This window comes from Synechococcus sp. MIT2312 (assembly GCF_059772315.1).
In genome coordinates this window covers 1985251-2042921 of the sequence record NZ_CM186281.1, presented here as the reverse complement: position 1 = coordinate 2042921, position 57671 = coordinate 1985251, and the positions used below count along the sequence as shown (strand labels likewise).

51 protein-coding genes (2 of these 51 only partly in view) are annotated in these 57671 nt (G+C 59.3%); 17 read left to right on the top strand and 34 right to left on the bottom strand.

The window, feature by feature from the left end:
* Positions 1-1686, bottom strand: partial view of a RelA/SpoT family protein gene (locus AC6EI9_RS11245; protein ID WP_498467841.1) — the 5' portion only. 648 nt of this gene lie to the left of the window's left edge; 1686 of the gene's 2334 nt are visible here — the first part of the coding sequence; it begins with the start codon at positions 1684-1686; its stop codon lies beyond the left edge, outside the window.
* 57 nt (positions 1687-1743) lie between these two features.
* On the opposite strand from AC6EI9_RS11245, the gene AC6EI9_RS11240 reads away from it, so the two are divergent.
* The 3 genes from AC6EI9_RS11240 (at position 1744) to AC6EI9_RS11230 (ending at position 6719) form a co-directional block, all read left to right on the top strand.
* Positions 1744-3348 carry an ABC transporter ATP-binding protein gene (locus AC6EI9_RS11240; protein ID WP_498467840.1) on the top strand — a complete coding sequence of 535 codons (1605 nt, stop codon included), beginning with the start codon at positions 1744-1746 and terminating at the stop codon, positions 3346-3348.
* A 419-nt stretch (positions 3349-3767) separates the two neighbouring features.
* On the top strand, positions 3768-5465 hold the full coding sequence (locus tag AC6EI9_RS11235; protein WP_498467839.1) for a cellulose binding domain-containing protein: 1698 nt from the start codon (positions 3768-3770) through the stop codon (positions 5463-5465).
* A 141-nt stretch (positions 5466-5606) separates the two neighbouring features.
* Positions 5607-6719, top strand: a complete 1113-nt coding sequence (locus AC6EI9_RS11230) for a transporter substrate-binding domain-containing protein (RefSeq protein ID WP_498467838.1) — start codon at positions 5607-5609, stop codon at positions 6717-6719.
* Between the two features lie 172 nt (positions 6720-6891).
* Here the strand turns inward: AC6EI9_RS11230 and AC6EI9_RS11225 are convergent, their stop codons facing one another.
* The 3 genes from AC6EI9_RS11225 to AC6EI9_RS11215 are packed head-to-tail and all read right to left on the bottom strand — an operon-like array spanning position 6892 to position 9127.
* Entirely contained in the window at positions 6892-7884 is a 993-nt protein-coding gene (locus AC6EI9_RS11225; protein WP_498467837.1) for an RluA family pseudouridine synthase, read from the bottom strand.
* Positions 7881-8747: a ribosome biogenesis GTPase YlqF gene (ylqF, locus tag AC6EI9_RS11220; RefSeq protein WP_498467836.1), complete on the bottom strand. Its 867-nt coding sequence runs from the start codon at positions 8745-8747 to the stop codon at positions 7881-7883. The genes AC6EI9_RS11225 and ylqF overlap by 4 nt, the downstream gene beginning before the upstream one ends.
* The gene (locus tag AC6EI9_RS11215; protein ID WP_498467835.1) at positions 8744-9127 is read right to left on the bottom strand and encodes a universal stress protein; all 384 of its coding nucleotides are present in this window, start codon (positions 9125-9127) and stop codon (positions 8744-8746) included. The genes ylqF and AC6EI9_RS11215 overlap by 4 nt, the downstream gene beginning before the upstream one ends.
* A gap of 100 nt (positions 9128-9227) precedes the next feature.
* Here AC6EI9_RS11215 and AC6EI9_RS11210 point away from each other — a divergent pair, with 100 nt between their 5' ends.
* A complete protein-coding gene (locus AC6EI9_RS11210) occupies positions 9228-10433 on the top strand; it encodes a phosphoglycerate kinase (RefSeq protein ID WP_498467834.1) in 1206 nt (401 codons plus the stop codon).
* A gap of 92 nt (positions 10434-10525) precedes the next feature.
* On the opposite strand, the gene AC6EI9_RS11205 is transcribed toward AC6EI9_RS11210, so the two are convergent.
* From AC6EI9_RS11205 to AC6EI9_RS11180, 6 genes are all read right to left on the bottom strand, one after another.
* Positions 10526-11077 carry a HupE/UreJ family protein gene (locus AC6EI9_RS11205; protein ID WP_498467833.1) on the bottom strand — a complete coding sequence of 184 codons (552 nt, stop codon included), beginning with the start codon at positions 11075-11077 and terminating at the stop codon, positions 10526-10528.
* Positions 11077-11667, bottom strand: coding sequence for a HupE/UreJ family protein (locus AC6EI9_RS11200; protein WP_498467832.1), 591 nt, complete (start codon positions 11665-11667; stop codon positions 11077-11079). The genes AC6EI9_RS11205 and AC6EI9_RS11200 overlap by 1 nt, the downstream gene beginning before the upstream one ends.
* 1 nt (position 11668) lies before the next feature.
* Positions 11669-12685, bottom strand: coding sequence for a HupE/UreJ family protein (locus AC6EI9_RS11195; protein WP_498467831.1), 1017 nt, complete (start codon positions 12683-12685; stop codon positions 11669-11671).
* Between the two features lie 2 nt (positions 12686-12687).
* Positions 12688-13542 carry a peptidyl-prolyl cis-trans isomerase gene (locus tag AC6EI9_RS11190; RefSeq protein ID WP_498467830.1) on the bottom strand — a complete coding sequence of 285 codons (855 nt, stop codon included), beginning with the start codon at positions 13540-13542 and terminating at the stop codon, positions 12688-12690.
* The gene (locus AC6EI9_RS11185; RefSeq protein ID WP_498467829.1) at positions 13542-15455 is read right to left on the bottom strand and encodes a DUF3604 domain-containing protein; all 1914 of its coding nucleotides are present in this window, start codon (positions 15453-15455) and stop codon (positions 13542-13544) included. The genes AC6EI9_RS11190 and AC6EI9_RS11185 overlap by 1 nt, the downstream gene beginning before the upstream one ends.
* 124 nt (positions 15456-15579) lie before the next feature.
* The gene (locus tag AC6EI9_RS11180; protein WP_498467828.1) at positions 15580-15969 is read right to left on the bottom strand and encodes a hypothetical protein; all 390 of its coding nucleotides are present in this window, start codon (positions 15967-15969) and stop codon (positions 15580-15582) included.
* A gap of 75 nt (positions 15970-16044) precedes the next feature.
* Between AC6EI9_RS11180 and AC6EI9_RS11175 the strand changes: the two genes are divergently transcribed.
* Positions 16045-16962, top strand: coding sequence for an NAD(P)-dependent oxidoreductase (locus AC6EI9_RS11175; protein WP_498467827.1), 918 nt, complete (start codon positions 16045-16047; stop codon positions 16960-16962).
* On the opposite strand, the gene AC6EI9_RS11170 is transcribed toward AC6EI9_RS11175, so the two are convergent.
* Positions 16952-17701, bottom strand: a complete 750-nt coding sequence (locus tag AC6EI9_RS11170; RefSeq protein ID WP_498467826.1) for a DUF8623 domain-containing protein — start codon at positions 17699-17701, stop codon at positions 16952-16954. The two genes, AC6EI9_RS11175 and AC6EI9_RS11170, sit on opposite strands and share 11 nt — an antisense overlap.
* Before the next feature lie 54 nt (positions 17702-17755).
* Between AC6EI9_RS11170 and AC6EI9_RS11165 the strand changes: the two genes are divergently transcribed.
* A complete protein-coding gene (locus AC6EI9_RS11165; protein ID WP_498467825.1) occupies positions 17756-18832 on the top strand; it encodes a UDP-N-acetylglucosamine--N-acetylmuramyl-(pentapeptide) pyrophosphoryl-undecaprenol N-acetylglucosamine transferase in 1077 nt (358 codons plus the stop codon).
* Positions 18833-18841: 9 nt separating this feature from the next.
* Here the strand turns inward: AC6EI9_RS11165 and AC6EI9_RS11160 are convergent, their stop codons facing one another.
* Complete coding sequence (locus tag AC6EI9_RS11160) at positions 18842-19936, bottom strand: pyridoxal phosphate-dependent aminotransferase (protein ID WP_498467824.1); 1095 nt, start codon at positions 19934-19936, stop codon at positions 18842-18844.
* 149 nt (positions 19937-20085) lie between these two features.
* On the opposite strand from AC6EI9_RS11160, the gene AC6EI9_RS11155 reads away from it, so the two are divergent.
* Positions 20086-20868: a pentapeptide repeat-containing protein gene (locus AC6EI9_RS11155; RefSeq protein WP_498470042.1), complete on the top strand. Its 783-nt coding sequence runs from the start codon at positions 20086-20088 to the stop codon at positions 20866-20868.
* A 49-nt stretch (positions 20869-20917) separates the two neighbouring features.
* On the opposite strand, the gene AC6EI9_RS11150 is transcribed toward AC6EI9_RS11155, so the two are convergent.
* The 6 genes from AC6EI9_RS11150 to AC6EI9_RS11125 all read right to left on the bottom strand — a co-directional run bounded on the left by AC6EI9_RS11150 (position 20918) and on the right by AC6EI9_RS11125 (position 27606).
* Positions 20918-22963: a type II secretion system protein GspD gene (locus tag AC6EI9_RS11150; protein ID WP_498467823.1), complete on the bottom strand. Its 2046-nt coding sequence runs from the start codon at positions 22961-22963 to the stop codon at positions 20918-20920.
* A 280-nt stretch (positions 22964-23243) separates the two neighbouring features.
* Positions 23244-24020: a hypothetical protein gene (locus AC6EI9_RS11145; RefSeq protein WP_498467822.1), complete on the bottom strand. Its 777-nt coding sequence runs from the start codon at positions 24018-24020 to the stop codon at positions 23244-23246.
* The gene (locus tag AC6EI9_RS11140) at positions 24017-24715 is read right to left on the bottom strand and encodes a PilN domain-containing protein (protein WP_498467821.1); all 699 of its coding nucleotides are present in this window, start codon (positions 24713-24715) and stop codon (positions 24017-24019) included. Before AC6EI9_RS11140 ends, AC6EI9_RS11145 begins: the two co-directional genes overlap by 4 nt.
* Positions 24708-25595 carry a hypothetical protein gene (locus AC6EI9_RS11135; RefSeq protein ID WP_498467820.1) on the bottom strand — a complete coding sequence of 296 codons (888 nt, stop codon included), beginning with the start codon at positions 25593-25595 and terminating at the stop codon, positions 24708-24710. Before AC6EI9_RS11135 ends, AC6EI9_RS11140 begins: the two co-directional genes overlap by 8 nt.
* 50 nt (positions 25596-25645) lie before the next feature.
* Positions 25646-26824, bottom strand: coding sequence for a quinone-dependent dihydroorotate dehydrogenase (locus AC6EI9_RS11130; protein ID WP_498467819.1), 1179 nt, complete (start codon positions 26822-26824; stop codon positions 25646-25648).
* Positions 26825-26838: 14 nt separating this feature from the next.
* Complete coding sequence (locus AC6EI9_RS11125) at positions 26839-27606, bottom strand: ribonuclease H family protein (protein WP_498467818.1); 768 nt, start codon at positions 27604-27606, stop codon at positions 26839-26841.
* A 60-nt stretch (positions 27607-27666) separates the two neighbouring features.
* Here AC6EI9_RS11125 and AC6EI9_RS11120 point away from each other — a divergent pair, with 60 nt between their 5' ends.
* Entirely contained in the window at positions 27667-28347 is a 681-nt protein-coding gene (locus AC6EI9_RS11120) for a DUF3747 domain-containing protein (RefSeq protein WP_498467817.1), read from the top strand.
* A 291-nt stretch (positions 28348-28638) separates the two neighbouring features.
* Here the strand turns inward: AC6EI9_RS11120 and rplL are convergent, their stop codons facing one another.
* From rplL to gloA, 8 genes are all read right to left on the bottom strand, one after another.
* Positions 28639-29031, bottom strand: coding sequence for a 50S ribosomal protein L7/L12 (gene rplL / locus AC6EI9_RS11115; RefSeq protein WP_066909258.1), 393 nt, complete (start codon positions 29029-29031; stop codon positions 28639-28641).
* Between the two features lie 47 nt (positions 29032-29078).
* A complete protein-coding gene (gene rplJ, locus AC6EI9_RS11110; RefSeq protein ID WP_115125739.1) occupies positions 29079-29606 on the bottom strand; it encodes a 50S ribosomal protein L10 in 528 nt (175 codons plus the stop codon).
* A gap of 280 nt (positions 29607-29886) precedes the next feature.
* On the bottom strand, positions 29887-30594 hold the full coding sequence (gene rplA, locus AC6EI9_RS11105; protein ID WP_067096078.1) for a 50S ribosomal protein L1: 708 nt from the start codon (positions 30592-30594) through the stop codon (positions 29887-29889).
* 77 nt (positions 30595-30671) lie between these two features.
* Positions 30672-31097, bottom strand: a complete 426-nt coding sequence (gene rplK / locus AC6EI9_RS11100; RefSeq protein ID WP_067096075.1) for a 50S ribosomal protein L11 — start codon at positions 31095-31097, stop codon at positions 30672-30674.
* 110 nt (positions 31098-31207) lie between these two features.
* A complete protein-coding gene (nusG, locus tag AC6EI9_RS11095) occupies positions 31208-31876 on the bottom strand; it encodes a transcription termination/antitermination protein NusG (protein WP_498467816.1) in 669 nt (222 codons plus the stop codon).
* 60 nt (positions 31877-31936) lie between these two features.
* Entirely contained in the window at positions 31937-32185 is a 249-nt protein-coding gene (gene secE / locus AC6EI9_RS11090; protein ID WP_066909273.1) for a preprotein translocase subunit SecE, read from the bottom strand.
* A gap of 97 nt (positions 32186-32282) precedes the next feature.
* Positions 32283-35048 carry an ATP-dependent Clp protease ATP-binding subunit gene (locus AC6EI9_RS11085; protein ID WP_498467815.1) on the bottom strand — a complete coding sequence of 922 codons (2766 nt, stop codon included), beginning with the start codon at positions 35046-35048 and terminating at the stop codon, positions 32283-32285.
* A gap of 15 nt (positions 35049-35063) precedes the next feature.
* Positions 35064-35465, bottom strand: coding sequence for a lactoylglutathione lyase (gloA, locus tag AC6EI9_RS11080; protein WP_498467814.1), 402 nt, complete (start codon positions 35463-35465; stop codon positions 35064-35066).
* A 145-nt stretch (positions 35466-35610) separates the two neighbouring features.
* On the opposite strand from gloA, the gene eno reads away from it, so the two are divergent.
* On the top strand, positions 35611-36903 hold the full coding sequence (gene eno, locus AC6EI9_RS11075) for a phosphopyruvate hydratase (RefSeq protein WP_498467813.1): 1293 nt from the start codon (positions 35611-35613) through the stop codon (positions 36901-36903).
* A 315-nt stretch (positions 36904-37218) separates the two neighbouring features.
* Here eno and AC6EI9_RS11070 read toward each other — a convergent pair whose 3' ends face one another.
* The 4 genes from AC6EI9_RS11070 to argJ all read right to left on the bottom strand — a co-directional run bounded on the left by AC6EI9_RS11070 (position 37219) and on the right by argJ (position 41256).
* On the bottom strand, positions 37219-38901 hold the full coding sequence (locus AC6EI9_RS11070; RefSeq protein WP_498467812.1) for an ABC1 kinase family protein: 1683 nt from the start codon (positions 38899-38901) through the stop codon (positions 37219-37221).
* Positions 38898-39209, bottom strand: coding sequence for a hypothetical protein (locus AC6EI9_RS11065; protein ID WP_498467811.1), 312 nt, complete (start codon positions 39207-39209; stop codon positions 38898-38900). Before AC6EI9_RS11065 ends, AC6EI9_RS11070 begins: the two co-directional genes overlap by 4 nt.
* Before the next feature lie 57 nt (positions 39210-39266).
* On the bottom strand, positions 39267-39932 hold the full coding sequence (locus tag AC6EI9_RS11060; RefSeq protein WP_498467810.1) for a hypothetical protein: 666 nt from the start codon (positions 39930-39932) through the stop codon (positions 39267-39269).
* An 88-nt stretch (positions 39933-40020) separates the two neighbouring features.
* Positions 40021-41256: a bifunctional glutamate N-acetyltransferase/amino-acid acetyltransferase ArgJ gene (gene argJ, locus AC6EI9_RS11055; RefSeq protein WP_498467809.1), complete on the bottom strand. Its 1236-nt coding sequence runs from the start codon at positions 41254-41256 to the stop codon at positions 40021-40023.
* 103 nt (positions 41257-41359) lie between these two features.
* On the opposite strand from argJ, the gene coaE reads away from it, so the two are divergent.
* From coaE to AC6EI9_RS11040, 3 genes are all read left to right on the top strand, one after another.
* Positions 41360-42025 (top strand): dephospho-CoA kinase, encoded by a 666-nt coding sequence (gene coaE, locus AC6EI9_RS11050; RefSeq protein WP_498467808.1) that lies wholly within the window; start codon positions 41360-41362, stop codon positions 42023-42025.
* Positions 42026-42145: 120 nt separating this feature from the next.
* Positions 42146-42865: a FecR family protein gene (locus AC6EI9_RS11045; RefSeq protein ID WP_186989648.1), complete on the top strand. Its 720-nt coding sequence runs from the start codon at positions 42146-42148 to the stop codon at positions 42863-42865.
* Between the two features lie 35 nt (positions 42866-42900).
* Positions 42901-44772: a CHASE2 domain-containing protein gene (locus tag AC6EI9_RS11040; protein WP_498467807.1), complete on the top strand. Its 1872-nt coding sequence runs from the start codon at positions 42901-42903 to the stop codon at positions 44770-44772.
* On the opposite strand, the gene gatB is transcribed toward AC6EI9_RS11040, so the two are convergent.
* Positions 44762-46246 (bottom strand): Asp-tRNA(Asn)/Glu-tRNA(Gln) amidotransferase subunit GatB, encoded by a 1485-nt coding sequence (gene gatB / locus AC6EI9_RS11035; RefSeq protein ID WP_186989651.1) that lies wholly within the window; start codon positions 46244-46246, stop codon positions 44762-44764. The genes AC6EI9_RS11040 and gatB overlap by 11 nt on opposite strands.
* Positions 46247-46300: 54 nt before the next feature.
* On the opposite strand from gatB, the gene thiO reads away from it, so the two are divergent.
* The gene (gene thiO / locus AC6EI9_RS11030; RefSeq protein WP_498467806.1) at positions 46301-47422 is read left to right on the top strand and encodes a glycine oxidase ThiO; all 1122 of its coding nucleotides are present in this window, start codon (positions 46301-46303) and stop codon (positions 47420-47422) included.
* A 325-nt stretch (positions 47423-47747) separates the two neighbouring features.
* Entirely contained in the window at positions 47748-50099 is a 2352-nt protein-coding gene (locus AC6EI9_RS11025; protein WP_498467805.1) for a hypothetical protein, read from the top strand.
* A gap of 193 nt (positions 50100-50292) precedes the next feature.
* On the opposite strand, the gene ndk is transcribed toward AC6EI9_RS11025, so the two are convergent.
* Entirely contained in the window at positions 50293-50751 is a 459-nt protein-coding gene (gene ndk / locus AC6EI9_RS11020; RefSeq protein WP_186989657.1) for a nucleoside-diphosphate kinase, read from the bottom strand.
* Positions 50752-50889: 138 nt separating this feature from the next.
* Here ndk and speA point away from each other — a divergent pair, with 138 nt between their 5' ends.
* From speA to AC6EI9_RS11005, 3 genes are read left to right on the top strand one after another with little or no spacing between them, the layout of a single operon-like run.
* Entirely contained in the window at positions 50890-52869 is a 1980-nt protein-coding gene (gene speA, locus AC6EI9_RS11015) for a biosynthetic arginine decarboxylase (protein WP_498467804.1), read from the top strand.
* Positions 52870-52874: 5 nt separating this feature from the next.
* Entirely contained in the window at positions 52875-54356 is a 1482-nt protein-coding gene (locus AC6EI9_RS11010) for a mechanosensitive ion channel family protein (RefSeq protein ID WP_498467803.1), read from the top strand.
* Positions 54353-56203 carry a CHASE2 domain-containing protein gene (locus AC6EI9_RS11005; protein WP_498467802.1) on the top strand — a complete coding sequence of 617 codons (1851 nt, stop codon included), beginning with the start codon at positions 54353-54355 and terminating at the stop codon, positions 56201-56203. The genes AC6EI9_RS11010 and AC6EI9_RS11005 overlap by 4 nt, the downstream gene beginning before the upstream one ends.
* Here AC6EI9_RS11005 and AC6EI9_RS11000 read toward each other — a convergent pair.
* Both AC6EI9_RS11000 and AC6EI9_RS10995 read right to left on the bottom strand, forming a co-directional pair.
* Positions 56184-56837, bottom strand: coding sequence for a hypothetical protein (locus AC6EI9_RS11000; RefSeq protein WP_498467801.1), 654 nt, complete (start codon positions 56835-56837; stop codon positions 56184-56186). The genes AC6EI9_RS11005 and AC6EI9_RS11000 overlap by 20 nt on opposite strands.
* 125 nt (positions 56838-56962) lie before the next feature.
* Positions 56963-57671: the 3' end of a CHAT domain-containing protein gene (locus AC6EI9_RS10995; protein WP_498467800.1), read on the bottom strand. 3365 nt of this gene lie beyond the right edge of the window; the window shows 709 of its 4074 coding nt (coding positions 3366-4074); its start codon lies off the right edge, out of view; its stop codon occupies positions 56963-56965.

Below are 57671 nucleotides of genomic sequence, written 5' to 3'. Positions count from 1 at the left end.
TCGCTCTGCAACTCGCGTCATCGCATCACTGCTGAGCAGAGAGTCGAATCCGCTGCGGCCGAGCTCCCGCTCGAGCAGATCCTTGCCGCGCTCGATCGTTTCATCGCGATGGCTGCGCTTGTACCACTGACGGATGCGATTACGGGCCGTGGGCGTCGCCACGAAGTTGAGCCAGTCGAGGCTGGGATGCGCCGTCTTGCTCGTGAGCACATTCACAAAATCACCGTTCTGAAGCGGCGTCGACAGTGGAGAGAGTCGATCGTTAATGCGCACGCCATGGCAGTGATTACCCACTTCCGAGTGAATGCGATAGGCAAAATCCACGGCCGTCGACCCCTTGCGCAAACCCAGCACGTCACCTTTGGGGGTGAAGACGAACACCTCTTCATCGAAGAGATCTTCCTTAATCGAGGCAAGGTAGTCGTTGTGGTCGTCAGCTCCACCCTCCTGCTGCCAATCAACCAGCTGCCGCAACCAGTTGAAGCGTTCCGTGTCTCCACCAGCGGCTGGTGAACCACCCTCCTTGTATTTCCAGTGCGCGGCAATTCCGAACTCCGCGACCCGGTGCATGTCCAGTGTTCGGATCTGCACTTCGATCGGACGGTGACGTCCGATCACAGCCGTGTGCAACGACTGGTAGCCATTGGGCTTGGGCAGACCGATGTAGTCCTTGAAGCGCCCGGGAATCGGACGGAAGGTGTCATGAACAACCGCCAGAGCCCGATAACAAGCCTCAACGCTGGGGGTGAGGATCCTCAGGGCCGCCACGTCGTAGATCTCGTGGAAGGCTTTTTGCTGCCTCTGCATCTTGGTCCAGATGCCGAAGAGGTGCTTGGGCCGGCCGCTCACTTCACAGTTCTCAAGGCCGACAGCTGCCAGTCGATCACTGAGCAACTGAACGGTGACTCCTAAGCGTTCCTCGCGTTCGCTGCGCTTGGTCGCAACTTCCTGCTGAATCTCCCTGAAGGCATCCGGCTCGAGCAACTTGAAGGACAGATCCTCCAGCTCCCATTTGAAGCGACCGATGCCAAGCCGATTGGCCAGAGGTGCATAAATCTCCCGTGTTTCCCGGGCGATGCGCTGGCGCTTTTCCTCCCGCAACGCCCCCAGCGTGCGCATGTTGTGCAACCGGTCTGCGAGCTTCACCAGAACAACTCGAATGTCGCTGGCCATCGCCAGAAACATCTTGCGCAGGTTTTCAGCCTGAGCCTCGGTGCGATTGGTGAAGTGAAGACCTCCAAGCTTGGTGACTCCTTCCACCAGTTCCCGGACCTCCGGTCCGAAATGACTCTCCAGCTGCTCCGGAGTGACGTCCGTGTCCTCCACCACATCGTGGAGGAAGCCTGCAGCGATCACACTCGCGCTGGCACCGATGTCCCTGAGCAGATCAGCCACCGCCACCGGATGAACGATGTAGGGGTCCCCACTGGCTCGGAACTGGCCCTCGTGCAGCTGAAAGGCGAAATCGAAGGCCGCAGCGAGCAGAGCCTCTGAATCGGTGGGGCAGCTATGACCAATCCCTGGCGGCACATGATCGATGCACTCACGCAACCAGGCAGGCAGATCGATGCCGTAATCGTCGGCTGAGCGGATGGGCCGATCTCTCAGAGCCACCAGACCACAAGCCGGTGCAGCGGATCCGTTTCGGATCTGCACTGCAACCGTCTCGGAGGTGGCGTTGAGCATCCGACCCGACAGGTGAATCCATGGTATGTAGCCATGAGCACCTGCGCTTCGATTGCCATGACAACCGCGCCAGGGTCTGTCCTGGAACTCGAACAATTTCGGCTCCGTTACCCAGGAAACCAGACGTGGACCCTCGATGGGCTTGACCTGCGTCTGCATCCCGGCGAACGCCTTGCCCTGGTCGGTCCCTCGGGCTGCGGCAAGAGCACCGTGGCCAGGGCAGCGCTGCAACTGCTGCCCCCAGGCAGCAGTTGCGAAGGAAGCCTGAGCCTGAACGGTCACGATCCCCGCAACCTCAGCCTTGCCGATCTGAGGAGATTGCGCGGTGAGTCGGTGGGACTGGTCTTTCAGGATCCGATGACACGCCTGAATCCGCTGATCACCGTGGGTGGCCACCTGCTGGACACCCTGAGCGCCCATCGGCCAGGCATGAACCATGCAGAACGTCTCCAGAGGGCCGAAGAGCTGCTGGAGCAGGTGGGCATCGGCGCCACTCGCTTCCGCGCTTACCCGCATGAATTCAGCGGCGGCATGCGCCAGCGCCTGGCCATCGCCCTGGCCATCGCCCTGAGTCCACCCCTGGTGATCGCGGACGAACCCACCACAAGCCTGGATGTGGCTGTGGCAGGTCAGGTGATGGCTGCTCTGAGAGCGCTGTGCGAGGAACTTGGCAGTGCTCTGTTGCTGATCACCCACGACCTGGCCATGGCCCATCGCTGGTGTGAACGCATGGCTGTGCTGGACGGCGGTCGCGTCGTGGAGATCAACCGCAGTGATGTGGTCCTGACCTATCCCAGCTCCAGAGTGGGACAACGCCTACTCAGCGCTGCCCGCGCTCGTGAAGGGGGCAGCACCCCTGAAGCACCCGACGCCGACACGGTGCTGGCTGTGCAGGAACTGCGCTGCTGGCACAACCTGGGTGGTCCACCCTGGAATCCAACCTGGCTGAAGGCGGTTGACGGCATCAGCTTCCAGTTGCGAGCTGGTGAAACGCTCGGAGTGGTGGGAGGTTCTGGCTGTGGCAAAAGCACCCTCTGCCGTGCCCTGATGGGACTCACGCCGATTCGTGGCGGCAGGGTGCAGCTCCTCGGCAAGGATCTGCTGAGGCTGCGGGGACGTGAAGCGCGCCAGGCACGGCGCACTCTTCAGATGGTGTTCCAGGACCCCCTGGCCTGCCTGAATCCAGCTATGTCGGTGATCGACGCCATCATCGATCCCCTGCGCATCCACAACCTGGCCTCACCAGCGGCAGCTCGAGAACAAGGCCGTCAGCTGATTGAGCGGGTGGGGCTTGTACCCGCCGATCGTTATCAAAACCGTCTTCCCCGACAGCTGTCCGGGGGCCAGCAGCAACGGGTGGCCATCGCCAGAGCCCTGGCCCTGAAACCGAAGGTGCTGATCTGTGATGAGAGCGTGAGCATGCTGGATGCTGAAATCCAGGCCGAGGTTCTGGCCCTGCTTCGCCAGCTGCAGCAGGAGCTCGGGCTGGCCATGGTTTTCATCACCCACGACCTTTCAGTGGCCAGTGGCTTCTGCCATCGACTGATCGTGCTCAACAAAGGGCATGTCGTGGAGGAGGGGCCTGGCGACCGACTGCTGCATCAACCGCAGGCCGAGATCACGCGAACACTCGTCGAAGCCTGTCCGCGCCTCCCCAACTGAAACCATTGGAACAAAGTGAAACCAGTCCAATGATCACGCCAGGCAGTTAATTCCGAGTTCTAGACATCAGACAAAATCGCCAATAAGAATTTCACAGAAAAAAAATTAAGTCCAGTCGCTTGACCACAGCGCGTCGATTCAAAAACCAAGAGCCGACATGACAGCAAGCCGAAATACATCCGACAAAACAAAGCCCGAGCCAAGCAACAGCAACGCAAACGACGGCTTTTATTTTGGTTGCCAGAGCATCAAATCCTTCATTTGAAGGATGGAAGGAACCAAGCATTTAAGGCTGAATAGGAGAACGACGGATCGGAAAAAGGTCGAACCAAGTCAGATTCAGACACACTCTGAACCGGATGAGTTCTATCTGAATCACATCCCGTCGCTGCACTGAATCTGTACCTCTCATTCATGCCATGACGCCATCTGAGTCACTGCAGGTCTCAATCGGTGGGGACATTTGGTGGGGCGGCTTCACTGCCGACCTGGCCATCACCAATTCAAGTGATCAAGCACTGGAAGACTGGACCATCAGCTTCACCAGTCGCCATCAACTCGATCCCAATGCCTGGGGAGTCGCTCTCGAAAGCGAATCCCTGGGTAACGGACTGACGCGTTACGCCCTCACAGGAGCGGATTGGGGCAGTCGCATTCCAGCAGGAGCAACCATCAATGTTGGCTTCAACGGTTCACAGGGCAGTGACCTTGGACGCGACGGCAGCCTGACCGAACAGATGCTGGTTTCAGAGGCTGACTTGAACACCAGCACCAGCACAGACACCAATCCCGACTCCGCCATGACCATGGCTGGGACGCCGATCAGCGAAACAGCCATGGGTCAAACGTCCATGGAGCAAACATCCATGGAGCAAACAGCCATGGAGCAAACAGCCATGGGCGAACTGTCGGTGAACGCTGCCGGAATGGGCGACCAGGCCGGCCACGATCACTCCATGCATCAGCACGCCGCCACAGCAGGGAATTACACGGATATCAACAGCTGGGGAAATTTCCATGGCTCGAATCACAATTCCGAGCACAACGAGCTGGTCGGAGGGCGAACAGCTATCACCACCGAGGCCTTGGAGGCCTACAACGGCCTGCGGGCTTTCGCAGGACTTGATGCTGTTGGCGTTGAAGCGGTTGGCGAATGGGCTTTTGCCAACGGCCTGACCAACAATTCACAAGCCTGGGGTAATGACACCAAGGGGGTCGGCCTTTGGTATGCCATGCAGGGAGCCAAGGTGGGCTGGATTGCAGATCAGGCCTATGACCCTCAGATCCTCGCGGACATCCAACGAACAGCACGACTGGGATCCCAAGACGACGTCATGGGAGTGGTCCGTGAGTTTGGCCACGAGGGATTTGCCGACTACATCGAGCAATCCGGGCTGAGAGACAACTTCATTAACACCTTGAAAATGGAGCCCCACTACGGAGGCTGGATGCATGGCCGCACCCATGGATTTTTAGACATTGAAGGTGTGGCGATTGCCCATGACATCAATCACCTCACGGTTCTGGGCTGGGATCAGGAGCAACCCTTCATGAATGACACCTTTGACTGGCCGCAATGGCCGGCACTGGATGTTTCTGACCCCACGGTGATCAACTACTACCAGGGAATTGTTTCGCTGGGTAATCCACTCGCTCAGAATCTGGAGGCGCTGCCAAATCCTGGATCCATCAATCCTGAGCCTCAACCCGTTCCTTTGCCAGGACCCATTCTCCCCGCTCCACAGCCTGACGAGACTGATCTTCTGACAGGCGAACCTCTCGATGTTGAAGTGAGTGGCGATCTCTGGTGGGGCGGATTCACTGCCTCGCTCACGGTGACGAATCAGAGCGAACAGCAACTTGACAACTGGTCGGTGAGCTTCAACAGCAACCACAGGTTTTATGGCGAATCCTGGGGCGTCGACGTGGCAACTGAGCAACTTGATGGAGAGCTCTATCGCTACGAACTCTCCGGCGCGGATTGGGGCTCATCGATTGGAGCAGGTCAGTCCATGACGGTGGGATTCAATGCGCTCGCAGGCACGGATCTGGGCCGGAGCGGAGCGCTGAGCGAAGCCATGTTGCTGGCAGCAGGCAGCGAAATCGCACCGCTCTGAGCACGACAATCAAGCTGAAAAAGTCAGATGCCTGAATCATCCTTGGCGGTGCCGAATGGATGACTCAGGCCCCTGAAGCAGGCGATCACAGCAGAAAGCGCATCGTGGATTTGACTAGGAACCACTGCGATGTGGCCTGTGATGTCGAGACGACTTGGAACCGCCCTGATCCTGAGCCTGGGCACCCTCTGGGCTTGTGCGATGGGCGGCCTTCATCAGCCGTCGCATGCCAACAATGAGATCGCGGATACTCAGGATCCTGTGGACGTGATCTGGTTTCCCAATCCTCCCTATGCCGTCAACCGCAAAGGCGTGCCCGCAGGGTTTGAGATCGATCTGTGGCGCATGATCGCCGAAACACGCCAGATCCCTTATCGCATTCGCAAGGCGGACAGCTTTGAAGACTTACTGGAAGCCATCCAAACCAACCAAGCTGATCTGGCTATTTCCGGTGTTCTGATCAACGAAAATCGCAGCAAACAATTCCGGTTTTCCTTTCCCACTGCCAGCAGTGATCTGAAGATCTACACCCTGGACAACCAGGAAGCCGCCGCCATCAAAATGCTGCGCATTTTGTTATCGAAGCAGGTGTTGTTGATCTTCCTTGGACTGATACTGATCGCCTGCATCTTCGCGTTACCGGTTTGGTTCGTGGAGCGGAAAAGGCCTGATCTTGCGGACAAGCGTAAGCGGCACCAACTGATCTTCATCCTTCAAAAAACCCTGCTGCTCTCAACAGATCACACACGCCATACCCGTACCCGTTTGATCTCCATCGGCTCCCTATTTGCGAGGGTTCTGCTCACTGCCTATTTCACGTCGTTCATCCTGAAAATCGCCACCAGCGAAACGAACGCGAACACTGGAAATCAAATGGAAGACCTCAACTTCGAAATCCTGAAGAACAGTACATTTGCCGCCATCCCTGGATATATCCAAACGTCAATCCTGAAAAGCAATGGTGCAAAAACTGTGGATTGCGACGTTGCAGAAACCTGTATCGGCCTCCTGCAGTCAAGGAAGGCCGATGCGATTCTCGACGACATGCTGACAATGCGTTCAGCCTTGAAAACGATGCCTCCAGAGCCGAAGGTGACACCAGCATCGGAGAAACTCATGACCCTGTTCATGGCTTTCGCCATCTCCGACCAATTCGGCAAGGATCCCCGATCCCGCATGATCAATGACGGCATTGCGCGCAGCTATTACGACGGCAGTCACGCCAAGTTGAGTCGAATCTGGTTACTGGAATAAATCAATCCATTGAAACATCAGGACAGCGCAAAACTCACCACTACGATTGATTGATAGCATTCAATCAATCTGCAAAGAATCCAGAGCAAATATAAAGTTACTGACTCCAATTCACGACAACCAACGACACGCGTTCAGCATTGAAACTGTTGCTTCAATCATTAAATCTCAATCAAATGCGTCTCCTGAGCACCATCAGTAATTTCTCCATCACCGGCGGAAGTGGAGATTCAAAAAGCATGCGCTCACGGCTGATCGGGTGATCAAGGCCGAGTTGAAAGGCATGCAGCGCCTGGCCCGGCAACTCAATCGGCAATTTGCGGCAGCGGCTGTAAGTGGGATCGCCCACCACCGGGTGATTCATGTGCGCGCAATGCACCCGGATCTGGTGGGTGCGACCGGTATCAAGTTTGAAACGCAGCAGCGAATAATCGCCGAGTCGCTCCTCCAGGTTCCAGTGCGTGCAGGCATGACGGCCATTGTCCCCACTGACAACCGCATATTTCTTGCGGTCGACCGGATGACGACCGATCGCTCCCACAATCGTGCCGCTGTCTCCTGTGGGCACACCATGCACCACCGCCAGATACTCGCGTGAAGCGATGCGTTTCTGGATCTGACTCTGCAGTCGCACCAGAGCCTCCTGACTCTTGGCAATCACGATGCAACCGGTGGTGTCCTTATCGAGCCGGTGCACGATTCCAGGTCGCAGCTTGCCGCTGATCCCGGGCAGGTCAGGGCAGTGATGCAGCAACCCGTTCACCAGCGTGCCGTCTTTGTTGCCAGGTGCCGGATGCACCGTGAGACCGGCCGGTTTGTTGATCACGATCAGATGCTCATCCTCAAAGAGCACATCCAGATCCATCGGTTGCGGCTTCAGATAGGGCAACGGCTCCGGCGGTGGCATCCAGAGCTGCACCTCATCGCCCTGACGCAGCGGCGTCTTGGCCTTGCCGGTCTTGCCGTTCACACGCACATAACCGGCATCAATGAACTTCTGAATGCGGGCGCGGCTCTGCTCGGTGCGCTGACTCACCAGCCAACGGTCCAACCGCATCGGCAGCGGCTTGGGATAGGTGAGCGACAGCAACTCCCCCTCGCCCTCACCAAACCCATCGGTGAACGTTTCTTCCGGCAGCGGCGGGCGGCTCCAGGCAGGGCTCATCCCGGCAACTCCAAAGCGATGCTGCCCAACGCCGACTTACGAAAGTCATCAAGCAACCTCTGAGCCATCCTCGCTGTATCTGAAGAGGTATGGCGCTGGGCCACGGCCTCAAGCCAGAGGGCCGGGTCTTCGGTTTCACCGGACAAAGCCGTGCCATAACGCCCTTGCAACACAGCAAGCGCCACACCGGAAGACGGCTGCTGCTGCAGGCCGATCAGCAAGCGCAGAAACGCCTGGGCAACCAGTTCACCGTCGTAAGCGGCCTGGCCGATGTCATCACAAAGAGCCAGGTGCAACGCCGCCTGCTGGTCATCAAGCCTGGGCGGCAACACTCCCGGCGCATCGAGCAGGTCGATGTCCTGGCCAAGTCGCACCCAGCGCAGGGTGCGGGTGACACCAGCTCGGCGGGCACTGGCGACCACCTTCTGTTTCACCAGCCTGTTGATCAGCGCTGATTTCCCCACATTGGGAAAGCCCAGGGTGAGTGCCCGTACCGGCCTGGGGCGCATGCCCCTATTCCGCCGCCGTTCGTTCAGCTGATCGCCGGCACGAATCGCCGCCTGCTGCACCTGTTTGACCCCGGTGCCGGCCTTGGCATCACACCAGACCGTGCGCTGGCCCTGGCCCTTGAACCAGGCTTCCCAGAGGGTTCGCGCCTCTGCTGTGACCATGTCGCGCCGGTTGATCACCAGCAGATGCTGTTTGCCCTTGATCCAGCGGCTGAGGTGGGGATGGCCGGTGGCCAGAGGGATGCGTGCATCACGCACCTCGATCACCAGATCCACCTTGTCGAGATTGCGACGGAGTTGCTGTTCCGCCTTGGCGATGTGGCCCGGGTACCACTGAATCGGTGGTGAACTCACGGCACCACCAACACAGGGCAGGGAGCCAGCTGGATCACCCGCGCAGCTGTGCTGCCGCTTTCGGCCTCCAAATTCACACCCCTGGTTCCCATCACGATCACATCCACATTCAACTCATCCGCCACATCGCAGATCACGAAAGCAGGTTTGCCTTCGCGTTCGATCTGCTCGCAGGCCACACCCGACTGTTCAAAACGTTCCCGGGTGCGGCTCAGCAAGGTGGCAACCGCGTCATGGTCATGCATCTCCGGCCGTTCAGGCTGCAGCACCGACAGCAGCAGCACACGACTGCCGTGAGTGCGGGCGAGTTCCAGGGCCTTGCCGGCGGTCTCAAGAGCTTCACGGCTCTGATCGATCGGAAACAGAACGGTCTCGAACATGCACACGCCCTCCGGTCTGAGCCTTAAGCCAGTCCTAGCGCCGGGCCTGCAGAACTCGGGTTAATCTCACCCCGTTTTCTTACCGCACCACACAACCCTCATGGCGAAGCGTTCCCTGGCCAGCCTCTCCGGCGCCGACCTCAGCGGAAAACGTGTTCTCGTGCGGGTCGATTTCAACGTACCCCTGAACGATGCCGGCGCGATCACCGATGACACCCGCATCCGTGCCGCGCTGCCCACCGTCAAGGACCTGATCGACAAGGGCGCCAAGGTCATTCTCTCGGCCCACTTCGGACGGCCCAAGGGTCAGGTGAATGACGCCATGCGTCTCACCCCCGTTGCTGCCCGTCTGAGCGAACTGCTCGGCAAGACTGTTTCCAAGACCGACAGCTGCATCGGGCCCGATGCCGAAGCCAAGGTGAACGCCATGGCCGATGGCGATGTGGTTCTGCTGGAGAACGTGCGTTTCTTCGCGGAGGAAGAGAGGAATGAAGCCGGTTTCGCCGAGAAGCTGGCCGGCCTGGCTGAGGTGTATGTGAACGACGCCTTCGGCGCCGCCCACCGCGCCCACGCTTCCACCGAAGGCGTGACCAAGTTCCTGAAGCCCTCCGTGGCGGGCTTCCTGATGGAGAAGGAGCTTCAGTACTTGCAGGGTGCTGTTGACGACCCCAAGCGCCCCCTCGCCGCCATCGTGGGTGGCTCCAAGGTGAGCTCCAAGATCGGCGTGCTCGAGGCCCTGATCGACAAGTGCGACAAGGTGCTGATCGGCGGCGGCATGATCTTCACCTTCTACAAGGCGCGCGGTCTGTCAGTGGGCAAGAGCCTGGTGGAGGAAGACAAGCTCGAACTCGCCAAGGAGCTGGAGGCCAAAGCCAAGGCCAAGGGGGTTCAGCTGCTGCTGCCCACCGATGTGGTGCTGGCCGACAACTTCGCTCCCGACGCCAACAGCCAGGTCGCTGACATCAACGCCATCCCCGACGGCTGGATGGGCCTGGACATCGGTCCTGACTCCATCAAGGTGTTCCAGGACGCACTGGCCGACTGCAAGACCGTGATCTGGAACGGCCCCATGGGCGTGTTCGAGTTCGACAAATTCGCAGCCGGTACCAATGCCATCGCCACCACGCTGGCTGAACTGAGCGGCAAAGGCTGCTGCACGATCATTGGCGGCGGCGACTCCGTGGCTGCTGTGGAGAAGGCTGGTCTGGCCGAGAAGATGTCGCACATCTCCACCGGCGGTGGCGCCAGCCTTGAACTGCTGGAAGGCAAGGTGCTACCTGGGGTTTCCGCCCTCGACGCCGCCTGATCAAAGCCCAACTGGCGGTGGCACTCAGCCAGAAGCCATTTCCGCTTCAGCCGCTCCTCCGGGGCGGCTGTTTGCTGGCCGGCAGCGCAAGTTCAAGCAGCCTTGAACAGCAAGCCAAGAGACAACAAGCCGGCGGCAGCGATCCAGCTGCCTGCCACACGCACCGCAATGCGAAAACCAGTGCTGCGAGTTGCCGCCACCTGAGCACTGATCAACACAGACAGCACCGCCACGGCACTGACCACCCCCAACACATCGAGGGGCAACCCGATCGACGCGGAGGGCATGGTGAAGCCATTGATCAGTCCAAACAACAAACCTGAGCCAGCCACGGTGAACGCGAACACAGGAGGAGACAGTCGCAGTGACAACGCCACCAGCACACCCACCGAGCTGAACAGCACGGTGGTGAACAACGCCAGCGTTTGATCCAGTCCCCAACGCTGACCAACGGCAAGCCCGATCCACCAACTCAACGGCAGCAGCGTCAGCAGCAGACGACCTCCCTGGGGGCCCTGCTGACCGGCGAGCAACGCCAGACCCAGCACCAGCAACAGATCCGATGGCGTCAGAAATACGTGAGCAATGCCGTCGTAAAAACCGCCGAAACCGGTCTGCATCAAGTGCGCAAACAACAGGGGCATCACGCTGCTCCCACCTGGATCAACGACCAGACCCCCACCACTGCGATCACGGCACCGATCACCTGAAGCAGGCGGTGCCCCCAGGCCAGACGCCGCGCTTCACCCAGACCGATTCCTCCCAGATGCAGCAGGCCCGTGGCAGCGACGAACGCCAGGCTGAACAGCAGCGCATCAGCACCATCCGGAAGCTCCACGCCATGGGCGTAACCATGAAACAACGCAAACAGACCAACGAGCCCGGCAGCCAGAGCGAGCGGCAGGCGCTGCTGCAGCATCACCAATATCCCCAGCACCAGGGCCGACAGGGCAATGCCGGTCTCCACGCCGGGCAACGGCAGATCGAGCAAGCCCATGACGCCACCGAAGGCCATCACCATCGGGAAGGCCACGGGCAGTAGCCAGATCGCCGGCGCTCCCAACACCGCACCCCAGAGGCCGACGGCCACCATCGCCACCACGTGATCGATGCCCGTCACGGGATGGAGCAGCCCAGCCATCACACTGCCGGCGCCGCCCTCCGGCACATGGGCCAAGGCACCAGACGGGAGTAGTGACAGCAGCAGAGCCAGCAGCAACCAACGCCAACGCATCTCAAACGCCTCCTTTGATCAGGGACATCGTGGTCTCGATCGTCCAGTAAGCACCGGCACAACCGATGGTCCAGGCGGGCACGCGCCGGACCCAAACAGGCCAGCGGATCTGCAGCTGTCGGAATGCACGCTCCAGCGCCAGCACCAACACCACAAAAACGTCCTGACCGATCTCGATGCCAACGTTGAACAGCAACAGGGCAAGCAGCAGTTCATGGTGCGGCAAGCCCAGCTCCGCAAGGCCACGGGCATAGCCGAAGCCGTGCAGCAGCCCGAAACCACAGGCCAGAACCCAGGGATGACGGAGCGTGAAACTGGTCTGTCCGCGCATGAACCGCACCACTTCCGTGCCGATGAACAGGATCGACAGGGCAATGGCCGCATTCAGGGGAGCTGCAGGCACCTGAACGATGCCAATGGCAGACACCGACAAAGTGATGCTGTTGGCGAGCGTGAACGCCGTGACTGTTTTGAGCAGCATCCAGCCGTCACGAACAATCAGCACAAGACCCAACAGCAGCAGCAGGTGATCGACACCCAGAAGAATGTGCTCGATTCCCAGGCGCAGATACGACCAGACGCCTGGCTGCTGATCCGCCTCGGAAGCGGTGGGGATGACGGCTTCGGGCTGCTCCGGCTGAATCAGCAGGGTCTGCAGCGCTTCCGTCTGCCACGGACGCACCCGCAGCAGCACCTCCGTACCTGCGGATGCCAACCCATCAATGCTGATCAAGCGGCCTTCCAAAGGCTCACGGCAGCTGAGCTCGGCTCGATACACCAGGGCTGTGGCCTCCTGGCGACTGTCAGGTGCACTCTGCAGCGCACAGTCGTCGGGGAAGCGTGGGGCAATCGGCAGACGTTGCCCCTGCAGCAGCGGCAACTTCCAGAGCACCTGATAGGTGCTGGCAGCGGTGGCCTGCAGTTCGAGAAAGCCAGGAAACAGGTCATGCGCTGAAACCAACCGCGGTATCAGCAGGGCCGCGACCATCAGCAAGGGCACCAGAGCGCGACGGACCATGGTCAGAACTGGGGCACCCGCACGCTGTAACGGGCCAACAGATTGCGGTAATAACTCTCCTGGTGCTCTTGCCGCCGCACGTCTTGCCAGTCACGCAAGACACCATCGCGCACCTGATCCAGAGACGGGAGCTCAGCGGGGGCGATGGACGACACACGCACCAGATGCATGCCGTAGGCCGAGCTGATCGGACCGACCCAGCGGTCCTTTGGCTGTTGCTGCAGAGCGTCGGTGAAGGTGGAGCCGAACTGCGCCAGCATTTCACTGCGGCTTTCACTCTCCCAGCTCGCTGAAGCCATCGCCAGGGGATCCCCTAAGGCCGAAAGATCAGCTGCGGCATCAGCCTGATTGAGCTGGACCATCAACGCCTCCGCATCGCGATTCAACTGCTCACCCCGGAGGGATGGATCGAGAAACACCTGCTGGAAGCTGAAGCGAGGCTCGCTGTTGAAACGCTCCGGATGGGCCTCGAGATGCACCTGCAGCTGTTCATCGCTCGGGGTTGTCAGGGGCTGCTCGCCATGGCTGACAAATTCCATTTTCTGGCGCAAGCGGCGACGCACGATCGTGTCATTCCGATCCAGCCCCAGGGCTATCGCCTCGCGCACGAACACCTCCGTTCGCACGTGGTCATCAAACAAACGCTCCAGCTCCTCCTGCGAGGGGGGGCGTTGCCAGGTGCGTGCGAATGCCTGGACCATCGCCACCGCCTGGTCGTTGCTGATCACGATCTCCTTGTCTCCCTTGGGAGCCTTCGCATCCAAGACTCCCTGCAGGCCAAACAGGCCAACCCCCACGATCAGAAACGGAACGATCGGTTCCTGAAACAGCGTGCGCAGTCGATCAGACCAGCGCATCAGGAGGGGTTGTACCAAATCGGGCTGGTGTAAGCCCGCTCCTGACTGGTGTAAGGAGCCGTTGCAGGCATCTCGTCGTGGAGGTTGTAGTTCTTGCGGTCATAGGCGAGCCAGGTCGGTGTGGGGATCTCCATGACACGGACGTAATAGAAGGCCTTCTGGGTGGGATCGAAAGCGGGATCCTTCCAGTACCCCGTCAAGATCGGTGCGCCAATGGCATTGGTGTAGGTGGCCTCACGCTCATTCACGCTCGAACCGACGGATGGCACCTTGCCATCGGCACCACGTATGCGCTGATCCGGATCACTCCACGACACATCGAACACCTGTTCATAGGTTTCGCCATTGGCATCCAGCCAACCCTTGACCACCTGAATCCGATCGAGATTGGCGCCATCCGGATCTTTCCGGGCCTGCACCAACAAGGAGGGAATCTGACCCTCGGTGGCCGCCATCAGGTCACCACCCATCGGCACACCGTTGGCACAAACCTGCTTAGCCCAGTCCGCCGCCTTGAGCTCCTCACCGGTGAAGTCGTAACCGCCGTAAACACGCACCGTGAGACGCGTGCCGCTGGTGCCGAACACCTCCTTGCGGGCCATCGCATCCCAGAGGGCCGTGCGGGTGTTAGTGGAGGCCCAAACCCCAGCCAGACCTGAAGCACCCAGCTGCAGTGCGGTGAGGTCGAGCGAAGCATCTTTCGACGACTTGATCAGCACATCCTTCCAGCGCTCAGGGCTGGGCTCAAGCGCTGGGGACTTGCCCCACCAGTTGTCTTCGGCTGTAGAGGGAAGACTGGAGTGGGAGTCGGTGGAACCGACCATCCCGAATTTGAACGGGTTCACCCCGAGTTGCTGCTCCAGCTGCAGGCCCCGACGCAGAGCGGCACGGCTGTACTCGTAGGGGAGCATCTCTGGCGTGGTCGCCACAATTCCGCCGAGATTGGAGTTATCGACGATGTTGAAGTTGGCGAACTCATCTTCAGGGGACAGCAGAGGGTGCGTTTCACTCGTGCCTTTGGCCTGCGTCACCTCCACCAACGGCTCGAAGCGATGGCGCATGCGGGCGTAATCGGCATCGATCGCCTTGCCAGTTTTTTGGTGGCTCGGCAGGAACATCGTGCCGCTTGAAAGGTTGCCGTTATGGGGAATAGCGAGCACCCGCCCACCGGTTTTCTCCTCGTAGAAGTTCATGAAGGCCCAAAGATCCTCCACGTCCTCGGAATCGAAATTGGAAAACGGCAGGATCTGATCTGCGAGTGCCTTGTTGTCGCGGAAGACGACAACCCGGTGGAGATTGCCTCCGCCGGGCTGACTCGTCCACTCGTAGCCAATCAATGCTGTGAACTTCCCGGGATCGTTGTAACGCTCCGCCGCCTCGGTGTTGTGTTTCCAGACATTGCGCATGAAGGTCTCGTTCGAGATCTTCGCTTCCGGCCCCTTGGCCATCTTCTGCACCAGCAGATAAAAGGCTTCACGCCCCTTGCCGGCCTTGAGCAACTCGTTGAGCTGCTGGCCGAGAGACGACTTGAGCAGTTCAGGGTCGGAATCCGCCAAACCCTGAGCGAGGCCCAGGTTTTCGGCATGATCCGCGACCACGAGAAAATCGAGAGGTCGCTTCAAAGCAGCCTGCTGACCGGAATTGCTGGTGACCGTTTCACCTCTGGCAAAGCGATAGGCCTCGTCGAGTCCCAATTTCGTGCCCGCCAGACCGGCGTCAGGCGACAGCGCAGTGTGGAGGTGGGTGTCACCGAAGTAAGCGCGGTTGCCACTAGCGCACTGAGCACCCTCGATCACCGCCGATGTCGCGGCCTTGGATTCAAGCAGGGTTCCGGATCCACTGGTGCAGGAAGCCAGCCCGGAGGCCAGAGCCATGACCCCGGTGAGGGCCAGAGCAGGAACACCAGTGCGCATCAGAGTGTGTGGTTATTAACCCTCAACGGTGAGACGAAAACCGCTCAGGGCAACAAAACGGAAGCACAAACCATCAAAACTTTGCACACCTGGGATCAAATCAAGATGGAACAGCCCTGAAGGATCACAGGGAACGACGTGATCGACGTTCGGTCAGAGCCGGCAGACCCAAGCGGCGACGCTCGGCATTCATGACCTCACGCCCCTGCTTCACCAGACGCTGGCGAGCCTGCTTCTGTTGCTTCATGCAGTCCTGAGCGGCTTGCGGAGTCTGAGCCCGTTCAAGGCAGCTCTGGCCGTTCTTGAGCAGAGCAAGCCGTTGGTCGTAGCTGCGCAGTCGCCAGTTGCGGCGGGCCTGGAAGAGTTGCTGCCTCTGACTTTGCGTGAGCTGGGATTCCGGCATCCGCCGGCCTGGAGCCGCTTCGGCGATTCCGCCGGTCTGCTGCAAAGCAGCAGCTGTGAGGGCAGCGCAGGGAATCAGGAGTGCTCGTCGCCAGCGATTGGTGAACGCCATGAAGACCATCAACTTGGAACGCACTCATGTTGCTGCGAGTGCCGGGCCAGGATCTGACTCAAATGGCCTGCAACCATGACCGGATGTGATCTCACGCCCAAAAGCCCAGTGGCCTTCATCGGCCTGGGAGCCCTGGGATTACCGATGGCGGTGAACCTTCAGGCAGCCGGCTATTCCCTGCAGGTTCACACCCGCAGTCGGTTGGCGGAATCTAACCCCGGCCTGGCCGGAGCCTTGCCAGCAGCAAGCCCAGCAGAAGCGGCAGCTGGCTGTTCTGCATTGCTGATCTGCGTCAGCGACGACGCCGCCGTGGAGTCAGTGCTGTGGGGCGAACAGGGTGCAGGGCCCGCTCTGGAGCAGGGCAGCTTGGTGATCGACTGCTCGACCATCAGCCCATCCGCTGCCATAGCCATGGCTGAACGTCTCGCCAAACGAGACATTGCCTACATCGATGCTCCCGTCACCGGCGGAACGGAAGGCGCAAAGGCCGGCACACTGACCGTGCTCTGCGGTGGAGAGACGACTGCAGTGGACAAGGCGCGACCGCTGCTGGAGGTGATCGGCGCCTCAATCCACCATTTCGGCGACGCGGGCAGCGGACAGCAGGTCAAAGCGATCAACCAGGTGCTGGTGGCCGGTAGTTACGCCGCAGTGGCGGAAGCCATCACCCTCGGACAGCACTTGCAGCTGCCGATGCAGCAGGTGGTGGATGCACTGCGCCAGGGAGCTGCCGGCTCCTGGGCACTGGAACATCGCTCCCAGGCCATGCTCAACGACGACTATCCACTCGGCTTCAAGCTGGCACTGCACCACAAGGATCTCGGCATTGCACTCGATGCAGCGCTTCAGACGGGCCTGAAGCTGCCGATCACCAAGGCTGTGCATGACCAGGAGCAGGCCCTGATGGACGCCGGACTCGGGAATGCGGATGTGTCAGCACTGCGCCGAAGTCTTCCTGCGAACCCCTACCGAGCTCAGCAACTCAACGATTGAGCTTGCTCTTGTCGTCGACCACCTGAACGCGTTTGCTCACCGTGATCACTCCATCGGGATGCACCAGCAGAGCTGCCCAGGTCTGAATCCCAGGCTGAAAGGGAGCCTGCACCGACTTGAACAACCCACCACCGCCGAGCGGCTCGAGCTGAACATCGGGGCTCTCCTGCACAAGAACCTGCTGGGCGGTCACCGGGGTGAGACCTCCGGCCAGCATGGCCTTGCCCAGGGGTTGATCCACCACCACATCCACGTCGTAACGACTGCCGGTGAGCACCGTGTCGGGAATCAGCAATGAGATCGGCAAGGGCTTTTTGGAGCTGGTGAGCACCGACTGATCACTGAGCACCTCCTGAGCAGTGATCAGGCCCGCTGCTGTGGAGAAAGCCAGGCGCTGGTTGGCTTTGAAGGAATAGCTGAGCCCATCCTGCTGGCGGGTGCCGCTCACAGCCAGCTGCACCGTAGGACGACCATCATCGAGAGCCTGACCTGGCCTCACGGCCCAACGGGTTTCAGGAAAACGCATGCTGAAGCGACGAAAGCGCTCGATGAGAGTCGTCGCCTGATCCGGTGCCATCAAGGCGGACAGGGCCTGCACGCGATCGTCTGCGTTGAGGGCCAGTTGCAAGCGAGCACTGAGATCAACAGCATCGCCGCTGGCGGCCAGTGCCGGCATGGTGCTGATCAGCGCCGCACTCGAGAGCACAGTCGCCAAAGAGGCTCGCAGGAGCGGAACCATGAATCAGCCTCAACAGTCGAACTAAGTTAGGCCGCGTTTTCGTGGTCCGCTCCCATGCCCCGGCTTCTCATCGCCGCCAGCGGCACCGGTGGCCATCTGTTTCCTGCGCTGTCGGTGGCGGAAGCACTTCCAGCCGACTGGGGCGTGCGCTGGCTTGGGGTTCCCGATCGCCTGGAAACGACTCTGGTTCCTGAGCAATACGGACTGGTCACCGTGAAAGCCGGAGGCCTTCAGGGCCGAGGCCTGCGCAAACTGATTCAGTTGCTGCGGCTGCTGGGGGCCAGCCGCGATGTGCGCCGTCTGATCCGCAGAGAACAGATCGATGCGGTGTTCACCACAGGTGGTTACATCGCCGCACCGGCAATCCTTGGAGCCAGGTGGTGCGGGGTTCCTGTTGTGCTGCATGAATCCAATGCGATTCCAGGTCGGGTCACGAGGCTGCTGGGGCGCTTCTGCACCCGTGTGGCTGTTGGTCTTGATGCAGCAGCAACTCGCATCCCCGGATGTGCGGCCGTGGTCACGGGCACTCCGGTGAGGGATGCGTTTCTGCAACCCCAGCCACTGCCGGACTGGGTCCCGAAAGGTGAGGGGCCCCTGCTTGTGGTGATGGGCGGCAGCCAGGGAGCCCTTGGCCTCAACCGGATGGTGCGCGTGTTGCTGCCGGAGCTGCTCAGCAAGGGCTGCCGGGTGGTGCACCTCACAGGCAGCAACGACCCTGATGTGAACAGCATCGAGCACGCCGTCCTGGTGGAGCGGCCCTTCAGTGACGACATCCCCGGACTGCTGCAACACGCTGATCTGGCGATCAGCAGGGCAGGCGCAGGCAGTCTCAGCGAACTGGCGGTGAGCGGGACGCCCTCTGTGCTGGTGCCTTTTCCGCAGGCAGCCGATCAGCATCAGGATGCCAATGCGGCCTGTGCCGCAGCGCTGGGAGCCGCTGTGATCGTGCACCAGCACGACCCGAACCATCCCACCCTGCGCGTCACGCTCTGGCGTCTACTCGGCACAAGACTGGGCAGCAATGAAGCCGCTGAGAACCACCTGTCGGCGATGCAACAGGCCATGCAGCAGTTGGCAGTCCGAGACGCCGATCAGCAACTGGCCACGTTGCTGCAAACACTGGTGCCCTGATGGAAAGCGTCAGCGCAGTTCCTGCTTCAAGGCTCTGAGAATGCGCAGGTTGCCGCGGCGATCCTGCAGACCAATCCGCAGCCAGTTCTCGCCCAGACCTTCAAACGAGCGGCAATCGCGCAGCAATACGCCACGGCCTGCCACACGCTTACGCAATTCCTGCAGGGAGTGGTTGGCACGCAGCAGCAGATAGTTGGCACTGGATGGCATGGGAGTCCAGCCGGGCAGATGGGTCAACTGGCGATGAAACCAGTTCCCTTCCTGGGCAACCCAGGCCTGTACCCGCTGCAACCATCGATCCATTCCGGTCTGATCAGCCATCACGGACCGACCGGCAGCCAGCGCCAGGCCATTCACCGGCCAGGGGTCGCGCCATTGCTGCCAGCGTTTCAACCGTTCTGACGAAGCCACGGCATAGCCAAGACGCAGCCCAGCAATCGCGAACAACTTGGTGAGACTGCGAATCACCACAAGATTGGGATGGCTCTCAACCAGCGGGATCAACGACTGCGTTTCACCCGAGGGAACAAGAGGCAGAAATGCTTCATCACAGATCACCAATGCGTAGTGCTGCAGAAGCGGCTCGAGCGACGCGCGACTCCAGAGCTGACCCGTGGGGTTGTGGGGATTGGTGATCCAGAGCACCTGACAAGGCTGATCCTGATCTGCAGGCAAGGGCCATGGCTGGGGCCAGGTTCGCGTCCAGCTCAAGCTCAGGGGCAGGCTATGCACAGCACCATCCCAGCAAGCCAGCGCTCGTCGATAGTCGGCAAAACCAGGTTCAGGAAGGCCACTGACTCCGCACTCGACCGCATCCCGTGCCGCCCAGGTGAACAGTTCCGCCGCACCATTACCGGGCAGCACGGCCTCAGGCTCAAGACCATGCCAACAGGCAATCACCTGGCGAAGTTCTTGCTGTTCGCGATCGGGATAGTTGCGTAGAGCGCTGCCATTGATCCCTTGCTTCAGAGCACGCCGCAGAACCCTTGGTGGACGGAAGGGCACCAGCGAAGCACTGGCATCAAGGATCTGTGACGACTTCAAGCCGAGGCGGAGAGCTTCCTGAGAGAGATTGCCTCCATGCGGTGGAAGGCCGCTGCTCAAGATCAACGCAGGCAACACACCCCATCATCCTGCCCAGTCACGCTCGACGCAGGCAGCAGAGCCCGATACAACCAGTCAGCGCAGAGCTGCGGCCCATGAACGACACCGAATACGGCCTGGCCAGCATCCGAAAGCTCTCTCAGGTTGTGATGCTGAGCGCTGTGCTGGGCATGGCCACTAGCCAAGCTAGCGCCGGTGATGCGCTGATTCAGGTGCTGCAGGAGCGAAGCTGCAGCGGCTGCCAACTAGCGGATGCCGATTTAGTTCACGCTGACCTGCGTGATGCTGACCTCAGCGACGCCAAACTGATGCGAGCCAATCTGGGACAGGCTCAGCTCGATGGAGCCGACCTAAGCGGTGCCGATCTCAGCTTCACTAGCCTGCGCGGGGCCTCGCTGCGAGGGGCCAACCTCACGGGGACTCGGCTGTACGGAACAGATCTACGCGATGCGGATCTGACCGGTGCCCAGCTAACTCCCAACGCCCTAGATGAATCCCACTGGCAGGGCGCGAAAGGCATCAATGCTGGAATCCGTAGCCATGCCGCCCTGCACAACGCAGGTGTGGAAGCGTTCCAGGCCGGCCGCTGGTCAGCGGCTGAGCAGCTATTCAGTGACGCGATCAGGAGGCAACCCGGAGAACCTCTGAGCTGGGTAGCCCGAGGCATCAGCCGCAGCGAACAAGCCAAGGATGAGATTGCTGCAGCTGATTTCCGCTATGCCGCAGTGATTTATGAGGAAAAGGGTCAAGCCACCTGGGCATTGCAGCTTCGCAAAGCAGCAGAATCCATCCAAGGCCGACGATTGAAGGAGCAATCACCTGGAGAAGGCAAAGGTCTTGGGATTCAGCTCCTGAACAACACAGTGGCAGGATTACGAATGCTGGCGCCAATTGCAGCAAAGGCGCTCATTCCAATGGGACTAGGGTTTTAGATTTAAGGACTATTTGTATCACAAGCAAAGGGAAAAACATCAGCTGAAATCAATTCATCATTCGTCGAGCCGAAGGAAGATCAGGCTGATATCCATAGCCATAATTACCACCTTGCTCATCATCAACGATCCGAGGAGTCACGAGGATCACCAACTCTCTCTTTGCCCTATCACCAGTAGTTTGCCTGAAAAACTGGCCAATTAGAGGGATATCACCAAGAATGGGCCATTTGCTCACGATTCTGGAGTCAGCATCTGAAATAACACCCGTCAAAATCAACGTTTGTCCATCCCTAACTCTCAGGGATCCAGTGTCCAACCTTCGAACACTTAAAATGCTGATATTACCGCAACCCTCCACTCTCTCTGTGCGAGTAACAGCGGCCAGAGAAGGAGATAGTGTAAAGCTCACAAAACCGTTGTCATCAATTTTTGACACTCTGGCCCCAAAGGTCAGCCCTGCTGTTTCAAATTCTGGTTGACACGTATTGGCAGCGCCATTCTGTCCAGCTTGTACTGTGTAATCGACAATCTCCTGCGTACCCACCGTCACAAACGATTCGTTTGCCCGCTCGCGTCCAATTGTTCCGCTAGACAAAGCCGATTCTGGGTCAGAGACACTGGCAGACGAGCCTCCCTGCAACTCCTGCGGAGACTCAGAAAGCAGCAAAGTTGGGGAGGCAAGTGTTTTTGCACTATTGGACTGAATCTGAGCTCTCAGGAAATCTAGAAATCCATCGGTGAATTTGGCTTGATCTGAATCCGGATAAAACTCACCAGGGTTTACTCTTGCTGGCGCAATAGGGGCTAATACTTTTTCAGCAACAGCCGCATTTTCACCTGACGAAGTAATTCTTTGTGGCTTTCCACTCTCAGCCTCGCCCGCAATTGTATTGAAATTATCTGAATTAGGCGGAAGCTTAGAGCCAAATGCCCCGATCATCTCCCCACGATCACTGACAATAAAGTTATACCCATTTCTGAACGCAAAGCTATTCGAGACTGACGACTCATTATCGAGAGTTATATCCAGAATTTTTACAGACAGCGCCACCTGCCTCTGGCGAAGATCAATTTGCTTCAGATAATTTTCAGCCACTTGTATCAGGCCTGAGTCACCCACAAGTGTCAAGGTCTGCAACCTTGAATCGGTTGTAACCACAAGCCCGCGCAAAGGCCCGACGGAAGCACCAAATGACTCAGTGGCTTTCAATTGAGACTTCTCTTGAGAGGTTGTATTACTGATTTCAGAAGTGCCTTGCGAAGCCGGCTCCCCGGTCGTCACGGAAATCGTATTCGTGAAATTGACTGTTGCCCCAAGGTTTCCTAGATATTCAGCACCTGCTTTCGAACTAACCTGATTCAGTCGAATCACTCTTGAAACTTGAGGGCCAAATGTCTTCGATGAAATAGATGTTCCCACAAGCAACATACGTCCATCGAGCTTGCCTTGAAGGCCTGAAGCAAGCAAAATCCCATTCAACGCTCTTGGATAAGATTCATTCACAAACGCCATCGAAACAGGACGGCCACTTGGGTTCGCTAAATCAGCCCCAGTGTTATCAATATCTTGATTGACGTCGGCATCGTCTCCAACGAAAACAAAGCCGTAACCCCCTAATCGGGCCAGCGCCATCAGCGCATCCTTGGCCGGCGCATTGTTCAACGTGAGTGTCACGGGTGGACCGCTGACATTCACATAGCTGCGGTTCTGCAACACCATCGTCCCCACTGCCATATCCCCCAAAGGTGGTGCCACGGCCCGAGGTCGCAATGGGGGTGCATAGCTCGCCTGGGGAACCATTCCTGGCGTATTGAGATCCAGGAGACCTGTTTGCAGAGCCGGGGCCGCCACCAACCCCGGAAACTTGAGAATCAGGTTGCGACCATCAGCGCTGACTACCGGCTCTTGCAGGGTCTGTCCTGGCTCGGGAACCACCTCCAAGCGGTAGGCACTGCCAGATCCACTGATGGCAACCCGCTTTAGACCTGCGACGGAATCGGAGACCTGTTGACGGCCATTGAGAATTCCAGGGGTCCCCTTTGTCTGCAAACTGCCCTGCCAAACCCGACCGTTGAGCCGTTGCTGAAGCAACGGCTGTGGTCCCACACCTTGGATCACAACCTCCACGCCCCCCTCTCCGCTCCGGACACGCAAGGACATGGACCCCTGAGCCAGCACCGCGCGGGACCCGAATCCCGACGTTGGTTCCAAAAGGCCCAGATCGACAAGGCTGAGGCCTGCGACCAGCAAGACTGCGCTCAGGCGTGAAGGGGTGAAAGTCATACCCTGGCCTGGACGCCATAAACATGGGCGGATGGTATCGATCGGAACCAGGCGAGGCCAGCCCTGATCTCAAAATGGCCGTCTCAATTCAAGAAGGAGCGTTGGAAAGAGGCGGGGGAGTACCTGCAGGATTGCCAGATTCTTCTCGGGAGCCATTAGCACCATTGAGACTCCTTGGCCGTTGATCAAAAAAGGTCAACCTCAACTTCAATCGAGTGCGATGTGAACCAGTGATCACTGGCTGATCTTCAGCTTCGTCTGGAGCATCGATTGCGGTGAGCTCGAGATCACTGGGTTGAACCAACAGCTCGAGCTGCTCCATGCGCCTGAGAAATTGCAGCAATCCCTGGTAAGCCCCCTCCACCTGCAGCAACACGGAGCTTTTCTCGTATCCAAGAGCCTGAAGCGGATCCTGGCTGGATGCCGCACTGTCTGAACCCTGGCCCTGCTGATCCCTTGCGTCCCTAAGATTCGAGACTTCAGATCCACTCGCCGGCACCGGTTCATACAGGTTGATCACCAACCCGCTGGCGGCGGAAATGCGGCTGAGCTGCGCCAGAAACGTCTGTATCTGGCCGCGGCCTGCAACCATATCGACCAGCAGATCCTGCTGCTGCGTCGCTTCACTCAGGGCTTTGTCGCTCTGCTTGAGCTGAGCCTCAAGCAGCGGCAGGCTCTCACGCTTGCTTTTGAGCTCTGCAATCCGCTGCCTCTGCTGATCGAGTCGATCCAATGCCGGCCAGCCCAATGCAGCGAACACACCACCAGCCATCACCAGACCCAGCAGGGCGGGAGCAGCGACCAACACACGCTCCCTTGTGATTCGATGCCGCCAGGCTGGACGATCAGGACTCAGATTGGTCAAGGGGCAACCCCCTGCTGCTCCAGCAAGCGGTACCGCTGCACGAGACCCGTCGCACCAAGCTGCTGAAGCTGCTCAATGGAAGGTTTGGCCGTGGGATCGAGCGACCAGTCGAGGCTGAAGCGCACTGAGGGCACTTCACTGTCATCGCTGGTGACCTTCAACACCTTGACGCCGTTGGGGCGGGAGATCGGCAATCCCTGCAAGGTGAGCACCAGAGCATTAATCCGCTCCAGAGGTCCTGGAGTGCCTCCGAGACCCAACCTCCCGGACACTTTGATCTGGTCGTTCTGCACCGCAACATCCTCCAGCTGAACATCTGCAGGAGTCACACGGCTCAGCTGCTCCAACAGGGGCGAGCCCGCCGGTACGGACACCAACTGCTCAGCAATTTTCCGATTGTCCTTTTCAAGCTTGGACACGCGTTGCCTGGACATACGCAGGCGACCTTCCGCCAATTGCAACCGCTGCTCGAATGGTGACAGCACCTGCAGCTGGGCCTGCTGCTGGCTCTCGATCCCACCCAGCAGAACAATCGAACCCACGCAAACGAGCAACGCTGATCCACCGATCAAAGCCCCGCGCAACAACAGCTGGCGCGTGGGCTGCCAGGCCCCAGCAGGCTCCGGCAAACCGAGCTCAAGCCGACGCTCCCGGAGGAGATCGGGCAGGCTGGATTGTCGAGAGCGCTCAGGCATCACGATCCCTCAGAAACGCTTTCAGAGCCAGCTCGAACAACGACATGTCGGCATCGGAATGCAGAGGTCCCTGCCGGGAATCATGCTCTGCTGCCCAGCAGCCCTGCCACTCAGGTGCGGCGGTGACCCACCACCCCGGCATGCCGGCTGGATCCCAGGCTTCAACGAGCTCCAGCACCTCATGCCTGAGCGCAGGATGCTCCGAAGCCTGCAGGCTGAGATCAAACTCAGGACAACCCTTGCGTAACAACAGCAACCGCCAGCGACCCGCCTGCTCCACCAACCAGACCAGTCGCTCATCAGTACCGGCGTGGGAATCGCGAAGCCCTCGCCAGGCGGCTGACAACACCCACTCAGCACGCCGCAGCGGAAGATCCGCCTCCTCCAGGGTGCTCACCCAGGCCTGCAACAGCAGTCGATCTGTTCCCACGACCAGAGTCGAATCGGCTCGCAACTGAGGGAGCACATCCAGGTAACTGTCTTGCAAAGCCAACGACCAGCCCAGCTCGGGCTGCAGCTGCCTCAGCTCAGCGCCGCAGCTCAGCGCAGCCGATGCTGCCCCCTCAAGCAGACGCCACTGACAACTGGCGAGAGGCAACAGCAGCTCAACCTCAACCTGGGGAAGACTCAGCCCCTGTTCCAGCAGCAGATCAGCAATGGTCTCCCCCAGCGCCTCACGGTTCAGGGGCTGACCGAGGCGGCATAGATCAGGAGGAAGAACAAGATTCGACGAGGACCAGTCACTCTGCGACCAACAGGCCAGATTGAGCGCTTCATCCTCCGGCGCCAGCAGCACTCGGCGTGGATCGAGCAGACCCTGCACCTGCATCACCCAGCTGTCCAGAGCTGGGTAGCGATCACGCAGTTCTGTCAGCACCACGATGCAACTCCATGCCAGTGGGTGCTTCGACCCTGCTGGAAGGGTATCGGCTAGTGCCAGGGAGCGCCGCTACCCACCGCTTCACTGATGTGACGGATGCCGTGACGATCCAGCTGCTCCATCAGCCCCTCCAGCACTCGAGGCACCAGGTCCGGACCTTCAAAGATCCAACCGGTGTACAGCTGAACCAGAGACGCTCCGGCAGCGATCCGCTCCCAGGCGGCCTCGGGCGTGCTGATCCCGCCGACCCCCACCAGCGGCAGTGCTGGGCCAGCGGTGGCACGCAACCGCCGCAGCACCTCCAAAGCCCGCTGGCGCAACGGATCACCGCTGAGGCCCCCCGCCTCCTCGGCAAGGCTGCGGCCGGTTTGACTGAGCACCCGCTGACCCAGCCCAAGCCGATCGAGACTCGTGTTAACGGCGATCACACCGGCGAGCCCCTCCTCATAGGCCAGGCGAGCGATGCCATCGATGGCGTCATCTTCGAGATCCGGTGCGATCTTCACCAGCAATGGCGGACAGCCCGGCAGCCTGCGCAAACGTTCCACCAGTCGTCGCAACTGAGTGGCGTCCTGCAGGTCGCGAAGACCAGGGGTGTTCGGCGAACTGACATTGATCACCGCATAGTCGGCCAGTGGTGCCAGCATTTCCAGCGAAGAGGCGTAGTCATCAGCCGCCAGCTCCAGCGGCGTCACCTTCGACTTGCCAAGATTGATCCCAAGCACGGCGGGGCGCTGACCGCGAGGCGGAAGAGCCTGTCGCTCAAGGGTGCGACGCAGCTCCTCTGCACCTTTGTTGTTGAAACCCATGCGATTCAGTGCCGCACGCTCCTGGGCCAGACGAAACAGCCGCGGCCTCGGATTGCCGGGCTGGCCATGCCAGGTGACGGTGCCGACTTCGGCAAACCCGAAACCAAAACGATCCCAGACCCCAGCGGCAACACCGTTTTTATCAAAACCAGCCGCCAGCCCCACGGGGTTGCTGAAACGGCATCCAAACAACACCTGCTCCAGGCGCAGGTCACGGCGTGTCAGTTCAGACGCCACACCATCAAGGACACCGGATAAACCCGGCCACTGACGGCGAAGACTGCACTGACCCAGCGCCTGAAGGGCAGCTCGGCTGAGCTGTTCAGCATCCACGCCTTCGTCTTTGGCCAGCACAGGTCCCAACCAGCGCCGATAGAAACCTGCGGTGGACATCACCCCGGACGATGACGGCTGGGTCATCTGGGTTCCTCGATCTATTTCGATCCTGCCTCGGCACGGCGCAGCCGCCAGCAATCGCCCTCGGCCGGTTCCACCAGCCAATCACGCCAGCTCCAGGTCTGTTGTCGTTCAGCCAGGCGTGTCAGCGGTTGCTCCACCAGCTGGGCCAGCTCCACCAGGGATAGGGCATATCCACCAGCAGCCAAACGATCAGCCAGTTCCAGCCTGGTGAGCAGCTGTTGCAGGGATTCCGGGGCTAAGTCATCTCCCCCTGTTTGTGGTCCATCTGCTGGTCTGCCGACTTTGGAGGGGGCAGCTTGAGACGCTCGACCAAGCCGTGGCGATGTCCCCTTGGAGAAAGCCACTGCGATCTGATCGACCCGATCGTTATCCGGGTCACCGCTGTGACCTTTGACGTAGGTGAGCGGCACATCCGAGAGGCGGGCAGCGTCAAGGGACTGCCAGAGGTCCTGATTGAGCACGGGTTTGCCCGCTGCGGTTTTCCAGCCCTTGCGTTTCCAACCAGCCATCCATGAGCCCAGACCATCAATCAGGTACTTGCTGTCGGTCCGCAGGGTGAGATCGGGATGACGAGGCAGCTCCGCCAACCTCTCCAACATGGCCAGCGCAGCCTGCAGCTCCATGCGGTTGTTGGTGGTGGCCGGGTCGGCACCGCCGAACTCCTCCACACTGCCATCCTCAAAACGGATCAAGGCCCCCCAGCCTCCAGGGCCAGGATTACCGCTGCAGGCTCCATCGGTGGCAGCGGCCACAACACGACCTCTCTGATCACCCTCAGCCATTGGTCACCCCACGCCTTCTTCGGTACAACACGGTTCTTGAACACTCAGGAGGACTTGGCCATGGGCCGAACCTACTTCCGCAAAGCTGCGCTGAGTGCTGCTGCCGTGGGACTGGCGGCGATGGCCGGGAGCCTGCCTGGATGGGCTCGGGCCCTGTTCGACAGCAATCCGTTGCAAGAAGAACGTTTCGCAATCCTGGCCCAGGCGGTGGGACGAGATCGCTGGAAGCTGCTGGTTCTGGAACAGATCAAAGCCAGACCGCTCTGCTGGGAGGAACGTCCAGACGGACTGATGAACCCTGCTCTGAACAACTTCGATTTCACAGGAATCTGCAGCCGCTACCTCGACAGCAACGGCTACTCGCTGCGCACGTCCGGTAAGGATGTGGACAAGCGCTATCGCCTGCATCTGAAGCAGAGCAAAAACGGTCTGGCGTTGCAGGCGATGGACTCTGCGCGCGGTGGCGGCATCACGGTGGCGAGAGCCAGCACAGTGCGCAGGGATAAAAACGCCTTTGTGAAACTGACGCTGGAGCCGGGCTGGTCGCTCGAACGCCGCAGCTACAAGGGGCGAACGCTGAGCCACGTGTATTTCGCCAATGCGAAGCCGATGAACACGCTGATCGCTGCCAGCAAAGCAAGAACATTTGATCGAAGCCTGACCTTCAGCGCCCGCCTGCCCAAGCCGCCTTCACAGCCAAGTGGACCGGTCCGCCTGACGGTGATTCCCTTCCGACCCTGAGCCGCGGCCTGACGGAAGGACAGTTGACAGAGCGCCCCAGCACAACGCGCAATGTCCAGAGCGATTTTTTACTTTGTTGAAGTGTGAGGAGTGGAAAACGCCTCTTCCGGGTCGAAACAAGGACAGACTCCGGTCATGCGTTTCACTTCTGAGCCCTGCCCAAGGCAGGGCTTTTTTTTGCACAGCTAAATGCGGCGGACTGGAATCGTCCAGACATCAAAAAACCGACCCGAAGGTCGGTCTTGATTGAAGGGAAGGAATCGGCAAGCGCAGGCTGCCGATCCAACAAAATCACTTGAGAGTGACTTTGCCGCCCACCTCTTCAATGGCCTTCTTGAGGGCTTCGGCGTCGTCTTTGGAGACACCTTCTTTGATGGTCTTCGGAGCAGCCTCGACCATGGCCTTGGCATCGCCCAGGCCAAGGCCTGTGGCTTCGCGCACAGCCTTGAGGACCTTGATCTTGGCGGAAGCATCGAAGCTTTCCAGCACAACATCAAATTCGGTCTTTTCTTCAGCAGCCTCGCCACCACCACCAGCGGCAGCGCCGGGGGCAGCCATCACCACACCCGCGGATGCGGCAGCGGAGACGCCGAAGGCCTCTTCGATCTGCTTCACAAGCTCGGAAGCTTCAAGCAGCGAAAGGGACTTCAACGATTCGAGGATTTCGTCGGTTTTTGCAGACATGGTTGGGATTCAGCAACAGATCAAAAAAACAGTCGGGTCGAAGACGTTCAGCTTTCGCCTGAATCGGCGTGCTGCTTGAGCGCCCGAGCAAGACCGGAGGGAACCTCGTTGATGCCCACAGCCACCTTGGTGGCAACGGCATTGATGGAACCAGCGATCTGAGCCATGAGCACTTCCTTGGTGGGAAGGTCACCGATGGCCTTGATCTCGTCCTGAGACAGGAGCTTGCCTTCGAAAAGGCCGCCCTTGGTTTCGGACTTCTTGGTGTCCTTCTGAAAAGCCTGTAGGGCCTTGACCGCACCGCCGACATCGCCCTTAACCAGGACGAAAGCGTTGGTGCCGCTCAGAAGGGGATCGAGGTTGGACCAGGCACTATCACCATCAATGGCGAGACGCATCAAGGTGTTTTTGGTCACCTTGCAAACGCCGTTGCTGGCCCGAAGACGAGTCCTCAGGTCAGACATTTCCTTGATGGAGAGACCCTGGTAATCCAGGACCAATGCCATTTCGGCCTCACCGAGGAGCTGTTTGAGCTCTTCGACGATCTGTTGCTTGCTCTCCAGAGTGCGGCCCATAGGATTTGGATCGGATCGGGGGAACAAGCTGGACACACGGCCGTTCAGTGCTCCCGAAGGAGACGAGGCCGCGTATCGATCCAATCCCAGGAGGGAGCAAAATCGTCGCGTCTGCCTCGGCAGGACTTATGCATCTGGACGGTTGTGGACAACCGCTTGAAGCAACCTGCTGTCTTTGGCCGGGCGCGTGCCCGTTGTCTGGCTTACGCCAGTAGTTGAATTTACAACAAAGCCCCCACCGAAGTGGAGGCAGGCTGTCATCAGGCTGGCATGAGCTGAATCAACCCTCTTTGTTGATGTCCTGAAGGGCTGAGATATCCACTTCCACCGAAGGACCCATGGTGGAGGTCACATAGAGGCTCTTCCAGTAACGACCCTTTGCACCGCTGGGCTTGTTGCGGTCAATGGTTTCCTGAAGCATTTTCAGGTTGTCGAGCAGGTTGGCAGCATCAAAGCTGGCCTTACCGAAGCGCACGTGCACAATGCCGGTGCGGTCAGCACGGAATTCGAGCTTGCCAGCCTTGAACTCCTTGATGGCGGCCGCCAAATCAGTGGTGACGGTCCCGGCTTTTGGGTTGGGCATCAGACCACGGGGGCCGAGCACACGACCCAGCTTGGCCACTTTGGGCATCATGTCCGGGGTGGCGATCAGCAGGTCGAAGTTCATCTCTCCCTTGCTGATGGTGTTGACCAGATCCTCATCACCTGCGAGCTCGGCGCCGGCTGCTTTGGCGGCTGCAACCTTCTCACCACTGGTGACCACCGCGATGCGCACGGTCTGACCGGTGCCGTGAGGCAGTGCCACGGTGGTGCGGAGCTGCTGATCGGTGTATTTGGGATCGATCCCGAGACGCACATGCGCCTCCATGGTCTCGTCGAACTTGGCGTTGGCGTTGTCCTTGACCAGCTGAATGGCTTCAAGCGGCTCGTAAGCACGCTCTTCAACCTTGGTGACGAGGCTGGCCAGGCGTTTTGAAAGTTTTGGCATGGCTTAGATGGGGTTCAGACGACCGCAAGGTCTCCCCCTGAAGAAATTGGAAGTGAGCAATGACTGGCGCTGGAGCGTCAGTCGCTGATGGCGACGCCCATGTTGCGAGCAGTGCCTTCGATGATGCGCATAGCCGACTCAACGCTGGTGCAGTTGAGGTCGGGCAGCTTGGTCTTGGCGATCTCCTCAAGCTGGGATCGCTTGATCGAGCCAACGCTTCCCTTGGCGGACTCTCCGGAACCTTTAGCGATTCCAGCAGCCTTGGTGATCAGCACGGACGCTGGGGGCGTCTTGGTGATGAAGGTGAAACTGCGGTCTTCAAAGACCGAGATCTCAACCGGGATCACGAACCCGGCTTTGTCCTGGGTGCGAGCGTTGTACTCCTTGCAGAACGCCATGATGTTGACCCCGTGCTGACCGAGGGCAGGACCCACGGGCGGTGCAGGGTTGGCTTTGCCGGCCTGAAGGGCCAGCTTGATCACAGCTACGACTTTCTTGGCCATCGGCGGACGGAGTTGAACATCTGCGGATCACCTGGCCCTCGGGGCAGGTGCGGCGGGGTGAAGAACCACCCCTCAGGCCGCCCTCCGCAGGGAGACGGCCGCCGCTGATATCAGTTCTGCTTGCTCACCTGGGAAAACTCGAGTTCGACCGGTGTTTCACGGCCAAAAATGGAGAGGAGTGCCTTGAGCTTGCTGCGCTCACCCGACACCTCGATGACCTCACCCTGGAAATCCTTGAACGGGCCGGCAGTGACCAAAATCTGATCACCCTCGGTGAGATCGACTTTCACAACCGTCTTCTTCTCAGCAGCCCGCTTGAAGATGCGGTCGACTTCCTGACGACTCAACGGACGTGGCTTGATGTGACCGCGTGCTTTACCGGTGGCACGACGATCTTCCGCACCAACGAAGTTGATCACGTTTGGGGTGCTGCGCACGGCCATCATCGTGTCTTCATCCAGCACCATGCGCACAAGCACATAGCCAGGGAACACTTTCTCTTCAGTGGACTGGCGGCTGCCGTCTTTCTTGATTTTGACCGCAGGCGTTTCCGGAATCTCGATCTCAAGAATGCGATTGCTCACACCGAGCGTCACAGCCCGTTGTTCCAGCGTGGCCTTCACTTTCTTCTCGCAACTTGATGCCACCTGAACCGCATACCAGCGGGCAACACCCGTGCGGATTGTGGGAGTTTCAAGGGTGCCCTCTTCTCCGTCATTCGGTGCCGGAAGATCAAGCACCTCAGTGGAGTCCGACTGGCTTTGATCGAGATCAGACACGAGGCAGGGCAGGAGCGAAGGATGAACTGGGGAAATGCACCGGATCAGACCGGGAAAAAGTCAGCGGAACACCTGGGACGCAGCCCAGCCGTAGAAGCGACTCAGAGCGGCAATGGCCGCAGCGGAGAGGCTCACCATCAGGATCACGGCGATGGATTCGCTGAACAGCTGTTGTCGGCTGGGCCAGACCACAAGCTTCAGCTCTTCGAAGGTGGCCTGCAAAAAACCGCCCTTTTTCTCAGGCTGTTCAGGGCCTGATGAGGGGGGCGTCGTCGCTGCTGTGGTGTCCTCGGATGTGGGGCTGGTCACGGATGACGGATCAAAAAGTCGTCTGGGCCGGTGCTGACGCTGGCTTTGAAGGCACGTGACAGCGATTGAATATCGTACCGGACGCCTCAATAAGAGATTATTCAGGTTCGAAGAGGAAAGGGTCGCTGGGAGTCGCTCCAGCCCGCACGCGAACCGCCTGTGCACCGCTGAAACGTTCCTCCAGCAACTCAGTTGCCAGGGGATTCTCCAGTCGACGACGCAGCACCCTCCGCAAAGGCCTCGCTCCATACTCCGGCTCATAACCGAGGCTCACAATCGCTTCAATCACGCCTTCCTCAACGCGCAGCTCCAGCCCCTGCTCTCTCAGCAGCGTGGCCAGATCAGCCAACTGCAGGCGCACAATCTTGTTCAGATCCTCGAGTCCAAGAGGTTGAAACCGGATCACTTCGTCGATGCGGTTCAGGAATTCAGGGCGAAAATGTCGCCCAAGGGCTTCATCCACAGCCCCGTCCAGAGCGGATGAATCAATCGGTGCTCCCGCTTCTCTGTCCTGACGGGCTGATTCGAGAATGGCCCGGCTGGCCAGATTGCTGGTCATCACGACCACGGTGTGGCGAAAATCGACCGTGCGCCCCTGAGAATCGCTGAGACGTCCGTCATCCAGCACCTGCAACAGCACGTTGAACACATCAGGGTGAGCCTTCTCAACCTCATCCAGAAGCAGCAGAGCGTAAGGACGACGACGCACCGCTTCGGTCAGCTGCCCTCCCTCCTCATAACCGACATAACCGGGAGGAGCCCCGAGTAAGCGCGCGACCGCGTTGCGCTCCATGAACTCGCTCATGTCGAGGCGAACCATCGACTCCTCCTCATCGAACAGCTGGCCAGCGAGAGCCTTGGCCAGCTCCGTCTTGCCCACACCTGTCGGCCCCAGAAACAGAAATGAACCCACAGGGCGCCGAGGATCCTTCATACCGGCTCTGGCCCTGCGAATCGCCGCGGCCACAGCCCCTACGGCATCGGACTGGCCGATGACACGCTCCCCAAGCCGCTGATCAAGCTCCAGAAGCTTCTGACGTTCGCCTGCCAGCAGGCGCTGGATGGGAATCCCTGTCCAGCGCGCCACGACATCGGCAATGTCCTCGGCTTCCACCTGCTCCCGCAGCAGTGCCGTGCCGTCCTGCTGGGCCTTCTTGAGCGCCTCCTCCAGGTCATTGCGACGCTGCTGAAGACGATGCAGCTGGTCGTACTGAAGCCGCGCAGCTTCTTCAAGATCGCCCTCCCGCTCTGCTTCAGCAACGGCATGACGGAGATCCTCATCCTCCTGCAGCAGTTGACGAAGTTCCTGAAGCTGTTCCCGCTCTGCCTGCCAGCGCTCGCGCAGCTGAGTGAGCTGAGACGAGGCCTCAAGTCGCTGGCGCTGAAGCTGCACACGCTCCGATTCAGGAGCCTGCTCTGCCGCGAGCACCGCCAGCTCCACTCGACGCAGATCCATCTCGGCGTCCTCCACCACCTGGGGCTTGGACGTCACATCCATCTTGAGTTGTGCCGCCGCCTCGTCGATCAGATCGATGGCCTTGTCTGGCAGGCAACGGTCGCTGATGTAGCGATCGGCAAGGCGTGCGGCAGCCGTCACCGCGGCATCGGTGATCGTCACGCCGTGATGCAGCTCATAGCGCTCCTTCACGCCCCTCAGAATCTCGACGCTGTGATCGATCGAAGGCTCGGAGATCTGCACCTGCTGAAAGCGACGGTTCAGAGCTGGATCCTTCTCCACCGTGCGGCGGTAATCCTCTGGCGTGGTTGCAGCAATACAACGCAGATCGCCTCTGGCCAGAGCAGGCTTGAGCAGGCTGCCTGCGTCGGCGCTGGAGCGGTCGCTGTTGACCACGGTGTGCAATTCATCGATGAACAACACCACTCCAGCCTCCGGATCACTCACCTCTTGCAGCACCTCTCGCAGGCGCTCCTCGAACTGCCCTCGAAATTTGGCGCCAGCGATCAGAGCCCCCACATCCAAGGCCACAAGCCGCAATCCCTGAAGCGATTCAGGAACTTCACCAGCAACGATGCGTTGGGCCAGCAGCTCGGCGATGGCCGTCTTGCCCACACCGGGTGCTCCGATCAGAACCGGATTGTTCTTGCCCCGACGCGAGAGCACCTTGATCAAGCTGCGGATCTCGCTATCACGGCCGACCACAGGATCCAGAAGGCCCTGCGCCGCGGCGGCCGTGAGGTCACGGGCGTAACGATCCAGCGCCATGGGCTCTGGAGCATTGGCCAGGTCAAGCGCCGAATCATCAACGGGATCCAACGTGCCGAGCCCGGTCTGCACAGGGTCGGGCAATGACTGAACGGGTGGAACGGCAGGAGTGGGCACTGCTGAACGGATGACGGGAGCAGGAGGACTGAGCGCTGGAGAGGCAGCGGATGGGGTGGGTCTGCGCAGTTCGGCCTCAAGGCGATCGGCCGGCAAGCCGAAACGAGACAGCAGATCAGCGCCGATCCGGGGGTCACGGCCGATGGCGATCAACACATGCGAAACATCGATCAGCCTTGAACCCCAGAGGCCACGCACCCTGTCGGCGGCCTCGAGCAAGGTCTCAAGGTCTTCGCCGACAAACAGCTCATCACCTCGCGCCATGGGCTGGTCTTCCAGAAAGCCCTCGAGCTGATCGAGCAACTGGTCTTGAGGCAGAGGCAATGCAGCCACGTCCGCCTCAAAGCGTGGATCACTGAACAGAGCCTGGAGCAAATGCTCCACATCCAGATCACCGTGACGCCAGCGACGGGCTGAATCCTGTGCGGAGAGCAACAGCTCCCAGGCGTCGTCGCTGAAACGGTCTGGCTCCACCGTGAGACTGGCTGGAGGTTGAGGGGTCACGCCGAAATCGGATGTCATCGCGGGCGACTCCACTCAAGCGGCCGTCGATCGGGACGCAAGCTCAATCAGCTCCACCTTGTAGCCATCGGGGTCCTCCAGAAAAGCGATCACCGTGCTGCCGTGCTTCATCGGGCCCGGTGCGCGCACGAGCCTTCCACCGCGCTCAGCGATCCCCGAACAGGTGGCATGGATGTCCTGCACCCCGAGAGCGATGTGGCCATATCCATCACCCAGGTTGTAGTGCTCGGTGTCCCAGTTGTGCGTGAGCTCCAGCACGGTGTGAGCCTTTTCGTCGCCATAACCCAGAAAGGCCAGTGTGAAACGACCGGAGGCATAGTCCTTGCGACGCAGCAACTGCATGCCCAGGACATCGGTATAAAAAGTGAGCGATCGCTCAAGATCACCAACCCGAAGCATGGTGTGAAGCATGCGCATGATCGGGATCAATCGCTGTCACCAGCATGGTGCATCCCGAGGATCAGCGGTGGAGAAGCCGCAGGTGTCGTGGCCTGATGGCGGGGATAGGGAATCAACGTTGCAGGGGGACCCATAGGATCGCCAGGTCTTTGATCCGCATCACGTGTTCGATTCCCTCGACCTCGTCATCGACACCATCGTGGCCCGTGAGGTGCTCGACTCCCGCGGAAATCCAACGGTGGAAGCCGAGGTCTTGCTGGAAGGTGGAGCCAGTGGTCGGGCCATCGTGCCCAGTGGTGCCAGCACCGGTGCCCACGAAGCCCACGAGCTGCGCGACGGCGGCGATCGCTACATGGGCAAGGGCGTCATCCAGGCCGTCAATCACATCGAGGAGCGCATTGCCCCCGCCCTCTGTGGGCTCTCCGCCCTGGACCAGGCAGCCGTGGACGCAGCAATGTTGGAGCTGGACGGCAGCGACAACAAATCCAGCCTCGGCGCCAACGCAATCCTGGCGGTGAGCATGGCCAATGCCCGCGCAGCCGCCAATGGTCTTGGACTCCCTCTCTACCGCTATCTGGGAGGACCGATGGCGACGCTGTTGCCGGTGCCGCTGATGAACGTGATCAACGGTGGTGCGCACGCCGCCAACAGCCTGGATTTCCAGGAATTCATGCTGGTTCCCCATGGCGCCCCAAGCTTCCGTGAGGCGCTGCGCATGGGAACCGAAGTGTTCCACACCCTGAAGGGACTGCTCAAGGACAAAGGCATGAGCACCTCCGTGGGTGATGAGGGAGGCTTCGCTCCTGATCTTGGCAACGTGGAAGCGGGCGAGATTCTGGTGGAAGCGATTGAAAAGGCCGGCTACAAGCCTGGCGAACAGATCGCTCTGGCTCTGGATGTTGCCAGTACCGAATTCTTCGAGAATGGTCGCTACGCCTTTGACGGAGGCAGCTACGACAGCGCTCAAATGGTCGGCCAACTTGAACAGTTGGTTGAAAAGTTCCCGATCGTTTCGATCGAGGACGGCCTTGCCGAAGACGACTGGGAGGGATGGAAACTGCTGACCGAGCGCCTCGGCAGCAAGGTGCAACTGGTGGGTGACGACCTGTTCGTGACCAACACCAAGCGCTTGCAGCAGGGCATCGACAGCGGCACAGCCAACTCGATCCTGATCAAAGTGAATCAGATCGGTTCTCTCACCGAAACGCTGCAGGCCATCGACCTCGCCGGTCGCTCGGGATACACCAGCGTGATCAGCCATCGCAGCGGTGAAACTGAAGACACGACCATCGCCGATCTCTCTGTCGCGACCCGAGCTGGCCAGATCAAAACGGGTTCTCTGAGCCGAAGTGAGCGCGTTGCCAAGTACAACCAGCTGCTGCGCATTGAAGACGAACTGGGCAGCCAGGCGGTCTATGCCGGTGCAGTGGGCCAGGGCCCCCGAGGCAAAGCCTGAATCAGTTGATCAGAAGGCAAAGAAGCCGCCATTCACTCTTTCATTTCAAGAGTGAATGGGCATTTTCAAGGGTGCTTGAAACAAAGATTTCAAATCAATCCAACAAGAGCAAGAGAGAATTTTCAAGCCATCAAAAAGATCATTGCATCAATGAATCATGACAGCCACGTTAAGATAAACCAAGCATTCTGAAATGTCTACATAAGACAATTAAGGCTCGAAATTTATATTTTTTGCAAAGAATCTCTATCGAACAATTGTCAAACTTCTGAATTGTTCCCTGCAAAGCAACCAGGGCTTGGCAAGCAATCCGATTTAGCGTTGTGTCGACGACAAGGATTCCATGCGGGCATCCTTGCGGAGTTTCACCTGGAGCTTGAGCCAGCCCATCCCGACCGGGACAGCTGCACCGAGAGGCAGCAGAGCCCAGAGCGGACGAACGCTGGCGCCGATGACAGCCGCCGCCAGAGCCAGGCCTCCGAGCAGCACCGACTGACCAATGGAATGCTGAGCGGTGACCATGCGGCGGAACTGACGATCCGATTCACCCATCCGGATCTGGAGCTGCAGATCTCCCTGTTCGAGTCGCTCGAGACTTTCATCCAGGCGACGAGGAATCCCCACGGCCCGTGAACTCAGGGCACCCACCTGACGACCAAGTTCATTGAAGAGATCATTGGAACCGGATCCACTGGAAGTCATGAGCGGCAGCAGATAAGGTTTGGCGATCCCCACCAGGCTAAAGCCGGGATCGAGGCTGCGTCCCACGCCTTCAAAAGTCGACAGCGCTCGCATTACGAAGATCAGCTCCACCGGCAGCCGAAACGGTTGGCCATAAACCAGCTCGTAGAGATCTCCCGACAATTTGTCGATCACCGAAGCGCTGAAGGGAGGAGTGAGTGCATCCCGCAGCATCAGACGAACCAGACGCCGCACAGGCCCGAGATCCACATCTGCGGCGATCACACCAGCCACCTGCATCTCCTCCACCAGAGCTGATGCATCGCGGGACGCAGCTGCCCGAACCATGGAACCCAGCCGTCGTCTCAACCGCTCGGACAGCTGCCCCATCATTCCGAAGTCGTAGTAGATCAGGGCACCATCGCTTGCAACCGCCAGGTTTCCGGGATGGGGATCGGCATGGAAAAAGCCGAAACGCACCAACTGCTGCAGGTAGCTGGCGGCACCGATCTCAGCGACCTCACTCGGATCGATACCCGCCGCCAGTAGTTCAGGACGGTTGTTGATCTTGATGCCCGGCAGGTAATCGAGGCAAAGGACCTGACGGGTGCTCAGTTCCCAGATCACGCCGGGAACACGAATGCGGGGATCATCCAGAAACTGCTGACGAAAGCGGGCAGCGTGCTGCGCTTCCAAACGAAAATCCAACTCACGCAACAACACGCGCCGGCATTCCTGAGCGATTGCCACCCAGTCACGATCCCGGCCCCATTGCGGATGACGCTGCAGCACAGATGCCACCTGTTGCATCACCTCCAGGTCAAGTCGGAACAGAGACTCCAGACCGGGGCGTTGAATCTTGAGCACCACCTGACGCCCGCTGCGCAGGCTGGCTCGATGCACCTGAGCCAACGATGCTGCTGCAAGAGGGTTCTCATCGAGATCAATGATCTCCGCACAGCGCGCACCCAGCTCGGCTTCCAGCAGAGCCTGGGCCTGATCAAAAGGGAACGCCGGAACCTTGTCCTGCAGATCAGCCAGTTCTGCGACCCAGCCTGCAGGCAGCACATCAGGACGCGCTGAGAGCAGTTGACCGAGCTTGATGAACGCCGAACCAAGGTGGAGCAATTCCCTGGTCAGCCAGCGCGCACGCTGCTGCTGACGGGACTGACGCCGCTCCGTAGAGACGCCACCTGGATATGTCCAGCCACAGCTGTCCCACCAGAGCAGGAACAGCAGCACCACGACCGTGCGCCAGATGCGCAGTGCTCTCAGCCCCCTGCGCCAAGGGAGAGGGCGTGCACGCCAACGACTCAAGACCGTTCCTCCAAGCGCGTGCTCAAGTCAGCAACCTGGGCACGCAGCCGATCGATGCGCTGTTGCAGCGACTCAGATTCTGTGCCAGAGCGATCAGCTGTCGATGCCGTGCGGGGCTGGTCCTCGTGTTGCAAACGTTCAGCTTCTGCCTTCACCTCTTCCTGAAACAGATCCCATTCCTGCCGAATGCGCTCAGGCGCATCCTGCACAGCGACAGCAACACCGGCAGCTGCGTCGGCCACACTTTCACCCACCCGGGCGATCAGACGATTCATCGCCGCTCTCAACAGGGCGTCCGGGGGAGTCATGGCCTGACTAGCGATTCAGGAACTGTGGCAGATACGCCGACAGGGTTGTGACCAAGCTCAGGGAGTCTGTGGTGTCGCTGGTGCAGTGGCCGGTGGTGCTCTGAAGATGAGCGACTCATCGATGACTGGCTGGGCTGGAGCGACCGCAGGCTCGGGAGTGGCAACAACGGCAGGTTCCGCTTCCGGCGCAACTTGAACAGAAGGCTCGATGGCAGGGTCTGTGGCAGCCGACGGCTCAGGCACAACCGGTTCAGCGTCGGGAGTCAAGACCGCAGCGGGCTGAGCCCCATCAGAACCCACCTGCTGGTCAACATCCAGAGCAGGTGCAGCAACTGGTGCAGCAGTGGACACAGGCTCCTCTCGAACCGACCACGGCTCTGGCACAACAGCCTGCTGCGCTTGCTCACCTTGCCGCCCTTGCTTGGCGATGGCCTCGGCCTGTTCATTTGACTTGCGCTGCTCGGCATCAAGAGCCTCCTTCGCAGCAACGTCCCCAATCAACGGTTGATCAGCGCCATACCGTCGTCTCAACCCATCCAGGGTTTCTCCAGGAAAACTGTTCTGGCGAAACGTTGCCTGCTGAGGCTTGTCCCAGGCCTGGCGCATCAACACCACCCGCTGGGTGATGCCGTAACCGAGAGCAAAACAAGCGCCCGCCACAAGAGGACCAACCCAGTAACGAGGTCGCCGAGGCCGCTGCTGATCAGAGGTGGTCGTGGTCATCGCTCTGGCAGGTACGAACAACACCGAACAGTCGGCGCAGCCCATCTTCGCCTCTGATCGCCGGTGCTGCATCACCTCGCTTGTTTGATCAAGTTGTGTAATCGGCGTTGATGCGCACGTATTGATCAGACAGATCACACCCCCAGGCACGACCTTGGCCAGAACCGGAGCCGATCAGCAGACGGATCACCACAGCGTCATCGTCCAGGTAGCGGCAGGAAGCCCGCTCTTGCAGGTAGGTCGACGCCGCCGCCCGATCAAAGCCAAGCGGCTGACCGTTCTCCATCAGATGATGCTCACCGATCCAGAGAGAAACCGCCTGCGCATCAAAGGCCACTCCCGAGCGCCCAGCCGCCGCCACGATTCGGCCCCAGTTGGGATCACGCCCATGCACAGCCGTTTTCACCAGCGATGATCCACATACGGTGCGAGCCATCTGCAAAGCGTCTGCTTCGGATGCAGCTCCCTCCACAAGCACCTCGATCAGGCAGGTCGCACCCTCTCCATCACGAGCGATCGCACGCGCGAGATGTTGAGCGACCAGAGTCACTCCCTGTTCCAGCCAACCGAGCTGATGTGCCGGCAGAGGTTCACCGGCGGCGAAGGCCAGAAACGTGTCGTTGGTGCTGGTGTCGCCATCCACGGTGATGGCATTGAACGATCGCTGCACGGCGCGGCGAACAATGACCTGCCAAGCCTCTGCTGGCACTCCGGCATCACAGGTGAGATAACCGAGCATCGTGGCCATATTCGGGTGAATCATTCCCGAACCTTTGGCCATCCCGCCAATGCGCACTCTGCGGCCTTCAATCTTGGCCTCAACAGCGATCTGCTTCTCCACCAAATCCGTGGTGAGAATCGCCGTCGCAGCCGCCGAACCGCCATCGACTGCCAGAGCCTCCACAAGCGGATCCAGACCAGCCAGCAACAGCTGCATCGGGATTGGAACGCCGATGACACCCGTCGAGCAGATCAAAACCTGGTCAATCGATAGGCCCAGCCGGTCTGCCAGAACCTGAGTGGCGCGCTGGCTATCGATCAGACCACGGTCTCCGGTGCAGGCATTGGCCTGGCCGGAATTGATCAGCACAGCCCTGCAACATCCCTCGCTGGCTTGCAAGCGCTCAGCACAGAGATCCACGCAGGCCGCCCGCACCATTGAGGTGGTGAAAGTACCGGCACAGACGGCACCCTGCGGCGCCAGCACCAGAGCCAGATCCGGCTTTCCGGAGTCCTTGAGACCAGCTGTCATGCCGGCAGCCTGAAATCCGCAGGGGGCAGTGACACCGCCTTCGATCGGCGTCCAGCTGGAAGATTGCGCCATCAAAGGCCTGAACAAACGATCCACATGGCTTATTCAAAACGGCCACGCGGCGCTGTGAAAACGCGCGAGTTACAGACTGGAATCAGTCATCAAGCACGGGCACTTGAGTGCAACATCCCGCTGGCACGGTGCACAGCACCGCATCGGTCTCACCGGTGGCATCGCCAGCGGCAAAAGCAGCGTTGCGCGCTACTTGCAAGACCTTGGGATTGTGGTTCTGGATGCAGACCGCTACGCCCATGAAGCGCTGAATGCTGGAAGTCAGGCCTTTGAAGCCGTGCTGAAGCGTTATGGACGACAGGTTGAAGCTGCACCGGATTGCGACATCGATCGGAGCTCAGGTCAAAGCAGCATCAATCGCCGCGAGCTTGGCAGGATCGTTTTCAACAACCAGGACGAACGACGATGGCTCGAGCAGACCATCCACCCCATGGTCCGTGCGCGTTTTGAGCTTGAACTTGACAAGCATCCAGAAACGTCAACCATCGTGTTGATGATTCCGCTTCTGTTTGAAGCCGATCTCACAGAGATGGTCTCCGAAATTTGGGTGGTTCACTGCCTGCCGGCACAGCAGCTTGAGCGTCTGAAACAGCGTGACCGTCTCAGCACGGCCGAGGCCGAAGCAAGAATCAACGCTCAATGGCCCATGAGCCGGAAATGCGAACAGGCCGACCTGCTGCTCGACAACTGTTCAGCGCCAATCCGCTGGGAACGAGAGATCCAGACGAGGCTTGCGCAGATCAACCCCAGTCAGCCCTTGATCCCCTGAGGCCTGAGCTCTGACAACAATCAGCGCACCCAACCACAGTCAGATCAGACGATTGAAACGAGCTCAGAGTCACACTCAGCGAACGATGGCAGGATTCGATTGGTCAGATCGATCGAACCGATGAGCTTCTTCCGCCAGATCGTCGTATTCAGCTCCTGCCTGACAATCTCACTGATTGGAACGGCTCCGGTTTTTGCTGACTCCCAGAAAGCCACCATCGAGGAAATTCTGGACGGAGACGAACTGTTCATTGACGATCAAAAAGCCAAAGTCGAGCAAAAAGCCCAGCCGCCGCAAGTCATCAGCACAGGACTGAGCCGCGGCCAGATTGGCTTCAGCGGAGGTGCTGTTGGTCGAATCAACCGCCAATCGCTGGTCAAGCTCGGCAGCAGCTGTTTCCTGCTGAACAAAGGCCAGATTCTGATCTCAGGCCGTCAGGACGGTTGTACGTCCTCAAGCCGATTGAGCGTTCGCGGCACCAATTACGTTCTCAAAGTCAGTGATGACGGAAGTACAGATCTGGCCGTACTGGAAGGCTCCGTTGAAGTGACGGACAACAGCGGTGAGCAGGAGGCCGTCACCGTTGAAGCAGGCCAACGCCTTCAACTCAGTCCTGCGGGTGTGGTGATCGGACTGCTGCAATTGGCTGCAGGGGACTACCAGAGAATCCTTGATGGCCCCCTGTTCATCGGCTACACGGCTCCATTGCCGGGGTTGGCTGATCTCAGGCGTTATCTGAATCTGAATGTGCCTGGTTTACGCATCCCCAGCGTGCCGGGAAGCCAGATCCGAATCACACCCAGCCTGCCCAGCGTGCCGAGCCCAGTTCGTTTCTTCTGATGAACTGATCACCCCAACTCCATGCACGATGGCGGATGAGAACCACCGGCAAGGCCAGAACAAGTATCGCGATCACGCTGTTCGGCCTGCTGTGTGGTGGCCTCAGCGGCTGGCCACCGGCTCTATGGCGGAGCTGGTCCAAAGACATCAGTGATCAGATCACACTCTGGGCGGGGCCCAGCAAACCGCCGGCAGAGGTGGTGGTCATCGCTGTTGATGATGCATCTCTGCAACAGGCACGCTGGGTACTGGAGGATGCGAACCCAGCTCCCTGGAGTGAAGGTCTCGAACGCTGGCCTTGGCCAAGAGCGGTCTACGGGAAGCTGATTGAACGCGTCATCGCAGCTGGCAGTCGTGGTGTGGCGATCAATGTGCTGTTTGCCGGCCAAAGCATGTATGGCCCGGAGGATGATGCCCGCTTCGCACAAACACTGAAGCGCCACAGTTCATCAGTGGCTCTGGCCGCCGAAATGATGGAACCGGTTGATCGCCAGGGGGCGGGCGGTCTCTCCCTCGAGCCCCCCGCATCAACCCTGCTGGATGCCCTGGGCGGCTTGCCCTATCTGGGCCTCACCAACATGCTCAACGCCGAAGACGGCAGTATCGGTCCACATCCAGAAGCCTATGGGCAACGGGTGCTGCGGCCCTACAACTTCGAATTGCAGCAATCCCTCCCCTCCGCCCTGCTGAAGATCGCCGGGCTGGAGCCACCGCACGATCAGGCTGATCGTTCGCTGCGGTTGTATGGACCTGAGGGAACCATCACCCGACTGTCAGCCTGGGAAGTGCTGGACCCGCAGCGTTGGCGCAATCACCCCTTGCGAGACAGGCTCCGAGACACTCTGGTGCTGATCGGTCCAACTCTGGAAGACAACCAGAGCAGCCAGTCCACACCGTTTGGGACCCTGTCGGGGGTTGAACTCCTGGCCACAGCAACCGCCAATGACCTCGACGGCAGCGGTCTGCGTCAATGGCCTCAGCATCCCTGGCAGAAAGCTCTATTAAGCGCTGTCTGCAGCTGGCTGATTGCCTATCTGGCCACGCGGCGCCTCACTCTGCGCTGGCGGCTGATCAGCTGCTCACTCGGCCTGAGCAGCCTCCTTCTAATCAGCATTATCACGCTTGTGCAACGCCAGACCGTGCTGCCTTTGCTGGCACCAAGCGCCGGGATCGTTGGCCTGGCTTCCACACTTGCCGTCAGCAGTTTCTGGCGGGAGGAGCAGGAACGTCGACGGCTCCGCCAGACCTTTGAGCGGTATGTGTCCCCAAGCGTGGTCCAGGAAATCCTCAAAGACCGCGACAGCGCTGAAGGCATTCTCAGAGGCAAGACTCTCAACGTGACAGTCCTGTTCAGTGACCTTGAGGGATTCACAGCCCTGACCCGGGAACGATCGCAACAAGGGCGCAGCGAAGAGCTCATCCATCAGCTGAATCGCTACCTGGGCCGAATGGTGGAGGTGGTCAACGAGCATGGGGGCACGGTCGACAAGTTCATCGGCGATTGCGTCATGGCCGTTTTTGGATCACCGGTCAGTCGAGGGACTGAGCTGGAAGCCAGACAGGCGGTTCGTTGTGCCGCAGCCATGCGTCAGGCCCTGGAAGAACTGAATCAGGATTGGACGGAGAGAGGCCTTGATCCGCTCAGCTGTGGCATCGGCCTGGCCAGCGGGGAAGCGGTGGTTGGCCAGATCGGCAGTCCACAACGGATGGATTTCACCGTGATCGGCGACACGGTCAATCTGTCCAGCCGCCTGGAATCACTGACCAGAAAGCTCGGCACGCCCATCCTGATGGATGAGCAAACTGCACTCCTTGCTGGGGCAGTGATCGCCACGGACAATCTCGGTGAGCAGGCGATCAAGGGAATGAATCGCTGCCAGGTCTATCGACCCAGGCTCATCCCTTGAGTTTTTGGCTGAGAATCTGGTTGGCAAGCTTGGGATCTGCCTTGCCACCGGTCTTTTTCATCAGCTGGCCTACAAAGAAGCCCTGAAGCTTGGTCTTGCCGCCACGGAACGCCTCAACCTCGCCGGGATGAGCCGCGAGCAGCTCTTCAACGATGGCGGTGATCGCTCCAGGATCGCTGATCATTCCCAGCCCACGCTCATCCACGATCGCCTTGGGTGAACCGCCCTTTTCGAGCAGTTCAGGGAGGATTTCCTTGGCAATCTTGCCGCTGATCTTGCCGCCGTCGATCAGCTTCACCATCTCCGCCAGCTGATCAGGACGGAAAGGGAGTTCGGCGTAACTCAGCCGGTTGCTGTTCACATAAGCAGCGATGTCGCCTGTGATCCAGTTGGCTGAGAGCTTGGCGTCAGCACCGTCACTCACCACGGCCTCGAAGTAATCGGCCATCGGACGCTCATCGGTGAGCACGCGAGCGTCGTACTGAGACAGACCCAGATCATCGGCATAGCGATGCCGCTTGGCGGCTGGCAACTCAGGCAGTTCCGCCCTCCACGCCTCACGCTGTTCAACGCTCACTTCAATGGGCCCAAGATCAGGATCGGGGAAATAGCGGTAATCGCTGGCCCCTTCCTTGCTGCGCATGCTCTTGGTGAGCTGCTTGCCCTCATCCCAGAGACGGGTCTCCTGAACAATCGGCTCGCCGCTTTCATAGGCCTTGATTTGGCGCTGGATCTCGTATTCGCAGGCCTTCTGAATCGCGGAGAAGGAGTTCATGTTCTTGATCTCCACCTTGGTGCCGAAGGGGGCATCGGGTCCGCGGCGCACAGAGATGTTCACGTCGCAGCGCAGCGATCCCTCCTGCATGTTGCCGTCGCTCACACCGATGTAACGCACGATCCGGCGGATCTCCGACGCGTATTCAGCAGCTTCACGACCCGTGCGCAGATCAGGCTTACTGACGATTTCTGCGAGCGCCACTCCGGCACGGTTGTAATCCACCAACGAATGGGTGGATCCCGCCAGACGATCACTGCCGGCGTGCACGAGCTTGCCCGCATCTTCCTCCATATGAAGGCGCTCAATGCCGATCTTTTTGAGATAGGTGTCCTTGCCCTTTTCAGCCACCTCCACCTCGATCCAACCCTCTTCCGCGATCGGCTCGTCGTATTGAGTGATTTGGTAGTTCTTCGGGAGATCCGGATAGAAATACTGCTTGCGATCGAACTTGCAGTGCTCCGCAACGTTCAGATTCAGGCCCATCGAAGCCTTGACCGCATACTCGAGCACCTTCTGGTTCAACACCGGCAGCGTTCCCGGCAGACCACACACCACCGGATCAATGTGGGTGTTGGGATCATCCCCAAAGGTGGTGGAAGCTGCCGTGAAAATCTTGCTGTCGGTGCCCAGCTGCACATGGGTTTCCAGGCCGATCACAGCTTCCCAGGCCTGTTCAGTCGCTGCAGGTGCCGACATCCGTTGAGAGGATCGATAAGGGCTTGATCCTATGGAAAGGCTAGACATTCGGTCATGACCGCCTCAGATAGCTCAGCCCCTCAAACGGTGCTCATCCTTGGTGGAGGGCTGATGGGACTGGCCGTCGCCCATCAACTGGCACGCCGTGGAATCCCAGTGACGGTGTTGAGCAGACGCCGCAGCGAAGCAGCTGGTTTCGTGGCGGCCGGGATGTTGGCGCCCCACGCCGAAGGCCTCGAAGGAGCGCTCCTGCACCTCGGACAACTCAGTCTGAGACGCATACCCAGCTGGGTCGCCCAGATCGAGGCCGATAGTGGTCTTCCTTGCGGGCTTCGTTCCACGGGCATCGTGGTGCCCTTCCACAGCGCGGACGAACGGGACGCTTACCCCACAGCTGCATTCGGCGAGCACCTTGACCGCGAGCAGCTGTCACAGGAACTGCCAGGCATCAACTCGACCTGGAGGGCTGGACTGTTGTTCGCCCAGGACGGTCAGATCGATAACAGACGTCAGCTCATGCGAGCTCTGGAGAGCGCCTGCGTGGATCGCGGTGTGCAGTTCCAGGAGGGAGTGGAGGTGTTGGAACTGTTCACGGCCAATGACCACCTGAGCGGAGTGCGCACAAGGGATTCGGAGGGAAAGGAAGCAACACTGACCTGCGAACGCGCCGTGCTCTGCAGCGGCGCCTGGAGCGGACAGCTGTTGCCTCAGCTGCCGGTGTTCCCAGTGAAAGGTCAGATGCTGTCGCTGCAGAGTCCGCGCGGTGCCCTCCGGCGCGTGATCTTCGGCCCAGGGATTTATCTCGTGCCCCGCGAAGATGGGCTGGTGGTGGTCGGAGCCACCAGCGAACGCAATGCCAGCTTCAGCGAAGGGCTCACTCCACAAGGTCAAACCACCCTCAAACAAGGAATTGCCGCTCTCCTACCCGAAGCCGAGAGCTGGCCTCCCATGGAGCGTTGGTGGGGGTTCCGTCCCTGCACACCTGATGAAAGCCCACTGTTGGGCACGAGTCCGATTCCAGGGCTTCTGCTGGCCTGCGGCCATCATCGCAACGGCGTTCTCATGGCTGGTGCAACCTCTGAACTGATTGCCGATCTCGTCTGCACCGCGGAGCCGAAGCGGGATCTTGCGGCACTGCTACCCAGCTTTCGCTGGAATCGCTTTCAAGCCAGCTGACGGGTCGACATTGAAAACAAATTGACGCTGGGCTCTCCCTGGCTGGCCGGCGTGCACCATCGCAAAGGAGTGTTGATGGACGCCATCAGTACAGACCTGATCAGACGAGGCAATCCTTGAAAAAACTCAATCCAGCATGGACCGAGAGCTGCTGAAAACCATGATTTGCAGGCACTTTCAGACCCAGACATTCAAACCGTGATCTAGATCACAAGATTGCTTGAGCAAACCGCGAATCAGGCCTGATTCGCATCACAGGATCCGGAGAACTTTGCGCTGAAGGTGAGTGAGTTCGAGAGCAAATGCTCCACTCAAATTATTAGCCATGAACTTCACTGCTCGGGCCTTCCAACGCAACCGCGGCCCCCAGCCTTCTGTTTCCGTCACCACTGTGGATGGACTGACGATGAACACTGGAAATAATCATGATCACATTGATATTCGTGCTGGTGCCTTCAACCGAGGGGGTTACGCCGAAGCCACCGGACTCAACAATTCCTCCATTGCAACGGCAGCAGGCAATGACTCCGTTCGCATTCACGCCAACGCCCGTGGCATGAGCACCAATGCCTGGGCCATGCGTCACAGCACACTGGATGTGGGTACAGGCCACGACAACATTGACCTGCGTGCTGTCACCCGTGCTGGTGCCTTTGATCCTGCCTATGGCATGGACAACAGCTCCATCTTTACCGGCCTGGGCAAAGACAAGCTGCGCATCAATGCCATCGCTCGCGGCAACACCACAGGCACCATCGCCGCCTATGGCGCTCTGAACTCTCAGATCAACACCGGCGCCGATGACGACAAGGTCCACATCAAAGCTTCCGCCACCAATCGCAGTGGTTACGCCGAAGCGACCGGACTCGACCATTCAGTGCTTGAAACCGAAAGCGGTAATGACTGCGTGCGCATTCACGCCAACGCCCGTGGCATGAGCACCAATGCCTGGGCCATGCGCAACAGCACTCTGGATGTTGGTCCTGGTCACGACAAAGTTGATCTCCGTGCCGTCACCCGTGCTGGTGCCTTTGATCCTGCCTACGGCATGGACAACAGCTCCTTTACCTCCGGCCAAGGCAGAGACAAGCTGCGCATCAATGCCATCGCTCGTGGCAACACCACTGACACCATCGCCGCCTATGGCGCTCTCAACTCTCAGATCAACACCGGCGCCGATGACGACAAGGTCCGCATCAGAGCTGCTGCAAGCAACCGCAACGGTTATGCCGAAGCGACCGGACTCGACCATTCAGTGCTTGAAACCGAAGCTGGTCATGACCACGTGCGCATTGATGCCCGTGCCTGCGGCAGCAGCACCAATGCCTGGGCCATGCGCAACAGCACACTCGATGTGGGTGCAGGCCATGACACGGTTGATCTCCGTGCTGTCACCCGGGCAAGCGCCTTTGATCCCGCCTACGGCATGGACAACAGCTCCATCATCAGTGGCTTAGGCAAAGACAATCTGCGCATCAATGCCGTTGCTCGCGGCAGCACAACAGACACCATGGCCGCCTATGGCGCTCTCAACTCTCAGATCAACACCGGAGCTGATGACGACAAGATCGAAATCAGAGCCTCCGTCAGGAATCGCCAGGGCTACGCCGAAGCCATCGGTCTCGACCATTCAGTTCTTGAAACCGAGGACGGTGATGATCTCATTCGTCTTGATGCGCAGGCCCGCGGCAGCAGCAGCAACGCCTGGGCCATGCGCAACAGCACACTGGATGTGGGTCCTGGAGACGACAAGGTCGAGATCAGGGGCAATGCACTGAACAGCACTGTGCGCACTGGTGAAGGCTTCGACAGCGTCAAAGTCACTGGCCTCGAGACCAAACAACTGCTGGTAGACACCGGTGCTGACGCTGATGTCTTGACCGTCGATGGCGGCACTGGAATCACTTACACCTCCGGTACTGGCTCCGACCAGCTGCGATTAACACGCAACTACTTCACGAGCCTGCTCCAAGCGAAAGACTCTCAGGAGCAGATGAGTCAGTTCGAGGATTCAATCATTCAGGACCTCACCCCTGCGGAGGCCGCGAAAGCGCAAACCAATCAGATGATCTCAACGTCTGTCGAGGAATCATCAAACACTGAACACAATCAACAGGCCACCACCTTTGCCTCACCTGATTCACAAAAAGCAGGGGATAAACTCCGCGATCCACTGCTATTCGTCGATTTCGTGACCGGCGAAAATGGCGACACCGTCAACTGCGACGACATCCTGATCGGCCACGGGATTGGTCTCAATCGCCAGTCAATTTTTCAAGATGGTTATTTAAGCTTTGCACAGGAAGGCAGCGACAGCCTCCTGTACTTTGATTCCGATGGTTCTGACCAACAGGAGAACGATAAAGTTGCCTTGGTGATTTTCAAGGACGTCCAGGCAGGCAACTTCAGTCAGCACAATCTGAACTCCAGAATCATCAATCAAAATGATTTCTTACTGAGCCAAGAGAATCATCAAAACATTGATCTAACAATCGATTCAGAGGACGTAGCACCTGGACAACAACTGGAATCTGCAGGCAGCTCAACGATGCTGAATGCCAGCCTCCAACCAGCCAATGAAAGCCCAAGTCTGTTCGGAACAAACCCAACGATTCACGGAATGGACCCGAACCAACTTATGAACAACGATGTTCAAGCTTCGCTTGGAATGGTCTGATAACGATCCCTGGCTCCTTTCAGAAATCGACCGCTCTGCAAATGCAGAGCGGTTTTCGTTTGCAGGTTCAACGATCTTCTGCAGCTAGCGGGCAGACGACTATCAGTGCCGTAAATCCCGAAGAGAACAGAGTTCAACAAAGCCCCAGAACATTGTTCCAGGACTTGAAGTCAATCACTCGATCACCAAGCCATCAGGCCTCAACACGCCAGGCCTGATCGGACGGGGACCAATCATTGAGCTCAGAAGCCTGGAACCAGAGACCGATCTCAAACTGAGCGGTTTCAGGGGCATCAGAGCCGTGAATCACATTGCGGCCGATATTCACAGCCAGGTCACCACGGATGGTGCCGGGCTCAGCCTCGAGGGGCTTGGTGGCACCGATGAGCTTGCGAGCACTGGCGATCACACCATCACCTTCCCAGACCATGGCCACTACAGGACCAGACGTGATGAAATCGACCAGGCCAGCAAAGAAAGGACGCTCCTTGTGAACGCCGTAGTGCTGTTCAGCCAGATCGCGGCTGGGAGTGATCTGCTTCAGGGCAACCAGCTTGAAACCCTTGCTCTCGAAGCGGCCGAGGATTTCACCCACCAGCCCGCGTTGGACACCATCGGGCTTGATGGCGATGAACGTGCGTTCGGTGGTCATGAAAAGTCAGAATCAAGAAGCTTGCCATCTTCTGTGCTCAGCTACCCCCTTGGCAAGCAAGACAGGCACTTACAGGTTTCTGCTGCTCTGAAGCAAGCTCCTTAGATTTGGCCCATTCATCACTGGGCTTTCTCACGCATGGTGCTCGCCGACGCCAACCAACCAAGACGTGAGCAGAGCGACGAACAATCAGCGCCAACCACTGCCTGGAATATTCAGGACAGCTCCGAGCTCTATGGACTCGAACGTTGGGGGGATCCTTACTTCTCCATCAATCTGCGCGGCCATGTAAGCGTGCAACCACGAGGAGAGCGTGGCGGAAGCCTGGACCTGGTGGAACTGGTGAAAGGCCTGCAGGGCAGGAACCTCAACCTGCCGCTGCTGATCAGATTTGATGACATCCTCGAAGACCGGCTCGAGAGCCTCCATGCCGCCTTCGAGCGAGCAATCACCCGATACGACTACAGCGGCCGCTACCAGGGAGTCTTCCCTGTGAAATGCAACCAGCAATGCCACGTTGTGGAGGAGCTGGTGAGCTGCGGCAAGCGCTGGCACTTCGGACTGGAAGCCGGCAGCAAGGCAGAACTGCTCATTGCCCTGTCGCTCATTGACGATCCCGAAGCGTTGCTGATCTGCAATGGCTACAAAGATCAGCGATATATCGAAACGGCGATCCTGGCCAGGCGCCTGGGCAGACGGCCCGTTGTCGTCATCGAACAAGCCGATGAAGTGCAACGGATCATTGATGCCAGCAGGGAACTCGGTGCTGCACCTCTGATCGGGATCCGCGCTCGGCTGTCGAGCCGAAGCACCGGCCGCTGGGGCAATTCGGTCGGTGACAAAGCCAAATTTGGGCTGCCGGTCCCCGAAATCCTCGCGACGGTCGAAGCCCTACGCGAGGCAGGTCTTCTGGATGAGCTGCGCTTACTCCACTTCCATGTCGGCAGCCAGATCAATGACATCGGTGTGGTGAAGGACGCCCTGCAGGAGGCGTCCCGCATCTATGTGGAGCTTCACAAACTCGGAGCTCCGATGGGTTATCTGGATGTGGGAGGAGGACTGGGCATTGATTACGACGGCAGTCGCACAGCCACGGCCGCCTCGACAAACTACTCGCTTCAGAACTACGCCAACGATGTGGTCGCCACGGTCAAGGAAGGCTGTGAACCCCACGACGTAACCGTTCCGACTCTGGTGAGCGAAAGCGGGCGGGCCATCGCCAGCCATTTCTCTGTGCTGGTGTTCAACGTTCTCGGCACCGGCGAACTGCCGCACACCACACCCTCTCGCTCAGAAGCGGAATCGCTGATCGTGCGCAACCTGCACGACACTCTGGAAGGAATCAAAACGCTTCCTGATGACGGAAGCGCGGATGTCTCACGACTGCAGGAAGCCTGGAACGATGCTCTCAAATTCAAGGACGATGCATTAGCTGCATTCAGGCTTGGCTATCTGAGCCTCACCGAACGCAGTCAGGCGGAACAACTCACCTGGGCCTGTGCACGGGCTCTGGTGGAAAGGCTCCCTGAGAACGCCGTACTCCCCGAAGAACTTCAAGCCTTACCGGCTGTTCTTGCACTCACCTACTACGCGAACCTATCGATCTTCCGCTCTGCGCCCGACACCTGGGCCATTGAGCAGCTCTTCCCTCTGATGCCAATCCACCGGCTAGCAGAGAAACCGACTGAGCTCGGCCACTTCGCTGATCTGACCTGCGATTCAGATGGTCGCCTGAACCGCTTCATTGCTGATGGACGCAGCAAGCAACTTCTGGAGCTGCATTCCCTGCGTTCAGATGAGCCGTATCTGATCGGGATGTTTCTGGGAGGGGCCTATCAAGAAGTGATGGGCAACCTGCACAACTTGTTCGGCACCACCGACGCAGTGCACATTCGTCTGGCACCCGGAGGCGACTACCAGGTGGATCACGTCGTGCGTGGCGACACCAACGCCGAGGTGCTGATGGCGATGGAACACAACCCGGAATCTCTGCTGGAACGTTTGCGTGTCGCCAGTGAGCGCTCGATCCGAACGAACCAGCTCAAGATCGCCGAAGCGCGACGACTCATGGACCATCTTGAGATCAGTCTGCGCCAGAGCACCTACCTGCAGAACTGAGCGCCATGACTCTGACTCTGAGCCTTCTGGTCATCGTTGCACTTCTGACGGTCCATCGGGTTTGCAAACACCAGAAGCTCAGCCCGCCGCCTTTGCGAATGCCTTTGATTGCAGCGATCGGCATCCCTTTGTTGAGCAAGCTGGCTGAAATCGTCAGCTACGGCGGTCTGCCGGTTTTGCAGAACTCACTGGCAGCAGCCATCACGCTGCTCTGGGCTCTGAGCCTGATTCGCATCCTGAACTGGGGCATCCTGCAGATTCCCGCAGAGCTGGGCTGGTGGAAACCCACCGCCAAGATCCTGCGAGACCTGCTCACCCTGGCGATCATCACAGCCGTGGTGATGATCGTGATTCACCGCGATTTCCGCGTCAACCTGGTCGGCTTGGCAGCCACCTCAGCCGTGGTCACCGCGGTGATCGGTCTTGCCGCTCAGGAGACCCTGAAAAATCTGTTTGCGGGGATCTCGCTGCAAGTCGACTCACCCTTTGAAGAAGGGGACTGGATTGATCTGGGCACCACACGAGGAGTCGTCACATCACTCCGTTTAATGACAACCCGGGTGCGTGGAATGGACGGGTCAATCACGGTAGTTCCCAACAGCCGCATCGCCGTGGAAGGCCTGCGCCGCTTCAAGCCTGAAGAACCTGTCGGTCAGATCATCGATCTGGGCTTGGATTACAGCCTGCCTCCACGCCAGGCAATCCAACTTCTGCAGCGCACTCTTCAACACAACCGCAAGGTCCTGCGTCACCCCACTCCCAAGGTGTGGGTATCGTCCTTCGCCGACAGCTCCATCACCTACAGCCTGCTGACCTGGCAGACCACTGCACTGGAATTACGCCAGCTGCGAAGCACTGTGCTTGAGCAGATCTGGTACGCACTCCATCGCATTGATCAATCGATTCCCTACCCCATTCGGGACATTCGTACGCAGCCAAGCCCGGCCAGGTTGCCATCCAGCGAGATCACAATGGAGCAGAAGCAAAAGCTGCTGGCCTCAACAGAAATCTTCGGTCACCTGAATGAGCATCAGCTTGAAAGGCTGGCCGATCTTGCAAGCTGCGAGACCTTTGCACCCGGTGAGTCGGTCGTCAGGCAGGGAGAACGTGGTGACAGCCTCTATCTTGTGGTCCGCGGAACACTGGAAGTGTTTCAGCTGAATGCCAACAGCCCTTCAAGGCATCCAGGTCGGCACGTCGCCGATCTTGAAACCAGTGACGCCTTTGGTGAAATGGCGCTCTGCACCGGTGAAGTGCGTTCAGCGAGTGTGATCTGCAAGAGCGAATGCGTCTTGATCGAGATCGAGCGAAAACACTTGCTACCACTGCTCGAGGAACAGCCTGAAATTCTCGAAACCATGGGCTCGATCATGGCCGCACGGCGACAGCAACTCAAAGCGAACCAACAGCAACGTGCTGAGTCCCGGCGCCGCGCATTGATCGCTCGCATGCAGAGATTATTCAGTCTCTCCAGTCAGGAGCAATGAACTGGCAGCGCCTGATTCGCCAGGCCATCCCCTATGCGGCAGCGACAGGACTGCTGGTGGGCCTGCAGCAGTCACCCTTGGTGGAAACCGCCAACCTGCTCGTCTACGACCTGGCCATCAACCTGCGCAACCGAAGCAATGATGACGAAGCCAGAGATCTGAACTGGCCGATCACGGTGGTCGGGATCAACGAAGCCGACATCAAGCGCTATGGCTGGCCCCTCGACGACAGCCTTCTCTGCCGAGCTCTGAAACAGCTCGATACCCTCGGCGCCGGTGCCATCGGCCTTGACCTGTATCGCGACCAGGCCAAACCCTGCCTGCAAAACGAGGTTCAGCGCAATCCCCGCCTGATCTCGATTCGCAATGAACTTAATGGGATCGCAGCGATCCCTGGAGCACCTGCCCAGCAACAAGCCTTCAATGACCTGGTAGTGGATGCCGACCGCGTCGTGAGGCGTGATCTCGTTCACGTGAGTGGGCAGGCGGACGCTGTGCGATCACTGCCGCTGCGCCTGCTGGAAACAGCAAGTCAGACCAGAGACCCGGGCAGACAGCTCGAGCAGCTCAACGAGCAGTACTGGCTGAAAAAGCAATCCGGTGGTTATCAGGACCTCAATGCAGCCGGTTATCAGGCCATGCTCCCGGTCTATCCCCCAGGGCGTTATCCCATTGTTGACTTGGCCGCACTACTCGAAGGCGAAGTGGGTCAGGACATGATCAGCGGTCGAGTGGTGCTGATCGGCAACGTGGCTCCCTCGCTGCGTGATCTGTTCGAAATTCCCCAGAGCCGCTTTGTCAGAGGTTCTCAGTTTTTGGAAATTCCCGGGGTGGAGCTGCATGCACAGCGCCTGGAGGCACTACAGCGACTGCTGCAGAGACGTATACCCGAGATTGTCACCATCCATGGTTGGCAACGCTCACTGCTGCTGCTGGCAATCATGCTGCTCGGCGTCCTGATCGCTGAACGCCCCGCAAGAATCCGCCGCAGTCTGATGCTGCTCTCAGCAGCGGCCATTCTCCTCGTTGGCACAGTGTTCGGGTTGACGCTGGGCGGAATCTGGATCGGGCTGACGATGCCTCTCTCTGGCCTGGTGGTGATCAGCGGCAGCGGCATCCTCAGGCGTGGGATCCAAAGCCAACGTCACCAGCAAGAGATGCGGCGCCTGCTGGGTCAGACCAGCTCTCCAGCTGTTGCACAGCAACTCTGGGATCAACGGGAAGATCTGATCAAAGACGGACGTTTCACGGGTCGGGAACAACAGGTGACTGTGCTGTTCAGCGACACCTGCAGCTTCACAAGTGTGAGCGAACAGCTGAACCCTTCGGAGTTGATGCAATGGCTGAACCGTGGCATGAGCATCGGCGTCGATGCGGTCACGAGTCGCGGTGGAATCGTCAACAAATTCACCGGCGACGGCATGCTGGCCGTCTTCGGAGCTCCTGTCTCCAAGACTCCAGCCATGGATGCATGCCAGGCCGTGGCAGCTGCCCTGACAATTCAGAACAAAATCTCAACGCTGAATGAAGCTCTGGCAAGGGAAGGGCAGCCACCGTTGCGGATGCGGATTGGGATTCATTCCGGGCCTGTACTCACTGGATCTCTAGGCAGCAGCAAGCGTTTGGAATACGCCGTGATCGGCGACACCGTGAACTGCGCCTCTCGGCTGGAAGGCTTGAAGAAGGATCGCCATGAGGGCATGGTGAGGATCTTGCTGTCGGGTGAAACCCAGTGCCTTCTCGACAAAGTCCCCGCCTGTGCGACCAGCGAGTCATGGGGAACAATCCACATCAAGGGGCGCTTGGAACCGCTGGAGGTGATCGAAATCAGAAACACTGCACCATGACGCTCTCCGACCAGGAGTCATCGATGACGACATCATCGAATTGAAACCTCGCCTTCAAAGGCGCCAGGGATGTGGTGTTGCCACAGGCAGCTTGAAGAGCAGCCAACTCAGACTGCTGAGACCGATTCTGCGCCTCGGAACTGCCATCGGGTAACAAGAGGCTGCGGGCCGGTGGTGCCGACGTTGTGATGAAACCGAATTCATCGCCACCATCATTGCCACCACATTGATAGGACGACTCCCAGAGCATGGGCACAGTCGCAGCCGGAATGCTCAACAGCACCAGGCGATTCACAGCCGCAGGAAGCTGCTTGTGCATCAACGGTGCGGCATCAGGGTCAACGATTCCGTTCACCGAGGCAGAGCGCAGCGTGACCTCCAATGGCTGAGGGTCCGGCGACGGCCCTTCCAGCACAGCAATCAGTCTGGCTGTGCCTGGACTGAACACATTGGCAGCGGGCACAAGATGCACAACCGGTCGTGCCGCACACTCACCCCTTGTGCCCCCGCCAACCCTGCGACCAGGGAAAACATTGCGTGGAGCGGCCTCCAGGGCTGGAGCGGACAACACACCCGCCAGTAATGCACTCAGCAGAGACGAGATCAGGACGGTGACGAACGGAAAGCGGACCATGGAACGGCGTGCAGCGGCACGGAGGTGCTGACGGGTCCAGCTTGACGCCTGCCGACTGTCAGAGGGGGTGAGCGCGGTCACAGATTGCTGTGATCTCACTCACGGTGATGCCTCGAAATCGGTGATTACCAGGGTGAACCGATCAGCTCAATGCCGGCCCAGAAAAAGGGGTTCTGCACCCCAGCGGAGATCCGGCGACGTTGACCAGACGTGAGATCGTTGAGCAGAGGCTGCTCATCTGGACCGATCACCTGATCACCCTCAAGGCGAATCAGACCTGAGCCAAACAGTTGCCGGGTGCGTTGCAGCGCGGCCGCCTTCGGCAGGCCCTGATCGAGCAAGCGATAAAACTGCACGAAGAATGCCGAAGTCACCACGTCATCGACGTACCAGAGCGTGCCCACAGCACTACGGGCCCCGGCCTGCAATGCCAACCCGGCAAAACCGAGTTCACTCTCCTGATCGCCGAGAAGTGTGCGGCAGGCACTGAGCACCACGAGATCCAGCGGACTTTGGCTGCGTTTGCGGCGCAGTTCGGCAAATTGCGCCATCGACATCGGCCCCGTGCCGGTGTGCAGCACCGACTGCTCCGGCCCACCAGGTCGAAAGTCGGCATGGGTGGCCACATGCACGCGGGAATAGCGCTGGTCAGAAGCCCCGGTCAGCAGCGCCTGGGGTGAAAAGTCCTCATTGAGATAACGGTCGGCACCGGTTGAGACATCGAGTTGCTCCAGCTCCTGGGGCACGAGCGGCAGTGGTGCCAACCCTTCAAATTCGGAAGCGCCCAGGGCGAGCTGGCCTGTGGGTGATGATTGCGCCGGTGCAAGGGGCGTG

Bases quoted from the DNA above. Each gene is read 5' to 3' on its own strand.
- AC6EI9_RS11240 (WP_498467840.1), top strand. From the start codon at position 1,744: ATGACAACCGCGCCAGGGTCTGTCCTGGAACTCGAACAATTTCGGCTC.
- AC6EI9_RS11235 (WP_498467839.1), top strand. From the start codon at position 3,768: ATGACGCCATCTGAGTCACTGCAGGTCTCAATCGGTGGGGACATTTGG.
- AC6EI9_RS11230 (WP_498467838.1), top strand. From the start codon at position 5,607: ATGTCGAGACGACTTGGAACCGCCCTGATCCTGAGCCTGGGCACCCTC.
- AC6EI9_RS11225 (WP_498467837.1), bottom strand. From the start codon at position 7,884: ATGAGCCCTGCCTGGAGCCGCCCGCCGCTGCCGGAAGAAACGTTCACC.
- AC6EI9_RS11215 (WP_498467835.1), bottom strand. From the start codon at position 9,127: ATGTTCGAGACCGTTCTGTTTCCGATCGATCAGAGCCGTGAAGCTCTT.
- AC6EI9_RS11210 (WP_498467834.1), top strand. From the start codon at position 9,228: ATGGCGAAGCGTTCCCTGGCCAGCCTCTCCGGCGCCGACCTCAGCGGA.
- AC6EI9_RS11205 (WP_498467833.1), bottom strand. From the start codon at position 11,077: ATGCCCCTGTTGTTTGCGCACTTGATGCAGACCGGTTTCGGCGGTTTT.
- AC6EI9_RS11200 (WP_498467832.1), bottom strand. From the start codon at position 11,667: ATGCGTTGGCGTTGGTTGCTGCTGGCTCTGCTGCTGTCACTACTCCCG.
- AC6EI9_RS11195 (WP_498467831.1), bottom strand. From the start codon at position 12,685: ATGGTCCGTCGCGCTCTGGTGCCCTTGCTGATGGTCGCGGCCCTGCTG.
- AC6EI9_RS11190 (WP_498467830.1), bottom strand. From the start codon at position 13,542: ATGCGCTGGTCTGATCGACTGCGCACGCTGTTTCAGGAACCGATCGTT.
- AC6EI9_RS11185 (WP_498467829.1), bottom strand. From the start codon at position 15,455: ATGCGCACTGGTGTTCCTGCTCTGGCCCTCACCGGGGTCATGGCTCTG.
- AC6EI9_RS11180 (WP_498467828.1), bottom strand. From the start codon at position 15,969: ATGGCGTTCACCAATCGCTGGCGACGAGCACTCCTGATTCCCTGCGCT.
- AC6EI9_RS11175 (WP_498467827.1), top strand. From the start codon at position 16,045: ATGACCGGATGTGATCTCACGCCCAAAAGCCCAGTGGCCTTCATCGGC.
- AC6EI9_RS11170 (WP_498467826.1), bottom strand. From the start codon at position 17,701: ATGGTTCCGCTCCTGCGAGCCTCTTTGGCGACTGTGCTCTCGAGTGCG.
- AC6EI9_RS11165 (WP_498467825.1), top strand. From the start codon at position 17,756: ATGCCCCGGCTTCTCATCGCCGCCAGCGGCACCGGTGGCCATCTGTTT.
- AC6EI9_RS11155 (WP_498470042.1), top strand. From the start codon at position 20,086: ATGCTGAGCGCTGTGCTGGGCATGGCCACTAGCCAAGCTAGCGCCGGT.
- AC6EI9_RS11140 (WP_498467821.1), bottom strand. From the start codon at position 24,715: ATGCCTGAGCGCTCTCGACAATCCAGCCTGCCCGATCTCCTCCGGGAG.
- AC6EI9_RS11130 (WP_498467819.1), bottom strand. From the start codon at position 26,824: ATGACCCAGCCGTCATCGTCCGGGGTGATGTCCACCGCAGGTTTCTAT.
- AC6EI9_RS11125 (WP_498467818.1), bottom strand. From the start codon at position 27,606: ATGGCTGAGGGTGATCAGAGAGGTCGTGTTGTGGCCGCTGCCACCGAT.
- AC6EI9_RS11120 (WP_498467817.1), top strand. From the start codon at position 27,667: ATGGGCCGAACCTACTTCCGCAAAGCTGCGCTGAGTGCTGCTGCCGTG.
- rplL (WP_066909258.1), bottom strand. From the start codon at position 29,031: ATGTCTGCAAAAACCGACGAAATCCTCGAATCGTTGAAGTCCCTTTCG.
- rplJ (WP_115125739.1), bottom strand. From the start codon at position 29,606: ATGGGCCGCACTCTGGAGAGCAAGCAACAGATCGTCGAAGAGCTCAAA.
- rplA (WP_067096078.1), bottom strand. From the start codon at position 30,594: ATGCCAAAACTTTCAAAACGCCTGGCCAGCCTCGTCACCAAGGTTGAA.
- rplK (WP_067096075.1), bottom strand. From the start codon at position 31,097: ATGGCCAAGAAAGTCGTAGCTGTGATCAAGCTGGCCCTTCAGGCCGGC.
- AC6EI9_RS11085 (WP_498467815.1), bottom strand. From the start codon at position 35,048: ATGACATCCGATTTCGGCGTGACCCCTCAACCTCCAGCCAGTCTCACG.
- gloA (WP_498467814.1), bottom strand. From the start codon at position 35,465: ATGCGCATGCTTCACACCATGCTTCGGGTTGGTGATCTTGAGCGATCG.
- AC6EI9_RS11065 (WP_498467811.1), bottom strand. From the start codon at position 39,209: ATGACTCCCCCGGACGCCCTGTTGAGAGCGGCGATGAATCGTCTGATC.
- AC6EI9_RS11060 (WP_498467810.1), bottom strand. From the start codon at position 39,932: ATGACCACGACCACCTCTGATCAGCAGCGGCCTCGGCGACCTCGTTAC.
- argJ (WP_498467809.1), bottom strand. From the start codon at position 41,256: ATGGCGCAATCTTCCAGCTGGACGCCGATCGAAGGCGGTGTCACTGCC.
- AC6EI9_RS11045 (WP_186989648.1), top strand. From the start codon at position 42,146: ATGAGCTTCTTCCGCCAGATCGTCGTATTCAGCTCCTGCCTGACAATC.
- AC6EI9_RS11040 (WP_498467807.1), top strand. From the start codon at position 42,901: ATGAGAACCACCGGCAAGGCCAGAACAAGTATCGCGATCACGCTGTTC.
- gatB (WP_186989651.1), bottom strand. From the start codon at position 46,246: ATGTCGGCACCTGCAGCGACTGAACAGGCCTGGGAAGCTGTGATCGGC.
- thiO (WP_498467806.1), top strand. From the start codon at position 46,301: ATGACCGCCTCAGATAGCTCAGCCCCTCAAACGGTGCTCATCCTTGGT.
- AC6EI9_RS11025 (WP_498467805.1), top strand. From the start codon at position 47,748: ATGAACTTCACTGCTCGGGCCTTCCAACGCAACCGCGGCCCCCAGCCT.
- ndk (WP_186989657.1), bottom strand. From the start codon at position 50,751: ATGACCACCGAACGCACGTTCATCGCCATCAAGCCCGATGGTGTCCAA.
- speA (WP_498467804.1), top strand. From the start codon at position 50,890: ATGGTGCTCGCCGACGCCAACCAACCAAGACGTGAGCAGAGCGACGAA.
- AC6EI9_RS11010 (WP_498467803.1), top strand. From the start codon at position 52,875: ATGACTCTGACTCTGAGCCTTCTGGTCATCGTTGCACTTCTGACGGTC.
- AC6EI9_RS11005 (WP_498467802.1), top strand. From the start codon at position 54,353: ATGAACTGGCAGCGCCTGATTCGCCAGGCCATCCCCTATGCGGCAGCG.
- AC6EI9_RS11000 (WP_498467801.1), bottom strand. From the start codon at position 56,837: ATGGTCCGCTTTCCGTTCGTCACCGTCCTGATCTCGTCTCTGCTGAGT.